This window comes from Erysipelothrix enhydrae (assembly GCF_035066605.1).
GTDB classification, from domain to species: Bacteria; Bacillota_I; Bacilli_A; order Erysipelotrichales; family Erysipelotrichaceae; genus Erysipelothrix; species Erysipelothrix amsterdamensis.
In genome coordinates this window covers 344,935-402,605 of the sequence record NZ_CP125807.1, presented here as the reverse complement: position 1 = coordinate 402,605, position 57,671 = coordinate 344,935, and the positions used below count along the sequence as shown (strand labels likewise).

Below are 57,671 nucleotides of genomic sequence, written 5' to 3'. Positions count from 1 at the left end.
GATTTAATGAAATGATGTTACAGGCATTCGATAAATGTTCCAATACTAAATTTGTAGCGGTAAGATTTGGAAATGTGTTGGGATCAAATGGGTCGGTTGTTCCTCTATTTAGAAAACAAATCGAACAAGGTGGACCGGTAACTGTAACACATCCTGATATAATTCGTTACTTTATGACAATACCCGAAGCTGTGAGTTTGGTCTTACAAGCAGCCACATATGCTGACGGCGGAGAAATCTTCGTTTTAGATATGGGCGAACCTGTTAAAATTTTAAGCTTAGCAGAAAAAGTTATTGAGTTGAGTGGTTATGTACCATATAAAGATATTGAGATTAAGTTTACGGGACTTAGACCAGGTGAAAAACTTTATGAAGAGTTACTGATGGCGGAAGAGGGACTGCAAAAGACACCAAATGATTTAATACACATTGCAAATCCAATAAATTATGAAATTGAAGCTATAAAAAAATCACTGTTGACGCTAAAACAAGCTGTAGATGGCGAGATGGATGTTTATGATGCAATTAAAGAGACAGTTCCAACCTATAGTAATAATAAAGAGAACTAAAAGGGGTAAATATGACAAAAAGAATCTTACTAGCTTCTCCTCACATGAGTGAAGAAGGTTTTGAACAAGAATATATTAATGAAGCATTTGAGTCTAATTGGATTGCACCGTTAGGAACTAATGTTGATGGATTTGAACAAGATATTAAAGATTATACAAAAGCACCCGGAGCATTGGCGCTGAGCAGTGGAACTGCGGCAATCCATCTAGCACTGAAATTATCAAATATTAAACCAGGGGATAATGTTTTTTGCCAGTCACTAACCTTTGCGGCTACCGCAAATCCAATTATGTACGAAAAAGCAAATCCAATATTTATCGATAGTGAATATTTAACATGGAATATGAGTCCGGATGCTTTGAGACTTGCTTTTGAAAAGCATCCCGATACTAAGGTAGTTATCGTGGTACATCTATATGGTATTAATGCTCGCATGGATGAGATACGTCAGATTTGTGATGACAACAATGCAATCCTTATCGAAGATGCTGCTGAATCTCTTGGAAGTACATACAAAAATAAAGCTTCAGGTACAATCGGAGATTTTGGAATATATTCATTTAACGGAAATAAAATCATAACAACTTCAGGTGGAGGAATGCTCGTTTCATCAAACCAAAAAATGCTCGATAAAGCTCGTTTTTGGGCGACTCAGGCACGTGAACAAGCAAGACATTATGAACATAATGAAGTAGGTTATAATTACCGTTTAAGTAATGTATTAGCAGGAATTGGCAGAGGACAAATGTGTGTTTTAGATAAGCGTGTTGCTCGAAAAAAAGAAATTTTCAAAAAGTATAAAGAAAGTCTAGGACATTTAGATGGAATCACATTTATGCCAGAAAATGAATGGTCAGAGAATAATTATTGGTTGAGTTCAATGATTGTTAAGAATTCACACATCACAGCTTTAGATGTTATTGTCGCATTAGAGAATGAAAACATTGAATCAAGACCTGTTTGGAAACCAATGCATTTACAACCTGTTTTCTCAGAGTATGATTTTATCAGTGTTGATAATCATGATGTTTCTAAAGATTTATTTGAACATGGTGTCTGCTTACCAAGTGACACAAAAATGACAGATGAAGAACTTGAGCGTGTAATTAATATAATACATAACGTATTTCAATAAGTATAGGGGTCTATATTAACTTATTGAATACGTATAAAAGGAGCGGAATAATTGTGAATAAATTATATAGGAAATTTCTAAAGAGGTTATTAGATTTTGTTCTTTCTTTAGTTGGGATTATATTACTATCACCAGTTTTAGTAATTGTTAGTGTAGTTGGGGGAATATTTCTAAAAGGTAATCCATTTTTTCTACAAGAAAGACCTGGTAAGAACGGAAAAATATTCAAATTAATAAAATTTAGAACGATGAGCAATGAAAAAGATGATAACGGTAATTTACTACCTGCGGATGAAAGACTGATTCCTTATGGAAAGTTTTTAAGATCAACATCTATCGATGAATTACCCGAACTTTTTAACATACTAAAAGGAGATATGGCAATTGTTGGTCCACGTCCATTACTACCAAAGTATCTTCCGTTATACAATAGTGAACAAAAAAGAAGACATGATATTTTACCTGGATTGACAGGATATGCTCAAGTTCATGGACGAAATGATATTGATTGGAGTAAACGATTAGCATTGGATGTTTGGTACGTTGATAATTGTTCTTTTGTACTAGATTGTAAAATTTTTATTAAAACGGTACTTGTAATTTTTAAACGCGATGGAATTACATCAACAAACGCAGGACAAACATTTATGACGGAGTTTAAAGGAGACGAAAATTAGTGAATATTCAGACACCATATTTTTTGATCGATAAAGAAGAATTAGAAAAAAATGTAAATACTTTTTCTAATGCACTTCAGAAATATTGGCCGAATTCAATATTTAGCTATTCTGTAAAAACGAATTCGTTACCATGGGTTTTGGAATTTATGCATAGCAAAAAAATAAGAGCAGAGGTTGTATCAGACGAAGAATATCAATTGTCCAAACTTTGTGGTTTTTCAGATGATCAAATTGTATATAATGGTCCAATAAAAGGGAACGACCAATTAGAATCAGCTCTAAAAGGAAAAGCAATTATTAATATTGATTCAGAACAGGAACTAATGTACATTCTTGATAATTCTCATTTGGTATCAGACAATATTGGAGTAAGAGTTAATGTTCCTACTCATATTTTTAAAAAAGAAGATATTGGTTATGAGGAAGATGGTTTTAGATTTGGATTTTCAGATGAAACTGGTAGACTTGAAAAAGTCATTACTGATTTAAAAAAGGCTGGTATTTCTAAATTCGGATTACATTTCCATGTAAATAGTGTATCAAGAAGTAATGATGTATATGCGTCAATTTCAAAATATGCTAAGAATATAATCAATAAATATCAACTTGACCCTTCCTATATTGATATAGGTGGTGGTTTTTTTGGAGGATTACCAACTAAGCCAAGCGCAGAGAGTTATATAGCAACGATTCGTGAAGAACTTGAAGATATAGTTGATATTAACACTACGAAATTAATAATCGAGCCAGGATCAGCGATTATTGGGTCATGTGTTGAATTGTATTCATCAGTATTAGATCCGAAAGAAACACAAAACGTTGAAATTGTCACTACAGATGCGAGTCGATTACATATTGATCCATTATGGAAGAAGCAAAACTATTTTTACAGAATTAAAAAAATGGGAAATGAGTCGTTAAATTCTGGAAAGGATAAACTAATATGTGGTTATACGTGCATGGATCACGATCGAATAATGAAACTTGATAAGAAAGTTTCTATTGCCGCTGGTGATCAAATTGTATTTGAAAAAGTTGGGGCTTACTCAATTACATTAGGCGGACCGTTTATCAGATATTATCCTAAAGTTCTAGTAAAAGAAGAAAATGATTATTTAATCGTGCGTGATGAGATGAACGTCGGTGATTACTACTCTTTACACAGATCAAAAACATATAGGGGGATCAAAAATGACCAAAAATAATATTTTAGTTTTAGGAGCAACGGGTAATTTAGGTGCATACAGTGCAATCTCGTTAAAGAATAATGGTTTTAATGTTATTGCGGCAGGAAGAAGAAAGAGCGATAATGGATTTTATGAAGATCATGGTATTCCTTATTACTCAATCGATATAACACGTAAGGAAGATTTTGAACAATTGAATGATTTAGGAATTGATACTGTTGTACATCTTGCAGGAGAACTCCCTTCTCGATGTGCTTTTAATCCTGCATTACTTATAGAAACGATTACTGAAGGAACTTTAAATGTTTTAGAATTCATGAAAAACGTAGGGGCTAAAAAAATAATATTTCCAACTACACCTTATGATGTTTTTGCATATCATGAAAATGGCGAGCCGATGGATGCAGACCTTCCAAGATCATTTCCGCTAACAGGAGATCATAGTATTTATGCGATCGCTAAAAATGCGGCAGTTGATTTGATTGAACATTATCATCATGAAATAGGTATTCAACGATTTGTTCTTAGATTTTTTACAATCTATCAGTATCATCCTAATGCATATCATTATGTGGATATGAAGAAACAAATGATGCCCTATGGATCGTTAATTAAAAGAGCTCAAAATGGAGAAGAAATCACAATTTATGGTGATCCAACACGCGTCAAAGAAATGGTTTATATTAAAGACTTTACGCAGGTTATTGTGAAAGCATCAGAATCCTCTCTTGAAGGTGGTATTTATAATATTGGTAGTCCGAATCGTGTTTCACTTGAAGAAATGATTAGCGGAATCGTAGAAGTATTTTCTCCAGCAGATAATAAGTCGAAAATCTCAAATGACTTTGATAAACCGGATACTTTACAATCGATGCTTGATTATAGTAAAACAATAAATGATCTAGGATATGAACCTAAATATGATTATATTTCTATGCTTGAAGATTTTAAATCTGAAATGACCAACAATCCTTTTGAAAAATTATGGGGTAAACCAGAAGATTACGAAAATAATTAACGATTACGCATAAATAAATATGAAGAGAGGTAGTAAAATGAATTTACTTTTTTGTAGTGTGGGAAGACGTGGAGAATTAGTCAAAGATTTTAAACAAACAATGAAAAATCACGGGAATATTATCGCTACAGATTGTAGTGAATATGCACCAGCTATTTATTTAGCTGATAAATATTATATTACATCGAGAATCGATGATGAGAAATACATCTCAGAGTTAATTAACATTTGTAAGAAAGAAGATATTAAGGCTATTATGACATTTATAGATCCTGAAATTGAAATTCTTACTAAAAATAGAGAATTATTTAAAGAAATAGGCGTAGAAGTTTTACATCCCGAATACGAAACAGCAAAAATTTGTTTTGATAAATATAAATTTGCGAAACATCTTGAAGCGAACAGTATTTCTACAGTTAAAACTTATGGCGATATTGAAGAATTTTTAGAAAATAAAGATGGTGTTGATTTTCCTGTTTTCGTAAAACCAAGAACTGGTAGTGGTAGTGTTGGTGCTCGTAAAATAAATAATATTGATGAGCTTGAAGTTGCCTTCTCGGATGACAAGTCCCTAATTATTCAAGAATTAATGGACGAAGAAGATGTAGATGTAGATGTTTACGTTGATACTCATAGTCGAGAACTTGTGAGTTTCTTTTCAAAGCGTAAAATTGAAACGAGAATCGGTGGTGCAAGCAAAACAATTTCATTTATTGATAAAAACATAGAGCCATTACTTGAAAAATTAGTAAATTGTTTAGATTTTTATGGGCCGATGGATGTTGATTTATTCTATAAAAATGGCCAATATTTCATATCTGAAATTAATCCGCGTTTTGGTGGCGCATATTTACATGCTTATGGTGCCGGTGTGGATTTTGTAGAATTTATTATGAATAATCTCGAAGGAAAAGAGAACTCCAAATCTTTTTACCAATATGATGAAGGTGTTTTAATGATGATGTATGATAGTGTCGTCATTCAAAATACGAATGGAGCAGTAAAAAATGACTAAGTGTTTAATTGTTACTACAGTAGGTATCACAATCAAGACATTTTTAATTCCTCATATCGAATATTTACAGAATCTTGGTTACACTGTAGAAGTTGCATCAAATTTTGAAGGTATGGTTGATCAAGATTATAATCTTATAGATAATACAGGAGCTTTGTTGCACCAGATTGACTTCACACGTAGTGCGAAATCAATTCCGAGTCATATTAAAAGCTATAAGGAAATAGCTTCATTAATAAATTCTGGGAAATATAGTAAAATTTTTGTGCATACACCAATAGCCGCATTTTTAACTCGTAAAGCAGCGAATAAATCGGGTGCTGAAGTTACCTATTTCGCGCATGGTCTACAATTTTATAATGGAGCATCAAAGCTAAGTTGGCTAATTTTTGGTACTATGGAAAAACGTGCACTAAAGTGGACTAACAATGTTGTTACTATTAATCAGGAAGACTATGACTATTTTATGAATGTAAAACCGGAAAGTGTAAACCTTTATAAAATACCGGGTATAGGTCTTAGCAAGTCATTTATGATTAAGTTAGAACAAAATCAAGATTCACTTGATGAATCTTTTGGAATTCATGCTGATGATTTGTTAGTGCTAAGTATTGGTGAACTAAATGAAAATAAAAATCATATTTTAGCGATTAAGGCTATGAAAAACTTAATTGAGAAGAATAAGAAGGTCAAGTATATTATACTTGGTACTGGTGATCGTTTGAACGAATATCAGGAGTTTATTGCGGAAAACAATCTTGAAAATAATATCTTTTTTGGAGGATATCAAAGCAATGTGGTACCTTTCCTAGAACGTTCTGATTTATTTTTGAGCTGTTCGTATCGTGAAGGGCTTCCTGTTAGTGTTCTTGAGGCAATGGCAACAAAAAAACCAGTTCTTCTATCAAATATTCGCGGCCATGTTGATTTGATTAAGAATGATAAGTTTATTTATGATATAAAATCAATCAGTCCTGAGGGTTTGGCAAATCATATCGAAAATCTTATTTCAGATAAGCATGAGTTAGAAGAAGAAGGAATAAGAAATTATAATATGAGTTCACAATATCAATTAGATAATGTGTTTATAGCTTTAAATAATGTGTATTGCCAAAATGAAGATTGATTAAGGAATTTTTAGAGGAGTTATTATGTTAGAAAAATTATTAAGCAGTAAAGAAAGTAAAATTGCACTGATTTATTCAGTCACATACTTTTTTACGATTTTAGGATTTAATCAGAATTATAGTTATTTCGTGTTTCTACTTGGAATTGCATTTTTTTGTTATGCAATATTCAGCTATAAGCAAGAGGGAGGGATAGAAAACATTATTTTCCATCTCCTTATCTATTCTGTACCGCTATCATTTGTGAATGTCATGGGTATGAGATCTAAACCATTATTCCTAACATGGTTTAATATTTTGTTGCTCGTTCTAATTCTGTATCTATTCGTATCATTTGCTTTAAAAATTAATTCGATAGATTTTAAGAAATATCCAAAAAATCAAAAGGGATTCTTAATTTCAAGTATCATCTTTTTAATTGGAATTTCTTGCGTAATATTGAGTTCCCCTAATTTTATTAGCGCTGCATCACAAGCTTACTATCTCGTGCTGTTTGTTGTTTTACTAACGCTACTCGTCCTAAATATGCCTTTTCTATCCTTTAATATTGATTCCTTAAAAAAAAGTTATAGAATTACGGCTTTATCTACTGCGTGTTTTTTGGTTATGCAGGTTTTCTTATTTTATGTTTTCAATACAGAAGTAGGTTTTCATTTAAGATTTATTCGATCCGCAACTGATTACAGGGATGCTTTCGCAGTTGTGTTTGCAGATTTTAGTTTCTTATCGTTATTTCTATCTTCAGCAATTCCTCTTGTTTGGAAACATAATAAGTCAATAACATACAGAATCTCGAGTGCGATAATTTTATTACTTGCAAGTTTTTTAACTTCTGCTCGTACAGGATTATTTTGCTTCGTTGTAGTCCTTGCAGTAATCTTTTATGTTGAAATACTTAAAGGAAATAAAATATCAAGAAAGCAAAAAATACGCTTCAGTTTAATTCTCGTTGCTGTTGGGATTTCATTAGTGGGATTATTGACATTATGGCGTGGAAACAAGCTGTTTGATGACAGTGGACGATTTGATTTAATGTATAAAGCAGTAACATTGTTTAAGAGCAATGTACTATTAGGGATTGGTTTTGGTATGAAGCAGTATCCTGGTGTCATCCCACATAACATTTTCTTCCAATACTTAGCTCAAGGTGGCCTGTTCCTAATATTGCCACTACTCTACTATATTTATCAATCGTACTTTGTTCTATTTGGTCAGAGAAACAATATTGATTTGAAATATGCCTTAATGATTATTTTGGTTGGTTCACAGTTAATTGGTAATATTGTCGACTCAAGGTTCCTACTTGTTATTATGATGCTTATTATCGTAGGTAATGAAAATAAATGGGAGATTAAAAAGGATGAGTAAACTAAAGACAGCAATCAAAAGTAGTACTTTTTTATTCAAACTTTACAACCTCGTTGGTAATACATTTATAAAATTAAATGGGATAGTTTTTAGAAACAGAAAAAAACAAGTGTTATTTCTTTCTTTTGGAGGTAAAGGCCTTTCGGATAGTCCTTTTGCAATATTTAAATTAATGTTGGAAGATCCTGACTTTGAAGACTATAAATTTATTTGGGCAGTTGATAAATCTGTTGATACGACTGTATTTGAATATCCACGTACAAAGTACATTTCAACAGATAAGCCATCTTATTTTAAGTTTTTATTTCAGTCCAAAATTTGGATCACAAATACGACAGTTTCTAGAGGTTTAAAAATTAAAAAGCCAAGCAATGTTGTATATATAAATACATGGCATGGGACACCATTTAAAAAAATTGGTAATGATGTTGATGGAACAGGTGTTTTCTCAGGAAAAAGTAAGAGTATTGCTTTATTAAATGATCCTTGTTACTTAGTACAATCAAATTATGAAAAACAAATATTTATTAACGCATTCGGAACACTTGAAGAATCTATTTATCTAACGGGATTACCACGAAACGATGAACTCAAAAATATTGATCAAAACCAAGTTGTTTTAATAAAAGAGGCTCTGAATATTAATACAGAGAAAAAGGTAATATTATTTGCGCCTACTTTTAAAGAATATAAAACTTATGATTACTTTGAAGAGAAAAAAGCGATGATTGATAAACTTTCAGATAAATACTTTATTTTATATCGAGGTCACCATGCTGCAAGTGATTCAAGAAAATATGATGACATTGATAATCCGAATTTTCTCAATGTCAGTACTTACCCAAACTTAAATGATTTATTTAAAATTAGTGATATTGTAATAACAGATTATTCTAGTTTATGTGTTGATTTCGCAATCCTAGATAGACCAATTTATTTTATAACTCCTGATTTTGAAGAGTATCAAGATAAAAGAGGTTTATATATTAATTATGATGAATTGTTTCATGCAGGAAACTTCACTTCATTTGATCAACTTACAAATTATTTGAATGAGACAAGTGATCACCAATACGGTTATATGAATACATCTGTAATTCACGAGAAATTTATTGATGAGTGTGGATGTGCAACTCATAAAGCCATCGAATTGATAAAAATACTAATGGAGGGGTAAACAAATGAAAAAAGTTATAACATACGGTACGTTTGATTTATTACATCAAGGTCATATTAATATTCTTAAGCGTGCTAAAGCGTTAGGAGATTATTTAATTGTAGGAATTTCTACGGATGAATTCAATGCGCTCAAGAAGAAGGATTCATTCCATTCATTTGAAACACGAAAATATATACTTGAAGCGATAAAATATGTGGATGAAGTTATTCCTGAAGAGACATGGGATCAAAAAGTTACTGATGTTTTAAACAATGAAGTCGATGTCTTTGTAATGGGTGATGATTGGGAAGGGAAATTTGACGATCCGAAAGAGTACTGCGAAGTTGTATACTTACCCAGAACACCACATATTTCTACCACACTGATTAAAGAAGAATTAAATAATTCCAAATAAAACCACATACTAACACTGTATCTCTCCTAATAGTAGGGCTGAAGCTATAGTGTTTTTATTTGCACATAACTAAATAGAACGACTAAAGTTGATATAAGAAAAACTTATGTCATCACATGTTTATATAGAAGTGATATCATTTTAACACTGTACTTGGATGGATTTTTAGTACAGTTTTAATAATAATTGAAATAAAATGATAAGAATATTCAGGTGTTGGAGCAATCCTTGTTAAAAAATGTAACGAATTTCACATAGTCGTTCAAATATGGGTATAATATGTGATATTTGTCAAAAAAAGTCTGTAATACTTTTCGTTATTGCACCATAAGACAACGTTATGGGAGTATTATGTTTATACCAAGAAGCACAAAGGAAGCAAACGTGCTTTTTGAAATATCAATTAACGGAGGAGAATTTAATGGATATTATAAAACAAGTCCTGTCTGATCAGGCGTTTCTAGGAGCGATATTCTCAACAATATCAATCATCCTTTTAGGTTACTACCTAAAGAAAACAAACAAAGTTACAGATGATGCATCAAAAGCATTAACTGCAGTATTACTTAATGTTGCGTTACCAGCATTAGCATTCAAAGCATTTATGACTGATATTAAACCAGAAACATTTACTGTTGGTTTAAACTCATTCATCTTTGGTTTTGTGGCATATGTACTTTTAATTCTTATCACATTAGCATATACAGCTAAATATAAAGGTGACAAACTTGATGCAATGCGTGGACTTACAATTTTTGGTTCCACAACATTCTTCGGTATTCCTATCATTTCTGCTTTCTTGGGAAATGAAGGAGCACTTTACGCAAACTTATTTAACGTAGCATACCGTGTATTCTTATACTCATATGGCTACATCTTATTCTCAGGTTTAAAATTTGAGAAGAAAAACTTAAAACAAATTATTCTTAACCCAATCATTATTGCGACATTCTTAGGATTCTTAATTTGGATGTTCCAAGCAAGCTTGCCACAAGTAACAGTAGGCGCAGGTGAAACTGCTAAGACAGTTGCATTCTTACGTTTAGATGTGACACTTCCATGGTTCATGAAAGCTGTTGGTTACTTAGCATCATTATCATCACCACTTGCATGGTTAGCAATCGGTATGACTTTAGCAAAAATCTCACTTAAAGATGCAACTAAAGATGTGAATGTTTGGATCTACTCATTCGGTAAACTTGTTGTAGTTCCTGCAATTATGCTACTTATCATGATCTTCTACAAGAAAATCGGATTCTTACCATTAGACTACGTTGCGATTACTGGTGTTATCATCATGTTGGCAACTCCACCTGCAACCGTTGCCGTAAGTTATGCAATTAACTTTGATAAAGAAGCATTATTCTCGTCAAACGCATCACTTGTTGCTACAGTATTATCGATTGTTGCAATCATTTTATGGTTAGTAATTCTAACAGCATTACATGGCGTAGGAATTATCTAAGAATCAAATAAAGGAGATTTAAAATGAAACTATTATGCTACGGTGTTCGACCAGTAGAAAAACAATTCTTTGTAGAATTAAATGAAAAATTTAATTTCGATTTAGTTTTAACAGAAAAAATGCTTAATGACGAAACAGTTCATATGGCAGAAGGTTGTGAAGCAGTTATGCTTCGTGGGAATTGCCCAGGAAATCGCCAAAATTTAGAAATTTATAAAAATTATGGCGTTAAGTATGTCTTAACACGTACAGTAGGATATAACCATATTGATCTAGAAGCCGCTAAAGAATTTGGCTTAAAAGTTGCTTATGTACCATTCTACTCACCAAATGCAATTGCTGAATTAGCATTAACACTTTCATTAACACTTGCACGTCATACTCAATACACAGCAAACAATACACATAAAGGAAACTTCAAAATTGATGACTTTATGTTTAGTAAAGAAATTCGTAAATCAACAGTTGGGATTATTGGTTTAGGTAAAATCGGATTTACCGCAGCTACAATCTTCAAAGGTGTTGGTGCCAATGTTATCGGCTACGATGTTGTTGAAAAAGACTACCTTGGTGATACATGTACTCAAGTAGATCTTGAAACACTTTTAAAAGAGTCAGACATTATCTCAATGCACATGCCTTACTTCAAAGGTTCAAATGATGAATTCTTGAATGCTGAGAAAATTGCACAAATGAAAGATGGCGTTATTGTTGTGAATACTTCACGTGGAGAACTTCAAAACATTAATGACATTCTTGATGCAGTTGAATCTGGTAAAATCCAAGGTTTCGCAGCTGATGTTCTTGCAAATGAAACAAAATACTTCAATAAAGATTTATCAGGAGAAGCATTTGATGAATTACAAACACGCTTAAATAATCTTTATCCACGCGTTCTTGTAACACCACATGTTGGTTCATATACTGATGAAGCTGTAAGTAATATGGTTGAATACTCATATGAAAACCTTCAAGAGTTTATCGACAAAGGTGAATCAAAAAATCAATTAGCGTAATCGAATCAAAACCGTCGTCATGACGGTTTTTTTGTTTGTGATTTTGCTAAGAACCTTAACAATTCTCACAAGATTGATTCATATGAATACCGATACCGATAATTTGTGAAAAAAAGTGTAAATTATGCAATATGTAACTATGAAGTTCAAGTTGCCCGTGCTAGACTTGATACGGTGATAAATATGAAATCAATATATGAATATGATTTAAATGAAATGGGCGATCTTTTTGAGTCTTACGGTGAGAAACGTTTTCGCGCTAAACAACTTTTCCAATGGCTCTACCAAAAACGTGTCAGCTCGTTTGATGAGATGAGTGATTTAAGCATTGCGTTACGCGAAAAGTTAAAACAAGATTTTGTCTTGGATACATTAAATGTTGTTATGAAACAAGTTGCTTCAGATGAGACGACTAAATTTTTGCTTGAGTGCCACGATGGTGCCTTAATTGAGACGGTAATGATGAAACACGACTATGGTTATAGTGTTTGTGTAACGTCGCAGGTAGGCTGTGCAATGGGCTGTAAGTTCTGCGCATCGGGTCTTTTAAAGAAAAAACGTAATTTGACGACAGCTGAGGTCGTAAATCAAATCATGTTTGTTCAACGTCATTTGGATGAACAAGAAAAGCGTGTGAGTCACATTGTTGTGATGGGTATTGGTGAACCGTTTGATAACTATGATAATATCATGCGATTTATTCGTATTGTGAATCACGATCACGGTTTGGGTATTGGTGCACGACACATTACTGTTTCTACTTCAGGTGTAGCCCCTGTTATTCGTAAATTTGCGGATGAGAAAACGCAAGTGAATCTTGCGATTTCATTACATGCTTCAAATGATACACTACGATCAGAAATTATGCCGGTTAATAAAATGTTTAATCTTGAAAAACTTTTCTCGGCTTTGAAGTATTATCAAGATCAGAGCAATCGTCGTTTAACCTTTGAGTATATCCTCATCGATGAAGTTAATGATCAATTAACACATGCGAAGGAACTTGTTCAGTTGATTCGAGGGATGAATGCTTATGTTAACCTCATTCCTTATAATGAAGTGGATGAAAATCCATTCCGTCAAACGAAACCTGAACAAGCTGCGAAGTTTTACGATTACCTTAAACGTAATGGGATTCAATGTACAATCCGACGTGAAAAGGGAAGTGAAATTGACGCTGCCTGTGGTCAATTGCGTGCGAATGTGGAGAAACAACGTAAAACAATATAAAAACCAAGGGTCACGCATTGTGACGGCTTGGTTTTTTATTGCGTGTGGTTTGTTAGGAATTAATTAAAATTTAAAGGAGTGGCGTGTATGACGCATCAAAATATTATTTTAAAAACGTATCGTAAAGATATCTGGACCCCTTTTATGAAGGGAATTTCGAATTATGATCTCATTCAAGAAGGGGATTGTGTGGGTGTTTGTATTTCAGGTGGTAAAGACAGTATGCTGATGGCTTTATGTTTCAGTATTCTAGTACAACATTCTAAGATTCCCTTTACGGTTAAGTATTTGGTGATGGATCCAGGGTATACAAAAACAAATCGCGAACAGATTGAGAAAAATGCTGAGGTTTTAGGTTTGGATGTATCACTGTTTGATGCTAAGATTTTTGATTATGTTGATAAGATTGAAAAGAATCCTTGTTATTTGTGTGCACGGATGCGACGTGGACATTTGTATGAATTTGCTGAGTCTTTAGGGTGTAATAAAATTGCCTTGGGACATCATTATGATGATGTGATTGAAACGGTTGTAATGAATATGTTTTATGGCGGTCAGGTTGGGACGATGATGCCACGATTGAAGTCTACAAGTCATCCAAGTATTGAGTTGATTAGACCGCTTTATTTGGTCCGTGAGGCCTCCATTGTGCGTTGGGTTAATTATACGGGTCTTACCTTTCTTCAATGCGCCTGTCGCTTTACAGAGCATGAGGATGGCTTAGGTCATGAATCAAAGAGTAAACGTAAAGAGATTAAGATGTGGATTCAAGAGTATAAGAAAATTAATCCATTTATTGAGGCAAATATTTTTAGAAGTGTTGAGAATGTAAATTTAAACAAGCTTATCTCATATTTTGATGATGAGATGTCGCATCATTTCTTAGAGGGATTTAATGAGGGTGATGATTAATCTCAGTCATGGTATGATGTTCTAAAGAATGAGAGGTATTAGGATGTATGATTATTTAAAAGTAAGTCAGGATGCTTCGTTATTTTATATTAAAAACAGTGTCCCAAAACCCCGTGGTGTGGTGGTGATGTGTCATGGATTTACGAATCATTCGGGTGACTACGATGTATATGCCCGATTACTTAATGAACACCAATATTCTGTCTATCGTTATGATATGAGAGGTCATGGTAAGACCAAATCTGAACGTGGTGATATTGATTCGTTTGAGACGTATGTGAAGGACCTTCATACCATTATTCGTTTAGCGACACGTGAGAACATCCACGTTCCCTTGTTTACGCTCGGATTTAGTATGGGTGGTCTGATCTCCGCACTGTATGGTGTTCAATATCCAAATAGTTTAAGTGGGCAAGTGTTTCTAGGTCCTGCCGTTGGATATGTGAGTGCAGTTCGCGGACCAAATAAGCTTGCCTTGAAAGTGATGAATAAGGTTGCAGATGATCTTCTGGTTAAGTTTTCAGGTGATTCTTTAGAACTGAATAATCCAATAAAAAAAGAAGCACTTGAACGTGATTATGCCTTCACCAGTAAAAACCCCTTAAAACTTTCTTATTTTACCGTACGGTTTGCGAAAACGGTATTTATAGATGGTGCTGAGACGATAATGTCGCAATTGAATGCTTACCGTTATCCTGCATTTATTGCGCAAGGAGAAGAAGATCCGACCGTTCCCAAGGATGTCTCGGAAACGTTTTATGAAGAAATTCGTTCTAAGGATAAAACGATTAAACTTTATCCTAATATGAAACATGTATTATATGATGAACCGAATGGATTGGAAGTCATGCAAGACAGTATTGACTGGCTTAATGACCGTACGACTCCTAGAAAATAGCCGTAAAGGCTATTTTTTGTGTGTTTGATGACATATTCATTCACTTAGATAACATATTCAAATTCCTTGTTCGTAAATCGCTTATATTATTTGTGATGAAACGGTGAAATGAGGTATGTTTATGAATCAGGTAAATTTTTGGTCAATCATTGATACAATACGCCAACAAAGTCTGAAGGATGATGCGTTGTTCTATTTTCTATTTGAAAAGGCAACACAAAAAATGCCTGCAACGGATTATCAAGGTTTCACAGATTATTTCTATACGTATGTCCGTATTTTAGAAAAAAGTCTTTGGCCTACCTTGGTCTGTTCTATTGTGAATGACTCAACAGAACAAGCAATGCTTGATGGTTTCTATGCATGGACCATCAGTCAAGGCTATGGGTTTTATAAGCTAATTTTAGCGGCTCCCGATGAGACGTATACCAAAACCCAAGAGATGGGGATGGGTAAGGCATCCATGCCACAACTATATGATGTCATTGGTACGAATCAAATGATCGATTTATGTGTCGATGATCCGGATTATTATCACCATGAACCTTGGGGTGGTTATGAAACACTTGAAAATGCGTTTAATGATATTAAAATTATCCTTCCGAAAACGTGTCACCATCGATCATTTCAAAATAATTTTAATCACTCTAAAGAAACGGTGAAAAAAGTCTTGAATGACTGGAATGTGAATTTGAAAATCATGGATGAATTCCCAAACATTGAAAAAGAAGAAACGTTGAATCCTCATATTCGTAGTGAGTATTATGATCTAAATGAGCCAATATCGGAAAATATTGAGTTGCTTACAGCCACGCATTCGTATTTATTTTATTGTGCTGTAGATTTACAAAAACATCGAACACGACTGGTTCGATTCGATTTCAAAACAGGAACCAAAAATGACATCTTCTCAAGTCAGAAAATTGCGAAAATTAAGTATTTAGATGCAGTAGATTATCGCTGTGTGTTTCGGGTTGATTACGGATATGAGAACAGTCATGGGGATGATTGTTATTTAGTATATCGCATCGATTCAAATACGATAGATTATGTCAGTCCTTATTTAGATGGATGTTTGGAACTTCTAGATCAAGCAATTCTCCATAATCACTCTTTATACTTCTCAGGACAGATTGATTCGGTATCCTGTCCTAATATTTATCGCTTTAATTTGTTGACGCGGTCGACATTTAAAGTTGTATCAGGGGCAGGGCTGATGCGTCGTTTTGGGGATAATTTTCTATTTGGATATTGCAGTAAGATGAATCGCACAAATTGTTTTAAGGGAGTTTTTGAATATCAACTTGATGATCAACATTTATTAAAACATGATGCAAATATTTATTACAATATCGCATCTGTCAATGATACTGAATGGTTATTAGGGATGCGAGAAGGAATCTCAGTGTGGCTCAATCAGTATAAAGTTTTAAACCAACAGACATTCCCTTCTCAGTATGAAGATTTATTTCCAATTGTTCATAATGAAGCCATTATTGTGGGATACAAGAAAACTCGTAAAGGGCTTCGTATGGTTTTAATTGACCGTAAATCAAATCGTATGTATGAGCTTGAAAAGGGTGTTGTTTGTCGTTTAATTGATGATGGCTTGGAATGGGTTACCATTGATGCGTTATCGGGAGTTATCAAAGTAAATGAATTTAAAGTATAAAAAAGATCAGAACTTGGAACTCTGATCTTTTTTATAGAGAAGAACATCAACTTCTTTAATTTGCTTTTTAGTATACAAATACATAAATGAGATTACGATTAGTGGCACTAATAGAAGCAATAAGAGCGTTGTTTTAATGTGTGTAAACATAACTGACTGAAATCCTTCATCAAGATTATTTGAACTGATATCGGAAGGCGAGGAAGTCCACGTAACGTTATTTAAAGATTTGGGAATAACATGAACTCGTTTTTCGGTACCACGTTCTGTTTTAAACAAGACAGTTTCAGACGTATTGCCATACTCTTTAATTACTGTAGTAATTGGAACTTGAATTCCTGTTTCTTCAATCCAAGCGTGAGCTTTAGCGAGTTCGATTAAACGTGAGTCTGTAAGCCGTTCTAAACTTCCACGAGGAATTTTTAAATCTTGAGCCTCAATCCCTTCGGTTTCGGGATTGTTGATTGCGGGATCGAGGCGTTTTAACGTTTCAGTGTCTTGGTTTAAGTCATCTTCTGTAATGGTCATCTCGACGACTTTCCAATAAGGATTGCCTTCAAAATCATGATACTGAAGACGCACCCAATAAGTACCAGGAGCATCGATGTCTTCAATATCAATACTTTCAACCTGTGCTAAGATGGGTGTTAATTGCATCAAGAAGACCATGAAGCATCCAAAGACAGCGATAACTTTACGCATGATGAACGCCTCCATGAAGCGGAAGGGTAATCGTAATTAAAACGGATTCGTCTTCCGTACTTAGGACATAGGTTCCGCCAGCAAGGTAACTGAGATCTTTAATTAAGAAAAGTCCGTTACCACTACTGTATTGATGCGATGCATCCGTTAAGACATTAAATAGAAACTCAGATTTTTTCATGTGTTCAATATTTTGAAGTAATGTTTGATTATGATAAGTCATGATTACAGAAGGACCATCTACCCGAAGTCCGATCGAAACGGTCGTATCATCGGTTGCATAATTTCCAATATTCGACATTAAATTGTGAATTAGAAGTTGGAATATAACCTTATTGGATTCAATCATTAAGGTATCCGGTGAGTCCAAGTCAATCATGAGATTGCGTTTTGAGAAGTTTTGACCAAAATAACGCAAGGTATCGTAAGTAAGTGATACTAGATCAAATTGAGAGAGGTTATGCTCCAAAGTCATATTGTTCTGGTTGAGGACAGTAAGAACCTCATTAATTCGTTCCATAATTTTTTGACTTTGCTTGATGTTCATGTAGGCCACATCAAGGGTATTGTTTGTATCGTCCACCCCATCAATAATCAGTTCATTCATCATAATCTGTTGATGGATGGGTGTTTTAAGATCATGTACAAAAGATTTCGATACGAGCAGTGTATTGTTTAATCGTTGACGACCAATCTCTAAATCTTTTTCAAAATCAGTATATCGATGGGATGCTGCTGTCATCGCATGATGTATTTGTGTTGAGACATTTGAAAGCGTCTGATTAAAGACATCATCTCGCGGCTGTATTGCTTCAAAATCATAGTTTTGAAGCGATGTAAGGGATTTTTTAGCGTAATGCAAGGGTTTAAAGAGTGAATACATAATGAAAAAATAACCGATTGTCATCACAACAAATGAAGCTCCAAGAACAGAAACCTGTTTCGTAAGAAATGGTATTAGGTAGGCATCATCTGGAAAGTTATACATCCGTACCAAAAAACGATAACTGGAATCATATGCATCCATCGAACCTTTTGATTCATAAAGCACGGCCTTAGAAGAAACAGCCCCAAAAAAGTTCTGCTCAGTCAAAACATCTGAAGAATGATAAACGACACGATCATCCTCAAAGACAAGTAAGTCGAGGGGATAGTTCTCCACAAGTTCATCAAAATTCGATTGTTTTGTTAGTGCGAATTCATTAACAGATTCAGTGATTCGTTGTTCCATCTTCTGAACGGTATTTTTTTCTTCCTCTTGATAGCGTTTAGGAAAGCTAACGAGATTAAGAATGTATAAAACTATAAGTATGGCATAGGCTAGCGTTAATACAATCCCTACCCATGTACTTCGTTTATGAGCCTTCATTCCACTTATAACCAGCCCCTCTTATCGATACAATGGAATAGATGCCCATTTTTGTTCGTAAATTTTTAAGATGAACATCAACTTTACGGATGTTATCGGCTGTAGGTTCTTCAGCCCATACAGCACGTAGTAAATCTTCACGTAGAACCAATGTATTTTTGTGATTAAGGAAATATTCAAGTAAATTGAATTCGGTCGGGGTAAGCTTGTAAGATACATTTTCTTTATAGACAGTACGATTTCTCAGATCCATCATAATGTTCTCAACACTAGAAGATAAAAACTTAATATGGGTAATGGGTACACTTTCACGTTCTAAAATATTTGCGATATAGTGCAAAATAACCTTTAAGCTTTTTGACTTTTCGATATAGAGATCAGCATGAAGTTTTAGGGATTCAAGTTCTGTATGATTGCTGGGTTTTCCCGTAAGAATAATGGAACGGGTTCCCGGTGCCATTTTTCGTGCAGAGTCTACCAAACGGAGTCCATCAATCACATCCAACTCAAGATCGGTAAGGAGTAGATCGTATTGATTGAGCGCTAAATGTTCCATTGCATCGATCCCACTATAAACACAATCAACTTCGTAGGGTACTTTTAAAAGATGTTCCGTAATAAAATTAGAGTATTCAACGTCATCTTCTACAAATAATATTTTTTTCATAAATGTCACCTCATTTTTCTGCTTTTATTCTAACTTTATTGAAGAATGTGTAGATGTGAATGTTCTCGAAACACCCATACATGTAATAAAAATTAAAATTATGTATTCTTGAAGGGAAATGTGAACTAAAAATAAAGAATATAAATAGAAATAAAAAAAAGATTTGTGTAGATTAACGAGACAAGTGTACACAAATAAATCTTCTTCCATATAGGATAAAACGTCTGATAAATGCATATTACGGCTTTTTTGATGATTTGTGTTCAGGGTTATTCATCTTAACTATCTACATAAACCCGTTTTTATTCATGACAAATATGCTTTTGTTTATGACATATATGCCTCAAAGAAACGTATTTCTTTTAAGATGCATACATAAGCGCACTACGGTGTGTAAAAAGGAGGATAAGATATGGCGGGATATAAGAAAAATTTAGTAGCATTTTTATCAGCAGTTCTAATGATGTCATCATTTGTAATAGCACCAACATTTGCGATTGAAGCAGATCTTGGGAATGATGACTATAAAGTTGTTGTTGATAAAAAACTAAACCCAACGAATCTTACAGTAGATTTAAATATTAAACTTGAAGATAAGATGAAGGATACTCCTAAGGAGATCTCACACTTATCAAAAAATACAAAAAACGATGATGTGGAGAAAGAGGAACTCTCTCTACGCAACGATTCAGAGGATGAGTATGAAATTAAAATTTCAGAAAATGATGACTATGAATTTGAGTTGACGTATTCAAAAGAAGTGAAATCCGCTGAAGCAGATGCTGAAGCGATTAACCGCGAAGAAAAACTTACATTTAATGTAAATGTTAACGAGATTATGGATGCTAAAGAAGAAGCAATTTCCGATGTTCCCGTAGCCGAAGTAGAAGATGTTAAGGCTCCAGAAGTTTCTGTAGATGCATTGGGAGATGCAGATGTTACATTAGAAGTTGTGGATTATAATCCTTCTGTGGAATGGAAAGCAGGAGAACAACATCAAATTAATGTTAAGGTTGATTTCAAGGATAACAATTCAACAGGTAAAGAAATTCGAATCAACATTCCAGAAGGTATGGAAGTTGTTTCTTATCCTGTAAAGGGATTACCTGCAAGTGATACACCAGAATATTCAATGAATGGAACGCTTGTTGATGGTGTTATCACCGAATCACAAAAATTAGAACCAACATACTATGATTCATTCAATGGACAAATTGTTTATAAAGTCAGCGATACAACTCAAATTGTGGAGTTGGAACGAATGATTACCGTCAAAGTTGATGAAAAACTATACTATGGACCAAAAACATTTACAGATGCGATTAAAGTAGAAGCATTTAAAAATGGCGAGCTCGCAGATATGAAATCATTTTCTCATACAACAGTAGAGAAGGTTTCTTACTTTTTACGTGCACCGATTTCTAACTTTCATGCTACAGTATCAAAAGGTGATACAGAGACATTGATTATGGGGAATCCTCGTGTAAGTCGTCAAGGTCGTTTTAATCAAACCCGTTTTTCGGTAAAAAATATTACGACAACTATGTTTTATCCAATTGGAACTACTATAGACGACTCAAAACTCACTCAAACACTGGTATCAAAAGATGATTCAAATGGAAAAATTGTTTTATCATCAGATAATTTAATGAGTTCAACTACACAATTATTTACGGTTCCTCTAAAACACGGTCATTTAGCAGAAGGTTCTTACGATGCATCGGAACAATCATATTTCGAATTAAAAACATATGATGGAACTGTAATTAAAGTTACGGATAAAGATGTCCCTAAAGCTTCATTAAGTATTATTGATCCTGCGACAGTGCCAAATAAGCTAACACTGAGAACAGATAAAACACCATTTGTAAATCAACATGCAGACTATAGTAACAGTCTTGTTCGATATTCGATTTCTAACGATAATACTATAGTTAAAACAAACCAAATTATTCAATTAGATTTTGATGCAAATTTAGAAGTTAAGGGAGCACTCGCTCCAGGTGGCGTTAAAAACGTTAAAAAGGTATTCTATGCTACCAATAAAAATACATCGCTTCGTGAAGCAACCAAAAGTCAAATTGTCGGCTTGAACTCTCCAGGGGTGACAGGTGTAAACCAAACAGTCTTGGGTCTACAAGCAGATGAGTACTTCACACGTGTTTTATTTGAAATGAATGATATTCCTAAAGCGTATCGATCCGCGGATTATCTTTCAAACAGTAAATATGGAAATATAATCGGTCGTCTTAAAGATGGTGCTACATCAGGAAGTGTTAACGTTAAGGTTTTTGCACGCCTCGCAGATGGAACCGAAGATCTTGAGTCAGTAGTATCAGAAACCCAATTAGTAAGTCGTATTGCGAATCCACATGTTCGTATGCTTCCTAATAATGATGGTAAAGTTGTGAATGCGGGAGATACAACAACGATGCAATTTAACCTCGCTGAGCAATATTACTATGATAGCAATGCCAACTCATTTGGTATGATTGATCCAGAATTCTTCTTTATTATTCCGGAAAATACACAAATTGATATGAGCACCCTAAAAATGTGGGCATCAAATAAGACGCTTGGAAGCTCAGACTACACTTCAGAAATTTACACGATTAACGCTACAGGGCAACGTGCGCTAAGAGTACAATTTAAGGGTGTATACGGTGCAAACTATAAGGATAGTTATTTACCAGTGTTACCTTACGTTCGTTTTAACTTAAACACCAATATTAAATCTGGTGGTATTTATGAGTTAAATCAAACTGGATACTGGAAACTAGATAAAAACTGGACTGTCTCAAATGTCTCAGGACAACCTGGATCTGTAGCGGATACCAACGATATCAATAACAATAGCGATGTGACAGAACGTATTATGCCAGCGAAAGCTACACAATTAACTATTATTCCTCGTGAAGAATTGATTATTGATACCTATATTCAACCTAAAGGTGATATTCGTCGTCCTTCATTTGACATCACGAAACCAGAGACAGCCGTTTCATTTACACCGGGTACAGAAGCAACATACACGGTAGACTTATTAAACAATAAAAATGTTTCAATCAACGGATTCTCTGTATACATTCCGGTTCCTAAGGATGGTAATGATTTTGGAAAAAATTTCCAATCAACACCGTTTGCATGGAACATGAAATTAAATGCTGAACCTAAAATTGAGATTTTCGATAAAGATGGTAAAAACATTTCAACGGAAAAAGGTTCAAGTTATAAACTTACTTATTCTACCGATGCAAGCACCGAAGCTAACTATTTAGGTGCTGCCTATGGAACATCATTTAATCCAAATACAACAATGATTCGTCTTGAAAATACAAGTGGGTCAGTTGAAAGTGGTGAACGTGCCGTTCTTGTTATGGATTATGTTGTGGATGAAACACCTGCAACTGCAATCGGAAAATTAGGTAAGATTAATGACTTTATGCCTTTCTATTCATTTAATGCGGGTACTGTCGGATGGTCTTCAGGATCACGTGTCGGTGCTAACTTAGAAATTGGGGAGATTAAAGGTCTTGTGTTCCTTGATGCAAATAAGAACGGTATTATGGATGGTTCAGAAGTGGGTCTTGGAAACAAACCTGTAGAACTCTTGAAAAAAGATACGAACGGTGCGTATGTTTCCGCGAAATCCATGAATACCAATGCAGACGGAACGTATGCTTTTGGTGATCTAGGAAATGGCGATTACCAAGTGAACTTCAATGGCGTTTTAGGAAGCAAACAAATGTTTACAATCAAAGGTCAAGGTACTGATGGTGCTAAAGATTCAGATGTTGATGTGAAAGGACCAAACACCGGTCTTGTATCGTCTATTGATCCAACATCAACACAATCCGGACAAATTACAGTCGGTGTTATTGACTATGATCTTACTGCATTAACCGTTAAATTTGATAAAACATCAGAAACTGTTAAAACGAAAAAGGAAATTGATTTAGGAACTACAATCACACCTGATTTCTTTAGTTCTATTAAAGAATCAATGACCTTTACTTCAAGTAAAGCAAGTGTTGCGATTGTATCGTCTACAGGACGTGTAACTGGACAATCCGAAGGGACTGCAGATATCACCGTAACGGTTACGGATATTTATGGTAATACCGCAAGTGATACCATTCAAATTACCGTTACAAGTAATACACCTCCAGTGTTAACACTTAAAAAACTTGTAGCAGATGCGGAAATGAATACAACTGTGAAACTTAGTGATTTCATTACAAGTGTAACCGATAAAGAAGATGGTTCAATTGATCCTTCAAATGTTGTGATCACACCAGCAACGCTCGATACATCGGTACTCGGAGCAGTTCAAAATGTAGAGTATACCGTAAAAGATAGTGATGGTAATGAAGTAAAACAAACAATTCAATTCACAACAGTTGATACAACAGCTCCAACTATCGGTTCTGAGACATTGAATGCGTTAAGCATCAACAACTCTAAACCATTAACAGAAGCTGAATTCGTAACACTTATTAAATATAGTGTTACAGATAACTCACTAGGAACCGTAACAACAACATCTGATTTTGATACAAAATTAACACAAGCAGTTCAATCAAAACCAGGTAGTGTTACTGTTACAATTAAAGCTATAGATGCTTCAAACAATACACAAGTATTCCCTGTGTCTGTAACCTTAGTCGATGATGTGAAACCAGTTCTTACAGCTGATTCAAGTTTAGTCTTGAATTCAGAAGATGCCAATCTTAATGAAAGTGCGTTCTTAGGACTTGTGAATGTGAGTGCAACAGATAACAGTGGTATCGTTACAGTGACTTCGGACTTTGACACAATCGTCCTAGACCAAAACACACCAAATGCAATTGGTATGAATGTTACAATTACCGCAACAGATGGTGTTGGTAATGCGAAAACTGTAACCGTTAAAGTTACAGTTAAGGATACAACAGCTCCAGTCTTAATGGTTGGGAAAAATCTTGTAATTATTGAAAAGACCGATGGTTTAACCTATGCGGATCTTAAACAAGCAATTAATCCAAGTTTTACTGATAATGGAGATATGACCGGTGTTGAAGAAACAACGATTGATTTTGGATCTGTGAAAGGGAATGCGATTGGTCGTTACCAATTCCAAATCCAAGTTACAGATAAAGCAGGATTGGGTTCAAATGTTGAAACCATTACTGTAATTGTTGTTGATAAGTTTGATCCGAATACAAATGAGTCAATGAATGCTCATGACTTCAGTATGAAACTGGAAGACGCTAAGACTGCAGGTTTAACGCAATTAAAACTTGCTACTGATGCCGTTGCATTTAGCTATGCAACCAATCCAGAACAAACTGTCGCAATTACGGGTTATACACTATCTCAAGAAGGTGTTAGCGTAACAGACATTAATCAAGTTGGCGATTATACGGTGACATTTACTACAGATGCTGGAACTTCATATGATGTTGTTGCACATATCTTTGATGAAATTGATCCAATCACAAAAGAAGCAATTAATGCGAATGATTTTGATATTCAGTTTGAAGATGTAAACGACGAGAACCTTGTTAAGTATGCGAAAGCGAAAGCATTCTCTGTCGCAAATGGTACACCGAAAGAAATCGAGATTACCAAGGTTACACATGCAATCACTGGAACTGGTGATTACACCGTGAAATTTGAAACAGCACAAGGTACTTCAAAAGAAGTTACGGCACATGTTTACAGTTCTGTAAATATTGAAAATAAAGAAGCAATGAATGCCGATGACTTCGTAATTCAACTCTCTTATGTGAATGAAATTAATGTAAAACAATTATCCGGTTTAGAAGCGTATGACATTAGTGTCAATCCATCACTTCCGTTGGATCTTGATACAATCACGGTTTCTGAATTACCAACCTCAATTGGTGAACATAACATCACATTTACAACTGTGAAGGGTACAAGCATTACTGTAGTTGCCCATGTCTTTGATGTAATTGATAATGTTAATAAGATTGCGATGAATGCACATGATTTCTCAATGTTGCTTGATGATGTATCAATGGATGCATTGATTGCGAATTCAGGGGTTGAAGCATTTGATGTATCCAATCCAATGCAAATCACACCAATTACTGATATTAAAGTTCTTACAGACATTCCACAGTCATTAGGTAACCACACAGTTACTTTCGAAGCAACAAATGACTCCGGAAAAACATCTACACTGAGTGTAGAGGCAACCCTCTACAACAACGGTACTGTGGTTCCTGGAGAAGGTGCAATTTACGCAAACAACTTTGAAATTAAAATGAAGAATATGACTAAAGATTCCGTACGTATCGCAGCAGGTGTTACAGCATTTGATGCAGCGGGAGATGCAGTTGATGTTCAAGATATCAAACTTGTCGGTGAACTACCACAAACCGCTGGATTCCATAACTTTGTATTTGAAGCTAATGGTGTTCAGGTCACGGTATTAGGTCGTGTATCCGCACGTTATGAAGTTGTGGGTCATGATTTAAACATGACGATGACAGAATTTAAGACATTTAAAGCAAACGGTACGCTTGAAAAAGAAATTATTAAACGTGCTGAAGGAAAACTGATTAATATTGATACTGGTGAAGAAGCAGAACTAGCTGAAGTTGATTACAAATCAATTGATGTTGAGAAGCTTACACCAGGTAAATATGATATTGAGTTAACCTATGCAATTGATGCTAACTTTATTGATGAAGAAACATCCGTTACAGATGCGATGACATTTGGATTGATGAAAACCATGAGCAAACGCGTTAACTTAAGTATTTCAGATGACAGCAGTAATGGAAATGGATCGAATAATGGATCAAATAATGGTTCAAACAACGGTTCATCGAATGGGTCTCAAAATGGTTCAGGAAATGGAACCAACACAGATTCAAATACTTCATCTCTTCCTTCAACAGGTATTGCAGTAGACAGTACACCAGTACTTATTGCAAGTGGTCTTGTTGTTCTAGGATTTGTCTTAATGCTTATGAATAAAAAGAAAAAAAACGAAGATCAATAAAATGATTTAACGTAATTTTAAAACACCCTTAATTAAGGGTGTTTTTTTAGGAATGGATTGATGGATTTAATCTAAATTTCACGTTGGTCGTGTAAGATTAAGATATAAGGAGGGAGACTATGAAAATAGAAAAGAAATGGTTTCAAGATTTGACGAAAGAAGAGTTGTTTGAGATGTATCGCTTACGTATTGATATTTTTGTGGTAGAACAAAAATGTGCATATCAAGAGATTGATGATTTTGATTTATCAGCGTTGCATGTATTTGTTCGTGATGATGCAGGTGTTTTAGTCGGTTATGGGCGTGTTTATGACGCGGGTGACTTCAATACCTTTGGACGTGTTTTAATCTTGCCTAAACTGCGTAATCAAGCACTAGGATCAGTTCTCGTTCAAACGCTAATTGATACCATCAAGACAACCCTCAAAGATAAACCGATACAGATTCATGCGATCGCATCCCTTAAAAACTTTTATGAGAAAAGAGGGTTTAGAGCGATTGGACCGATCGTTGTTGAAGACGGAATTGAACACATTGATATGGAATATTGTGCTTAGCAATACAAGAATATGATTTAGCACTTTCTTGCTATTTGACCCATGAAAATCACGATATTTGCATACTGATAATTTGTATATTTGCTAATTTGGTATTTTTCATATTTGAGCATTGCATATTCCTAAAACCTAGCGTATAATAGGAAACATCAACAGGGATTATGTTGAAACACAATGCGCCCGTAGCTCAACTGGATAGAGCACTTGATTACGGCTCAAGAGGTTATGGATTCGACTTCTGTCGGGCGCGCCAAATAAAAAATAAAACACCTACTTTCGTAGGTGTTCTTTTTTTTATTGGTCCTGAGGTCTAAAGAGACGACGATAAATATAGAATAAGAATCGATCATAATAAGATACAATACGTTTGTTTGAGAGTGTATAAAGAATTACACCACACCAACTTAAAACAAGAAGAAGTCTTAGATAGAGATTATCAAGGTTAAATGTAATTGGAGCCATTAGTACGAGTAGATAAGTATGAAACATATAGATATTTAAAGAGTTCTTCCCAAAGCGTTTAAAGGGTGTCTTACGGTCAGGGACTAGGTTTAATAAAACATAAATACCCATAAATCCAAGACCATAGCGAATTAATGACAAGATAATAGGGTATCCCATTGTGGAAAAGAGTTCATGATAAGACCGATCTCCCCATAAAAATTCAGCAGGCAAGTTGAGTACGAAGGTGAAGAGGTAGGCTGCAGTCATGAGTAATGCGATAACAAGGAATGGATACCGTTTCGGTTGTGACTGTATCTCCTCAACTGTTTGGTGTGAGGTGAAATATCCTGCCAGGAAATAGGGCAAGAAGACAAGAACACGGGATAAGGTTAGATAGTCACCAAACTCCGTAAAAAGTCCTCCTATTACGCCAATAAACAAGCTGAGAGCGAAGATATCCTTAACTTGCAACAATGAGGGTAAGAGTAGCTTCCAAATAAACATAGCTAGAAGAAACCACATCGCCCATCCAGGTGTTAGAAAACTAAAAATTGGAAGTGCATCTGAAGTTTGCATTCCAAGTGGCATCATCTTCAACGAAGCCCATAATGTATTAAAGATAAAGAATGGAATAAAAAAATTGCGGAATGCGTCATTACGTCCTTTTTCGATATTCTTAGAAAGATACCCAGCAATAAAGACAAAAGCAGGCATATGAATCATATAAATCAAATTATAGATGAACTGAAGACTTTGAAAATCATGACGTAAAAATTCGAATCCATGTCCGAATACGACCAGCATTATAAGTATTCCCTTGAAATTATCGATCCAAAGGTATCGTTGTTTAAGTGTAGTCATAAAGCCTCCGATTTCCTCTATAATAACAAGATTCATACCGCAAGTCTATGAAATAGAAAAACTGCCGAAGCAGTTAAACACGAACCTTATAGACAACCTTAGAAATGGGATTATTACCTACGAGGTCATAACCCACCTTATGTGCTTCATGTTCAAAGAAAACAACAAAACTCTTGGGTGGTAGAGAACCTTCCGTACAATGTGTTAGGCAATCTCCAAACAAAATATCACCTGCTTCATCATAGTCAGTTTGATGAACGAGTTGATCTTTGTGTGTCATTTTAAAATATTCGGTACCTTCTAAAATGACATGTACATCAAAATAAACACGATGTAATTCATAAGACTTTTCTTCTTCAAGCCCGGTCTCAAAATTAATGAAGTTTTTAATTAAAGTTGATGAGGGCTCAGAAAGCGATGTTTGTATATCCTTCAATACCTCATCCAGTTCTGAGCTTAAACCAAGGTATAAATGTGCATTACTGATACGGTCGTAGATCATATTCAATCCTCCTTGACACCATCATACACAAGATTTCAATCTTGTTATTTAATTTTGTGCATTAGTGCCATAAACTATGTATTTCATGACATATCGCTTTGAACACGGAAGTATTTAAGTAAAATATTGATAGGGAAGGAAGTTTAATTCAACATAATAGATTTAAAACACCTTCTCAAATAATAATAGTGAGCATAAAACGTTACCATCAAGCACATCCCCTTGCATATAAATCGGCGGTTGATTTATGTCGTGTATTGATGCTCTTTATGTTCAACCTCTATTCAATCATTCCCAATGCAGAGTTTATCCATTCTTTGCAATTGATTGAATCATCCAAAGAGCACTGTGTCGGACAACGCAGTGCTTTTTTCGCATTATTTGAATGAATCAACCTGTATATTTGTCTAATTCTTCGTTTTACGTTGACAAGTTAGCGAACTGTTTGTACTATAAACAAAAAAGGAGATGATGATATGAAACGGATTGATTGTTTAGGCGAAATTTGTCCTTACCCAATGCTTTTACTCCAAAAAGAATATGATGCCTTATGTTCTGGAGAGTCTGTTTTATTGGTTACAGATCATCATTGTACTTTATCTGCCGTTGGTGTTTATTGTGATGCGCAAGGGTTTCGTTACAGCCCTGATGAGGTAATACCTGGTGTTTGGGAAATTACCATTACCGCAAAACAATAACGAAGTGCAATCAAAATCTTGAGGGGTTCTATGAAAGATTTAGAGAAGAAACAACGTTATGTTTATCTCGCAGCATTAATGATGCTGCTTTTTATTGTATTTGTAAGGGGTGGAGCTCGCATCAAAATGAGTCACGATACGTTGCGAAAGCCAGCGACGTCTGAATCGGATGTGATTGTGTTTCTGGTTACATCTGATGATACCCTAGATACCATTGCTGAGCGTCTTGAAGGGCAAGGGATAGTCCGTTCAAAAAAATTCTTCAATAAAGCAATCCAACGATCCACAACGAAAAACATTAAGCCAGGAAATTATTTTTTAGATCGTTCATCAACCTATGAGGAACTTGCAAGCCAATTAACCAATCCGGAAAACAAAGTTGGACGCGAAGTTGATATCACATTTCTTCCTAATGATTGGGCTAAAGATTTTGCATTGAAAATTGGTAGCATTACCAACCTCAAAGTAGATGATATTTTATCGGCTTGGAGTGATCCAGTGTACTTAAAATCCTTAAGCACGGACTATCCGTTTTTAACTGAAGCTGTGTTAAACCCATCGTTAAATGTTGGTTTGGAAGGGTATCTTACCCCTGAAACCTATCGTTTCTTTACCCAAACAACCGTTGATGCGGTTACACGAAGACTTTTAGACCAAACCCTTGCGTTCTACCAAGAACACAAATCTTTATTTGAATCTCAAAAACTCAAGATCCATGAAATCTATACACTGGCTTCAATTATTAATTTTGAAACCGAAAATTTTGATGATATGAAACGGGTCTCCGGTGTATTTTATAATCGACTCCAATCGGAAATGCCCTTACAATCCAGTGTTACCGTCTGTTATGCATTGTATGAATATGAAACGTGGCAACAATGTGAATCGAATACAGATATTGATTCTAAATTTAATACATATCAACATTTGGGACTTCCTATTGGTCCGGTTATGAATCCATCTCAAAATGCCCTCTTAGCTGCAATGGATCCGGAAAGACACCAGTATTATTATTTTGTGGGTGATATGAAACATCATGATGTTTATTTTGCGGAAACGTTATCAGAACATGAGTATAATGTGGAAACATACGTCGATCCATATCGTTAAAAAAGAGCAGTAATTAATCTGCTCTTTTTTAACATTTCGTCGCATCAACTTGATCTTCAATATAACGCATAATTTCCAAGTGTTCTTCCATATTTTCGTCTGTAATATTTTTACGGATGAGATGGTACTCTGACATAAACTCAAATCCTTCAAGTTTAATAATTTTAAGTTGTTTATTATAAACTTCTTTTTTAATAGACATGTAGGGCAAGAATGCCAGGCCGAATCCACGCACGGTTGATGTTTTAATGGATTCAGTTGTATCCAATTCATAAGGGATGCGTAATCTTGATTCATCAACATGACATTTCTCAAGTTGTTGGCTGAGTAACCGACGGCACTTCTGGGACTTCTTCAACATCAATACTTGATATTCATAAAGTTCTTCAACCGTTAAGGTATCTGGAACATCTAAATCCGTACTTGCGACTAGGTAGTATGGATCTTGAATTAAAGGACGACAATAAAGGGATTCATCAAGGGGCGTTCCGATGATAAAACCGATGTCTGCCTTTCCTTCTACAATTTGATTTTCAATTTCAATACTGGACGCGGCTTTCATTTCTAAATCATAGGATTCAAAATTTTCTTTGATGCTGTGGATGGTGCAAGGAAGGGCATAAGCATATACAATTGGTGTTGCCATGATATTAATGCGATGATTTTTATCATGTTTAAGGTTTTCAACTTCTTTGATCATTTTATCGTGACATGAAATCAATCGTGTTGCATATTTTAAAACGACTTCGCCTTCATCCGTGAGCGCCACCCCTTTGTGGGTCCGTTCAAAAAGCGTACAGTCAAGGTGGGTTTCCATTGCTTTGATTTGTTGACTCAATGCGGGTTGAGAGATATTCGCAAGTTCCGCAGCACGTGTGATGCTTTTATATTTTGCGACATCTACAAATGCCCGATAAAAACTAATATTCATGAGGATTCTCCTTGTGTAATTTAGATAATTATATCACAAGGCTCTTGATTTGGTTTATCAACCAATAAGTAATTGTTATGGCATAAACAGATTTTTAAGTGTTTTATCAGAAAAGATATAAACCTTGTGAAATGTGTTGTTTTCTAACAAATATTCCCAATCTTAATATCAAATAAACACACTTTTGAGCTAACTTCGGTATAATAAAAGAAAAAGGAGTCTTTATGGAAAAACAACGCTGCGAGTGGGCGAATCGTAATCCCTTAGAAATGATGTATCACGATACAGAATGGGGTCGTAAGTCTGAAGATGATCGCTATTTATTTGAAATGTTGATTTTAGAAGGTATGCAAAGTGGTTTAAGTTGGACCACGATTATTGCGAAACGTGATGGGATGCGCGAAGCCTTTGTGAATTTCGAACCGGCACGACTTATCCGTTTTACTGAAGAGGATGTAGAACGTCTTGTTTTAAATCCGAATATTATCCGTCACCGTCTTAAAATTCAGGCAGTCATATCCAATGCACACGCGTATTATAAACTCACTGATGAACATGATAGTTTGGCAAAGTTTTTATGGCATTATGTTGACTACAAACCAATCATCAATCATTACAATAATATGTCAGAAGTTCCTGCATCCACACCACTATCAATTCAAATCAGTAAAGATTTAAAGAAACTGGGATTTAAGTTTGTCGGTCCAACGACAATTTATGCTCTCATGCAAGCTGTGGGCATGGTAGATGATCATTTAGAAGACTGTTTTCTTAAAATACATGAATAGGGAAAAAAAGATCCACGTAATCGTGGGTCTTTTTAGGCTCCAAAAAAGAAAATTAAGGAAGCAATCATAAAGGCAATTAAAATCCAGTAGATAAGCATCGCTACCACTTGCTTTTTTGTATCGCTCCATTCTTTCGCATCGACGTAGAAAATCGCAATACATCCGATAACAACTTCAAATAATACTTCTAACATCGTTCCCCTCCCATAATAGATATATTATAAAGCATAGGTTTATGAAAACGTTATCCACTCGTTCATTTTTTAGTGAATTTAAGATATGCGTTCAGGGCATTCACGGTCGTTACGGTTAGATTTTCTGGTAATTCATCAAGGGGAAACCAACCCATACCACCCAATGCGTCGGGTTCCATTAAACATGGATTGCCATCGGTAATGTGTGCAAGATATGTTGGTGCAACAAAGTGTACGGCTTCTTCAATCAAAATATGATTGGTCGCACACAAAAGCTGATCCAATTGGATCTCTAGATTGAGTTCTTCTTTAATTTCGCGTTTTACCGCATCTTCCAAGGTTTCATAGAGTTCAACTTTTCCACCAGGTAAGCTCCAGTGATCTTTTTCTGGACTTTTTTTTCGTAGAACAAGCAAGACTTCTCCTTCTTGCATAATCATGGCACCTACGCCAACACGGGGTTCACTTTGTATCATCACTATCTCCTTGTTATTACTTCAAGTATACCGCATCTTAAATTGTTTGTGAGTGAATATCACGAGTTCGGTCAAGGGTAAACGGTGAGAGGGGTACTTTATCCATGCACTCTTTGGTATAATAATAAGAGAACGTTTCAAGCTTACTTGAAATGAATGAGGAGGATCTATGGACTTAAATACAAAAGTAGAATCAGTTTTTGAAGATTATAAACGTGATTTGGAACGCCTTGTATCCATCGCAAGTGTTCTTGACGAAGAAGGTCAAAAACCATTTGGACAAGAAATCCAAAAAGCACTTGAAGAAGTGTTAGCGATTGCGAAGGAAATGGGCTTTAATACATTTATCGACCCAGAAGGCTATTACGGTTATGCGGAAATTGGTGAAGGTGAGGAAATGTTTGGTGTGTTGGGACACATGGACGTTGTTCCTGCTGGAAATCTTGCATCATGGAATACGAATCCTTTTGAATTGGTTGAGAAAGACGGTATGTTATTTGGACGTGGGACTTCTGATGATAAGGGACCAACTTTAGCCGCTATGTATGCATTGAAAATGTTGTTGGATGAAGGGAAGTCTTTAAACCAACGTGTACGCTTTATTTTTGGTACGGATGAAGAATCCTTGTGGCGTTGTATGAATGCTTATGTTGCGAAGGAAGAACTTCCATCACAAGGATTTACACCTGATTCATCATTCCCTTTGATTTATGCGGAAAAAGGTTTGATTGAGTTTACACTCACAACACATCAAATTACCGACATTCAATTTAATGGTGGGGGTGCATTGAATGCAGTACCTGCTGAAGCATCAACGTCATTTGATGCAGAAGTAGTGAAAGCCTTGGATGAATTGGGTTATCCTTATGAAATTAAGGATGATGTAATTACTGTTACGGGTAAAGCGATGCATGCCCAAGTTGCCGATCAAGGTGAAAATGCAATTACGCATTTAGCTCATGCATTGTATACAGCGGGAAAACGCAGTGAAATGATCGATTTTATTGTGGAAAAATGCTTAGATCCAAATGGTAAACTCATCTTTGGTGATGTTTATGATGATGTATCCGGAAAATTAATGCTTAATGTTGGGAAAGTAAGTTTTAAAGAAAACATCCAAGAAATTGGAATTGATATTCGTTTCCCTGTTACGTATCCAAAAGAAGAAGTCGAAACAAATCTTAAGAAAGCAGCACACGCACATTCTGTTGTCGTGGAATTGTTTGACTATCTAAAATCCATTTATGTGGAAAAAGATTCTGATTTTATTCAAAGTCTCATGGGTGCATATCAAAGTGTTACAGGTGATATGGAATCTGAACCAAAGACAAGTGGTGGTGCAACCTATGCGCGAGCTATGGATAATGTCGTAGCATTTGGTGCCATTTTACCAGGTGGGTTGAAGACAGAACATCAACCAAACGAATGCATTAGTATTAAAGATATGAAAGTTGCGATGGCGGTTTATGCACAAGCATTCTTAAATCTTGTTATTAAATAAATAGAACTTAGTAGGGGAAAATAAAAGTATGAGTGAAACAAAAAAACGTTTTAAAATGCCTACGTCTTATACAATCGTGTTTTTTGCTTTGGTTATCACAGCGATATTGAGTTATGTTGTACCTCAATCCGTTTTTGATAAAGAAGCGGGAAGTATTGTATTTAACGCGGCATTTGGTGAACACGGTGAGATTATCCGTGGTGTGGGTTTAAGACCGTTTGGATTTTGGGATGTCTTAATGGCTCCGATTCAAGGATTTCAAGCAGCAAGTGATGTTGCTATTGGGATCTTATGTGCCGGTGGTTTCTTAAATGTGTTAAATCATGTTGGCGCTTTGGATGCAGGTATTGGTCGTATTCTAGAGCGTTTTGAAGGAAATGTCTTAATTGCAGTGATGATGTTTATTTTTGCTGTATTAGGAACTTCATTTGGTTTCTGGGAAGAAATTACAGCGTTCTCAGTTGTTATTGTGCCAATGTTTGTCCTTGCAGGATATGATGTAATGACCGGTTTGGGTGTTCTCTTTATTGGGGCAACAATTGGTAATATGTCCAGTCTTGTGAATCCATTTTCAACTGGGGCTGCTGTTGCGGCAATTGGAAATCCAGATCTTACAATTGGATCAGGAATTGTATTACGTTCAATTATCTTTTTAGCCCTTTATGTTGTTGGGACGATGTTGATGATTCGTTATGCATCACGTGTTAAAAAGAATCCTGAAAAATCAGTATTGGCTGATTGTGAAGGTGTGAATACACTTGTGGATAAAAATGAATCGCTACCTGAGTTCACGACACAACGTAAATGGTCAGCATTGGTATTGATTCTAATCGTAGTTGTCATCATTCTCGGATACTTCCCTTGGGAAGAAATTGCGGGTGTTGGTGTTGCGAATGCAGTGAATAGTCCATTTACAGCTCTTGCGAAAGTTCCGGTATTGGGATCAATTCTGGGAGCAGGTCATGTTTCAAGACTTGGAACATGGGGCTTTAATGAGTTTGCATTCCTCTTTGTATTGGGTGCATTCTTACTTAAATTTATTAATAAAATGTCTGAGACAGAATTCTTAGATGTATTTATCGATGGAATGAAAGATTTATTTGGTGTTGTGGTTGTGCTTGCGATTGCACGTGGGATTGCAATTATCATGGGAAGTTCAAGCGAAGGAATGTCAATTACCTTTATCTATTGGATTTCAGGAGCATTAAGTGCAGTACCAACATGGGTGTTTGGTTTATTTGCGATTGCATCATATGTTCTTATTGGTGTATTCCTTCAATCCACAAGTGGTGTTGCTGGGATTTCAATGCCAATCCTTGGAGCCGTAGCTTCTGCAGTCTTTGCGGCAAGTGCAATTGGTGAATCGGGTGGTCAAATTATTTTAATTAGTGCCTTTGTGGCCGGAATTACCTTTATGGCTGCGATTTATCCAAGTGCAACGCTGATGGGAACACTTGAGTTTGTGAATGTTCCTTATGATAAATATCTTAAATTCACACTTCGCATTTTATCAGTCTTATTAATTGTCGCTGCGGTTATTATATCCGTTGCCTCCGCAGTTGGATTTGTAAAATAGAACGAGGAAAATACAATGAACCTAAATTTTAAAAAGTTTACAGCAGAACATATTCCTGCTTATTACAGATGGCGTAATGATCCGGAGGTCGCAATTTTTGACCAGTCTCAATTTCTAAGACCGATGTCATTTGAAGAAGTTGAAACATGGAGTCAAATTATGGTTGATGGGATGACTTATGTAATTTGTGATGGTGACAAACCGATTGGAACCTGCGCATTTATGAATCTTGATCAACGTAATCGTCATGCAGAACTTGCGATTGTGATTGGAGACAAAGACTATTGGGGGAAAGGCTATGGGAAACTGATCATGGCTCAACTGATTGAGTGGGGCTTTGAAGGGCTTAATCTTAATCGTCTTTATCTTCATGTGTTTGATTTCAATAAACGCGCTATCGCGCTCTATGAAAAAATGGGGTTTGTTGAAGAAGGAAGAATGCGTGAAATGCTTTATCGCAATGGTAAGTATCACGATGTGCTTTGCTATGGTTTATTAAAATCAGAGTTAAAATAAGAAAAGACGCTAGGAATAGCGTCTTTTTTTAGTAACTTCGATTATTTTTCGAGAATGTAAGATATACTCGAATATTCAAAATTAAAATTGATAAAAAACACAAGAAGAATAATGGTGGAATGGACCAAGAAGCAAAAATCGTCTTGCTTATAAAATCGTAGTAAATTCCAAATGGTATAACAAAATGCACGATAAAGGTAATTACAAAGATTATGAAACATAAAGCGATGTGAAGCTTATAATCTCGATAGAGATCAAATATAGATTCGTGATGCATTGAAATCCCCCCCTTTTGTACTTCTTATTCTACACTGTAATCTTCAAGAATACGTACGGAAAGTTCGATAATAAACTCTTCTTCAGTTTTAACCGTAATCTCATTAATTAGGAGTTTCTCAAAGAAAGCTTCATCGAGATTAAAGTTATGTTTATCAGCATATGTGATCATCGCATCATACCCAACGGATAAGGTATCATACGATCCATGATGATAGTAGGTAAGATAGGTTCCACCAGGCTTTTCATAGAGTTCTACATGATCCAAATCTCCGAGTGAAATTGCATACAAGTAATCCAATTCTCGATATCGTTTTTCAAGAATTGCTTGTTTAGACGTAATAGACCCTACGTAATTCGTAAAGGTGATGCCATTATCAATACAAAAATTAACGTATGCCTTAAGAAAACTATGCGGATCCGAACTAACCGTCTGTCTACTGATAATAAGTGATTCCGGCTCAAGTACTTTGACTTCGCATACATTAGCGCTTGAATGTGCGGCTAAATCCATCAAATCCAGTGTATGTTTTATGAAACTTTGGCTTAGTTTTAATCTCTGGATCTGTTCATCAATTTTTTGGTTTCTTTGTGATAGAATATGAGTAAGGTTCTCGGGGGAACGAACATCCAGATATTCTTTGATATCTGTGAGTGGCATTCCTAAATCTTTAAGGAATGTGATGACAATAAAAGCATAATACTGATGATAGGCATAGTATCGGTAGCCATTTTGATCGGTGAATTCCGGTTTAAATAAATCGATTTCATCGTAGTAAAATAAAACATGTTTCGGTACATGGCATATTTTTGCGAATTGCCCGGTAGTAAGTTTATCCTTTTTTATGCTCATTATGCGTTTTCTCCTTGACTATAAGGTTACCTTATACCTTATTATAGTTCAGTTGCAAAAAAATGTACAGGAGGTAAAACTATGAGATTAATTATTAGATATTTAAAGAAATATAAGATGTTATTTCTATTAAATATTGTCGCAATTCTGGCCTTTGCGCTTGTTGAGTTGGGAATACCAACAATCATGGGAACCATGATTAATGAGGGTGTGGGTACACAGAATATGGACTTAATTAAGAGCCAAGGTTTCTTGCTCCTTGGAGTTGCCATTCTTGGAGGTTTGGGGACAATCTTACTTAACTATACGTCGAGTCGTATTGCTACACGTATCACTCGCGATATTCGTAACGATATGTTTGAAAAATCTCAAGAATTTTCACACTCTGAGTATAATGAAATCGGGGTATCATCTTTAATTACACGTGTTTCTAATGATGTATACCAATTACAATTATTTGTTCAAATGTTATTACGTATGGGGCTGCATGCACCCTTTATGATTTTATTCAGTTCGGTAATGATTTATCGTACCAATCAACGTCTTGCGCTTGTGATGGCGGGAAGTGTTCCTTTTATTCTAATCGTAGTAGGAATTGTTGGTAAATTATCTGGACCCTTAAGTCGAAAACAACAAAAACTTATGGATACACTAAATCGTGTTACCCGTGAGAATATTACCGGTGTGCGTGTTATTCGTGCATTCCGTAAGGATAAACATGAAACAGCACGTTTCCAAAAAATTAATAAAGACTATGCAGATGTATCTAAAAAACTATTCCGTGTTATGTCACGGGCAGAACCACTGTTCTTCTTTATTCTGGAATTATCAGTACTAACCATTATGTGGACAGCATCAGGAATGGTTGAAGCAGGAACTTTGGAAGTGGGTTCGATTGTTGCCTTCTTAGAATATCAATTCCATGCTTTATTCTCATTACTATTGTTCTCAGTTGTATTTATCATGTATCCTCGTGCTGCTGTAAGTGCACGTCGTATTGAAGAAATTTTAAATACAGAACCAATTATTAAAAATCCAGAAAATGGCGTACATGAAGGCTCTGAAGAAACGTCAATTGTCTTTGATCATGTTGATTTCGCATATCCAGATGGTGAAGCGAATGTTTTAGAAAATCTAAATTTTAGTGCTAAAAAAGGTGAAACTATAGCCTTTATTGGTTCTACGGGTTCAGGGAAATCAACTCTGATTAATCTTATCGTTCGTTTTTATGATGTGACTAAAGGTCGTGTCTTGGTGAATGGTGTTGATGTGCGTGAATGGGATCTTTATGCCTTACGTTATAAAGTAGGGTTTATTCCACAAAAATCACTCTTGTTTAGCGGTAGTATTTCTCAAAATATTCGTTATGGGAAAGAATCTGCAGATGATCATGAAGTTGAAGAGAGTGCAGAACTTGCATCTGCTAAGGACTTCATTGAACAAAAACCGGATAAATATAATGAATGGATTAGCGAAGGTGGATCAAACGTATCTGGTGGACAAAAACAACGTCTAAGCATTGCGCGTGCACTTGTACGTAAACCTGAGATTTATATCTTTGACGATAGCTTCTCAGCGCTTGATTATAAGACCGATGCTTTAATTCGAAAGAACTTAAAAGAAGAAACAAAAGATGCAATTATGTTGGTTGTCGCACAGCGCATTAGTTCAATTGTGGATGCAGACCGTATTATTGTATTAAATGAAGGAAAAATTGTTGGACAAGGGACTCATTTAGAATTAATCAAGAATTGTCCAATTTACATTCAAATTGCAGAGTCTCAATTCAGTGAAAAGGAGATGGCAAAGTATGAAAAGTTATAAAAAACTCTGGCGTTTTCTAAAGCCTTATAAACTCAAACTTACAGGAGCGGTCTTATGTCTTCTTGTTGCTGCTGTCTTAACGGCTGCTGCACCAATGATTGAAGGATTTGTGACAACGCAACTTGCAAGTGATGTGAAAGATATTAGTTTAAATGTTGCGGGTGCGCACATTCAATTTGATGTGATTATTCGTATCATTAGTATTCTATTTGTAATTTATGTTACCAATGCATTATCACGTTTATTTCTTCAATACTTAATTTCAGATGCTATTCAATCAGCAGTTTATGATATGCGTATGGAAGTGAAGAAGAAAATGGAGCGTCTCCCTGTAAGTTATTTTGATAAACATTCTGCAGGGGATTTGATGGCACGTATGTCTACGGATATTGAAGCTTTATCAGGTGCTCTCCAGCAATCCTTTTCGCAAGTTGTCATGGCTGTGCTTGGAATTATCTTTGCGGTAATCCTTATGATTTCCATTGACTTTACAATGGCTCTTGTTGGGATTGCGATTATTCCGCTAAGTATTCTTGTTGCGCGTTTTATTATGAAACGTTCACAAGTACTCTTTACTCGACAACAAGAAGTTTTAGGAAACATGTTCTCGGTAGTTCAAGAAAAATTTACGGGTTTTAATGAAATTAAACTTTATAACTATCAAGAAAATGCGACCGCTGATTTCCGTAAAGCTAACGAAGAATTGTGTGAAAACGGATTTAAAGCAAACTTTTTCTCAGGGTTAATGACACCAAGTGTTTCGATGATTACTTATATTGCGATTGCACTTGCTGTTTATATGGGTGCTATTCGTATTATTGAAGGTGCTATGGCTGTAGGAGCTTTACAAGCCTTTATTCGTTATATCTGGCAAGTAAACCAACCCTTATCCCAAATTACGCAAATGGCTCCAACCATTCAAGCATCAATTGCGGCAATGGATCGTGTCTTTGAATATTTGGAAGAACCGGATGATGTTTACGATATTGAAAATCCCGTTGAAATAGATGACTATGAAGGCTCAGTTTCGTTTGAAAATGTCTATTTTGGATACGGTGAAAAACCAGTGATTCAAGATTTATCCGTCGAAATTAAGCCTGGAGAAATGGTTGCGATTGTCGGACCAACAGGTGCTGGGAAGACTACGATTATCAACCTACTCATGCGTTTCTATGATGTAAATGATGGATCAATCAAAATTGATGGTGTCGACATTCGTGATATGAAACGTGACGATCTTCGTTCACTGTTTGGAATGGTCCTTCAGGACACATGGCTCTTTAGTGGAAAAATTAAAGAAAATATTGCCTATGGTAAACCGGATGCAACCGATGAAGAAATCATCGATGCAGCGAAACGAACCAATGTGCACCACTTTATCACAACCTTACCAAATGGTTATGACATGGTATTAAATGAAGAGTCTTCAAATATCTCAAATGGAGAAAAACAATTAATTACGATTGCACGAGCACTGTTAAGTGATCCGAAAATCTTAATTCTTGATGAAGCGACCAGTTCTGTTGATACACGACTCGATGCAATGATTCAAGAAGCGATGGCTGAATTAATGAAAGGTCGCACAAGTTTTGTGATTGCGCACCGTCTTTCAACCATTAAAAATGCCGATAAAATTCTTGTTGTTAAAGATGGGAATATTATTGAAATGGGAAATCATGATGAATTGATGAGTAAAGGTGGTTTTTATGCCGATCTTTATAACAGTCAGTTTGCAGATAACGAAGAATAAGAACTTTAGTTTTGAGACTGTTGACGAATGTCAGCAGTCTTTTTTTATGTCTATAAATTATATTTTGTAGTGGTATAAAATTATTTTATAGGCATAAAAACGTTGTATTGGTAGGCTTTGCGTTATCGTCCTATAATGAAGTCAAGAAATGATAGCGCTATCATTCTTTGTATATTTATTTTTGATCATCCCGACACCGGGAAGATGTCAAAACATAGAAAGGGCACAATATGACAAAAGTAATAGATTACAAGAAGATTCTAAAAGAAACCAATACGGAGCCGAAGTTGTTCCAAATTATGGACGAGAATGGGAAAATCGTCAATAAAGATTACTTTCCAGAGTTAACAGATGAACAGATGGTAGAAATGATGGAGGTGATGGTTTGGGGACGCGAATACAACAATCGTGTAAGCATCCTGAGTCGTCAAGGAATTATTGGAAACTTACCGCCAACTGAAGGACAAGAAGCGGCACAACTAATCAGTCAATATGCATTACAAGAGGGAGACTGGTTGTTACCAACGTATCGTGATGTTCCACCATTGATTCGTCATGGTATTGAAACACGACAAGCAATGAACTGGTATAACGGTCATACAGATGGATTCGCATATGATCATTCAATCAAAGCATTCCCACCTCAAGTTATTATTGGAGCACAGATTATTCAAGCTGCAGGGGTTGGTTTAGGTCTTAAGAAAAACAAAAAAGAAAATGTCGCAATGACTTATATTGGTGATGGAGGAACATCACAAGGGGACTTCTATGAGGGATTAAACTTTGCAGGTGTTTATGATGCACCCGTTATCTTTATCGCTCAAAATAATGGATTTGGTATTTCAGTACCTCGTAGTTTCCAAACAAAATCCGCAACACTCTCTCAAAAAGGGATTGGGGTTGGAATTGCACATCTCTTCGTAGATGGTATGGATCCTTTCGCAGTCTATGCTGCAACGAAAGCTGCACGTGAGTATGCAGTAGCAGGAAATGGACCCGTACTTCTTGAGTTCTTAACATTCCGTTATGGACCTCATACATTAAGTGATGATCCACGTCGTTACCGTGAAAACGAACTTGTAGAATCATGGTTACCGAAGGATCAATTGATTCGTATGCGTAAATTCTTAACTGAAAAAGGACTTTGGTCTGAAGAACAAGAAGCAGCAATTATTGAGAAAACACAAATTGAAGTTAAAGATGCATTGGATGCATCACGTAAACTTCCAAAACAAAAAATATCAGAATACTTGGCAAATATGTATGAAGTGATGCCACCTTCAATTAAAGAACAATATGATCTTTATGTAGAAAAGGAGAACGCATAAGATGGCTGTTAAAAATATGGTAGAAGCAATTACTGATGGACTTGAAGTAATGCTTGAACATGATGAAAAGGTTTTAATTTTTGGAGAAGATGTTGGGAAAAACGGAGGGGTTTTCCGTGCTACCGATGGTCTTCAAGCAAAATTTGGTGAAGACCGTGTCTTTGATACACCGCTTGCGGAATCAGGAATCTTGGGACTCTCAATTGGTTTAGGTGTAGAAGGGTTTAGACCGCTACCTGAAATTCAATTCTTTGGATTTATTACAGAAGCGATTGACTCCATTACCAACCAAATGGCTCGTATGCGTTACCGTACTGAAGGTCAATTATTTGCACCGATTACGATTCGTAGTCCTTACGGTGGTGGTGTTGCAACTCCTGAAATTCACTCAGATAGTTATGAGGGAATGATTGCGCAAATGCCTGGGATGCGTGTTGTTGTTCCATCAAACCCTTATGATGCGAAAGGACTTTTAATTTCATCCATTAAAAGTAATGACCCAGTGTTGTTCCTTGAACACTTGAAATTGTATCGTGGTGAGAAGGTAGAAGTACCCGAAGGAATTTATGAAGTACCGCTTGATAAAGCAAATATCGTTCGTGAAGGAACAGATATCTCGATTGTTTCTTACGGAGCAATGGTGGTGGAAGCACGTAAAGCTGCGGACATCCTTGCGGAAGAAGGCATTAGTGTTGAAGTTGTAGACCTTCGTACTATTGCACCTTTAGATATGGAAACAATCGGAACATCTGTTTCAAAAACAGGACGTGTATTGGTTGTTCAAGAAGCGCAACGTATTGCAGGGGTAGCAAGCCATGTTATGTCTGAAATCAGTGAGCGTTTCTTCTTAGACCTTGTAGCACCTGTATCACGTGTAACAGCACCGGATACAACATATCCATTGCCACAAATTGAGCAAATTTGGTTACCAAATGCACAGGATATCGTTACATCAGCACGCAAATTAGTTCAAGAATATTAGGAGGAACTCATGAATTATAAATTTAATTTACCCGATCTCGGTGAAGGAATCACCGAAAGTGAAATTTTACTTTGGCATGTTAAAGAGGGGGATGTCATCAAAACAGACGATCCACTCTTTGAAGTCCAAAATGATAAAACAACAATCGAAGTACCATCACCTGTAAAGGGAACCATAAAAAAAGTTCTTGTAGAAGCAGGGGTTGTAGCAAAAGTTGGAGATACTCTCGTTGAAATTGAAGTAGATGCTTCTGACGTACCAAAAGATGCGAAGCAAGAAGAGACCCAAATCGAAGAAAAAACAGAAGTAGAAACAAAAGTAGCACCAGTTGTTAGTCAAGGGAAAGCACGCGCAATTCCTTCAGTTCGTAAATATGCACGAGAAAAAGGGATTGATATCGCACTTGTAACGCCAACAGGAAAACATAATACCGTTACAAAAGAAGATATTGATAACTTTACTGGAGAAGCAGTTGAAGTGGCAACGCCACAAGTAACAACACCAAAAGAAGTTGTGAAAGCTCCGGTACAAACAGTGGGTACAGATGGCTTACGTCGTGAAAAAATGACACCAATGCGTAAAGCAACAATGCAAGCAATGGTTCATTCCACATCATCCATCCCACGTGTTACGGTATTTACTAATATTAATGTATCGAAGTTGGTGGAACACCGTGATATGTATAAAGACTATGCGAAAGCAGAAGGTGCACGTTTAACGTATACAGCATATTTTGTGAAAGCAGCCGTAACGATGTTGAAGAAATATCCAATCTTCAATGCGATGGTTGATGCAGAAAAAGGTGAGATCATCTACCGTGATGCAATCAATATCGGAGTCGCTACGAATACCGACGCAGGACTTTATGTACCAAATATTAAAAATGCAGATACAAAAAATCTCTTTGAGATTTCAAAAGAAATTGAAACAAATGCACGTTTAGCTCAAGAAGGAAAACTGCCAATGGATGCGATGCGTGATGGTTCATTCACAATCACAAATGTTGGTGGAATGTCAGCCGACGGTGTTTATTCAACACCAATTATTAATGCTCCTGAAGTGGGGATTTTAGGAACAGCGAAGATTGAAATGGAACCGTATGTTACGGAAGACATGACTGTCGCAATCGCACCATTTATGAAACTATCCTTTACCTTCGATCACCGTATTATTGATGGTGTTGAAGCACAGCATGCTTTAGATGAACTTAAAAAAGTTCTAAGCGACCCTAATAAGCTTGTATTGGAGGGGTAAGAAATGGTAGTTGGAGATTTCGCGAAACAAGCAGATGTCATTGTTATTGGAAGTGGACCGGGTGGCTATGTCGCAGCCATCCGTGCTGCTCAACTTGGAAAAAAAGTTACTATCATCGAACGTGATGAAATCGGTGGCGCATGTCTTAATGTTGGATGTATTCCTTCAAAAGCTATGATCCATGCAAGCAGTGAATATGCAAAAACACAAACAAAAACACCATTTGGTTTAAGCTATGGTAAAACAAGTTTCGATATGAAACAAGCAAAAACTTGGAAAGACCAGGAAGTTGTGAAGACCTTAACTTCAGGCATTGGTGCCCTTTTAAAGAAAAACAAAATCGAAATTGTTAAGGGTGAAGCACACTTTATGTCCGAAGATAAAATTCGTGTTGTAAATGACATGGATGTTCAAACATTTTCGTTTAAAGATGTCATCATCGCTACAGGAAGTAGACCGATTGAAATTCCAGGTTTTAAGTTTGGGAAACGAATTTTAGACTCTATAGGAGCACTAAATCTTGATGAAGTACCAAAATCATTAACCATCGTAGGTGGTGGTTATATTGGCTGTGAACTTGCCGGTGTATTCGCAAATTTAGGAACTGAAGTTACGATCCTTGAAGGGGCACCGAATATTTTACCGCTCTTCGAAAAAGATTTAAGTGCAAATGTTGTGGATCAATTTAAACAAAAAAATGTCACAATCCATACGAATGTGAAGGCTGAATCGGCTAAAGTTGAAAATGATACCGTAACAATCACTTACAGTCAAGATGGTAAGTCCGTTACACATCAATCTGAATATGTCTTGGTAACGGTTGGTCGTAGACCCAATACAGATGATTTAGGACTTGAGTATGCAGGGGTCACAGTTGGCCAACGTGGACTTCTTGAAGTAAACGATCAAGGACTTACTAACGTGGCTCATATTTATGCTATCGGTGATATCATCCCGGGTCCTGCGCTTGCACACAAAGCAAGCTACGAAGCGAAAGTGGTTGCGGAAGTTATTGCCGGACAAACAGCTGGATTTGACTATACCGTAATTCCATCAGTAAGTTATACCAATCCTGAAATTGCAGTTGTGGGGATGAATGCGACAGAAGCAAAAGCTCAAGGCATTCAAGCGAAAGCATTTAAATTCCCTTACGCCGCAAATGGTCGTGCATTATCCATGAATGATACTCAAGGATTTGTTCGTCTTACAGTAGAAACTGAAACAGGATTTATTTTAGGGGCTGAAATTGTAGGAGCACAAGCAAGTGAGTTACTTGCGGAACTTACAATGGCTATTGAATCCCAATTAACGGTTGAGGATGTATCGTTAATAATTCATACACATCCTAGTTTATCGGAAATGATAATGGATACAGCAGAATTGGCTCTGGGTTATCCCATCCATCTCTAGAAAGGGTCATGATGAAAAAAATATTTGATAAAGGATTCGGAATGAAGATACTAAATGGGGTGGCTATTGGATCTGTTGTTGTGTTGATTCCAGGGGCCTTGCTTAATGAGATTTTTAAAGCACTTTTACCCATTTTTCCACAAGGTCAATTTGTTTTAACGGCAACATCGTTTGGAATGATTTTAATGGGTGTTGTAATTGGTGTGGCTGTTTCGATGATGTTTAAGTTTACACCGATTCAAACCGCATCCGTAGGAATGGCAACCGCATTTGCCTCCGGTGGATGGAAACTTGCGGAAGATGGAACGTTTATGCTTAAAGGCAGTGGTGACATCATTAATATGGCTCTTACTGCTACGTTTGCGGTTATCTTAATTCTTGCGGTTGCAGACAAATTTAAAGCTTATGCGATGTTATTAACACCAACTTTAGTATTAATTGTTGCAGGTGGTTTAGGAATGATTACACTTCCATATGTACAGATGATTACCGGTGCTATGGCACATTTAATCAGTAACCTTCTTCAACTTCAACCGCTTCTCATGTCCATACTGGTATCCATGATCTTTGCGATGATGATTGTATCCCCACTCTCTATAGTTGGGATAGCACTCGCAGTTAACTTATCCGGTGTCTGATCAGCAGCAGCTAATGTGGGAATCTGTGCAGCTGCATTTGGACTTGCGATTACAGGTTGGAAATCGAATGAACTTGGAACAAAAATTGCTTTAATGTTAGGTTCGCCAAAAATGGCAATGCCTAATGTTATGAAAAAACCGAAGATTATGATTCCAGTTTTATGTAATGCAGCCTTAAGTGCTATTGTGGTTGTTTTACTTAACCAACAAGGAACTCCAATGTCAGCAGGATTTGGGATTAGTGGACTTATTGGACCCATCAATGCGATTAACCTTGCGGGTGGATGGACTTTAGGTAACATCCTCAATGCTGTGCTTGCTTTTATGGTAATGCCGATTGGACTTGCGATTGTATTTAGAAAAGTCTTTACGGAAGTAAAACCTATTGTCGCAGTGGATGATTATCATATTGAGGTACAATAAATGAAAAATTTTGTAGAATTGGAGGCACGTTTAGTACGAGAACGCATGACGCAAAAGCGTCTTGCGCTTGTATGTGCGGATGAAGTTAATACGCTCGAAGCAGTTATCGATATGGAAGAACGTGGGTATATAAAACCAATTCTTCTGGGAAACAAAGAAGCAATTCAAGACGTAATTCGTGAACACAATCTTGCGGTGAATTATGAAATTATTCATTGTGACAAGCCTCGTGAAGCCGCTCAAAAAGCAGTTGCACTTGCGAAAGCAGGAGAAGTCGATCTCATCATGAAAGGTTTAATTCAAACCAGCGATTTACTATCTGCGGTCGTGAAACGCGAAACAGGGATTCGCGAGCAAAAAGTGCTATCACACGTTGCGCTTGTGGAAATCCCATTCAAAGAAACAATGTATATTATGAGTGATGGGGGCATGATCCCAACGCCTAATTTCGATCAAAAGATAGGAATCATCGAAAACAGTATTCAACTTGCTCATGCTTTAGGGATTGAAGAGCCAAAAGTGGCCTTATTAGATGCTGCGGAGCATACCAATCCTCATATTCAATCCTCCGTTGATTCAGAAACCCTAAGTCAGCGAGAGTGGGAACATGCAATTGTGGAAGGACCAATATCTTTAGATCTTGCAGTATCGAAACATGCTGCAGAGATTAAAAAATGGGATGGTCGTATCCAAGGTGATGCCAACATTCTTATTACCCCAGATATTATAAGTGGAAATATTTTGGGTAAAGTTGGAACACTATTCACCGATGGAAAGATGGCTGGTGTAATTCAAGGTGCGAAAGTACCAATAATCCTTACATCTCGCGGTTCAAATCGTGATGAAAAAATCAACTCAATCTTACTTGCGTGTTCGATTGCGAAAGGAGACTTATAATGTATATTCTAGCCATCAATCCTGGAGCGAGCTCAACAAAATTCGCGTTATTTAATGACGAAGAAGAATTAATGCGTGATGACCTAAAAATACCTTTAGAAAAAGTAGAAGGTTATCACAAATTAGAGGATCAATTGGAAGATCGTTATGCTTCAATTTATGATGCATTGGTTGAACATGGATTCGATCCAAAAAAAGTTGAAATTGCAGTAGGGCGTGGCGGTATTTTGCCACCGGTTGAAGCTGGAGCAATTGCAGTTACAGACACACTCATTGATTACCTCTTACATAAAGCAGAAGTCATTCACCCTGCAAACTTAGGTGCTTCGATCGCTCAGAAATTTGTAGATCAAGCAGAAAACTGTACGGCGTATATTTACGATCCGATCTCCGTCGATCAAATGGATCCGATAGCGCGTATATCTGGGTTAAAGGGTATTGAACGTAAAAGTATTGGACACATGTTAAATTCGCGTGCTGTTGCCATAGAACACGCGAAATCCCTTCAAACTCCTTATAACAAACTCAACATGATTGTTGTCCATGCTGGAAGTGGTATTACCGTCACAGCACACAAACAAGGTCGCATGATCGATCTAGTTGGTGATGATGAAGGTGCCTTTTCACCTGAACGAAGTGGTGGTTTACCCTTACGCCCCTTTATGAATCTATGCTATAATAATGACAAGGAAGCGGTTACAAAACTAACCCGTCATCAAGGTGGTCTTATCTCATATTTTGAGACCAACGATGTCCGAAGTGTCGAAGCAATGATTGAAGAGGGTCATGATGAAGCAGCGCTCGTTTTAGAAGCAATGGCTTATCAAATTGCGAAAAGTATTGGTACACTGAGTACCGTGCTCGAAGGTAAGGTTGATAGTATCGCGATCAGTGGGGGATTTGCACGTTCGAATCGCATGATGAATTGGATTGAAGAACGTGTATCGTTTATTGCACCGGTTGCGATTTATCCGGGAGAATTTGAACTTGAAGCACTTGCTTCGGGAGGATTAAGAGCATTTCATAAACTCGAAACCACTCATTATTTCGAATAGAATTAAGAGGTAACTATGGAAATTAGAGAGTTGAAATACTTTATTGCTGTTATTGAAGCAGGGAGTTTTACTGCTGCCGCAAAAACCTTACACATGACACAACCTGCCCTCAGTTGGAACATCAAACAACTGGAAGCAAAACTTGAGACGCAGCTCATTGAGCGTACTCAAACCGGAGTCAGTGTAACGGAGAGCGGCCAAGTGTTTTACGATGGTGCGAAAGATGTTGTGGCACATCTTAATCGATTAGATCGATTGATGAAGTCAGAAGCACAACGCATTCGTCGTAAAATACGATTTGGGCTTACCATACTTTCTTCCATTAACTACATGGATCAGTTTCAAGGATATGTCGGCAAATATCCACAAGTAGAATTAAATTTTGTCCAACGAGGTTCCAAGGAAATTCAAGATATGCTTATCCAAGATAAATTGGATGCAGCCTTAATTTCAGAACCTATTTACTACTCAAAGCTTGAAGAGAATGCAAAGAGACTGGAAGGATATTACTATGATGTTGGTGTGGTGGTGGCTACGGATCATCCACTAGCTAACTGTGAGCGCCTAACGCTCCGGGATATTATGACGGAATCGTTTGCATTAGTGTCAGATGCTTATGCAATCGGTCAAGAAGTACCGCGTCGTTGCAAAGAACTCGGGTTTATACCTGCAATAAATTATCGTAATGATAACTGGGAAGTTGTTCTAGAACATGTCGCTGCATATGGTTCAGTTACAATACTTCCTGTCGATCTCCAACACATTATTGCACGAGATGATGTGGAATGGATTGAGTTGGATGATGAGATCAGTCGTTTCCATCTTCAACTTGTAATTAATTACGATAAAACGAATGTGGATGAGTACGCAATATTTCAAAATTTATATGAAGAACTTATGGTGAATCATTAAAAAACGAACCCAGGTTATCTTGGGTTCGTTTTTTTACTTGGGCGTAGAAATATGTCTTTTTCGATACGTACTTGGTGACATGGATTCCACATTTTTAAAAAATTGAGAAAAATAGGAAGGGGATCTAAAACCTACAATATCAGATATTTGCGTAATCGATAAGTCTGTATTCACGAGAAGCTTTTTAGCTTCAATCATACGTTTTCGTAAGAGGTAATCGATTGGAGAGAGACCGGTTTGTTCCTTGAATATATGTGACAAGTAAAACTTATTTAAATAGGTGAGTGATGCAAGGCGATCAAGGGTTATATTCTCACGATAATGAAGATTGAGGTAGTGTTCTAAGAAGATACAATCCTTATTTTCACCGCTTTTGGATGTCTCAACATCGAGCAGTGATGTAGTGCGACGCATTGTATTTAAAACTAATACACGCAATAGGTTATCCACAATAAGCTCAGACATTTCATCATGTGACTTTCCGGCCTCCAAAATGGCCTTAATATAGAATAAGATTTCGTGTTTATAATCTTCGTAATTATGAATCGAAACCCCAGGATGTTCATTTTGTTCCATTGAAAATTCGACGCCGTCAATACCTAAAACAATATACTCCAGCCCGCCTTCCGCATCACTACATTCTGTGTGCAAGACATTAGGATTAATGATGATTGGATCATCTGCGTTTATAGGAAGTTTAAGATTATCTGCGAAGCGAAAATAGCCGCTACCTCGTACAACGTACATCAACTCTGAAAACGGATGAGAGTGAAGCGTTGAATGCCAATCTGAATCAAAGCGCGAACTATCGATATAGAGTAATTTTAGTCGGTTAAGACGTTTTGTGAGATCATGTTTCGTTTCCATAAGTACCCCCTACAGTAATTAAAGTATATTATTTATTTAGAAATTAAACAAGATATCATAAGATAGTAACAATATCACGATTGCTTTAATTCCTTATGTATTGTCATAATAATGACATAGGAGGTATGTTATGAAAATACTGAATCAATTTCAACTGGATGGGGATATTGTAAGTTGTGAGCTCTATGGAAATGGGCATATAAATGACACTTATCGGGTTGATACACTAAACGATGTATATATCCTGCAAAGAATTAATACACATGTATTCAAGAAACCAGAGTTGTTGATGGAGAATATAGGTCGGGTGACACGATTTATTCAAGATAAAATAAATATACAAGAAGGGGATTCCTCAAGAGAATCGCTTACGTTAATACCTACATTAGACCAAAGTGATTATGCAGTGGATGAAGGTGGTAACTACTGGCGTGTGTATCGTTTTATACAAAATACTATTTCGTATGATCTTGTTTTAGAAGCAAAAGATTTTTATGAAAGTGGTCGTGCATTTGGAAATTTTCAATATATGTTATCAGACTTTCCTGTGTCATCATTGCACAGTACAATCGAAGATTTCCATCATACACCTAAACGATTCGAGCAGTTTAAAAAAGCAGTAAGTAACGATGTGATGAATCGTAGCCATACGTGTGAAGCCGAGATTCAGTTTATCTTAGAACGAGAATCGTTTATGAATACACTATGGGATTTATATGATAAGGGTTCATTGAAACTAAAAGTTACCCATAATGACACAAAGCTGAATAATGTTTTATTAGATGCGGATAGTGGTGAGGGAGTTTGTGTCATTGATTTGGATACTGTTATGCCAGGATTTGCCTTAGATGACTTTGGGGATTCGATTCGATTTGGGGCCTCCACAGCACTTGAAGATGAACGTGATTTAAGCAAGGTTCACTTTGATCTCGATCTATACCGTGCTTACGTAACAGGATTTATTGAAGGGGCTCAAGGAAGTCTGACGAATCTAGAAATAGAACTGTTTCCTGTAGGAGCGAAAATGATGACATTAGAATGTGGTATGCGTTTTTTAACAGATTATCTTGAAGGGGACGTTTACTTCAAAACGACGGATTCAATGCATAACTTAGCTCGAACACGAACACAGCTTAAATTGGTAAGTGATATGGAAGATTCATGGACGGATATGCAGGCCATCGCGAGTGCATATTGCTTATAATATAAATCAAACTATGAAAAATCATAAAAAAATTATAAACAGCAAGATATCATTAGTTAAGAACAATATCATGAAAGATTAAACGCTTACATTAATTTATAATAAGAGTATCAGGGAGGAACTTTAAATGAAAAAAATGTTAGTAATTTGCCTTACTGCATTGCTTATCCTAACCGGATGTGGAGAAAAAAATGATACTACATCCAATGAGGGTAAAGTTTTAAAAGTAGCGGGATTAAACAGCGGATACGGTACTGAAGGCTTTAAGAAAGTTGTGGAAGCTTTCGAAGAAGCAAAAGGTGACGGTACTAAAGTAGAATTAGTACTTGAAAAAAACATCGCAGAAGTACTACGTCCACAAATTCAATCAGGGGATGTTCCCGATGTGATTTACCTTGCGATTGGTTCAGAAGGTAAACTTACAGATACAATGATCTCGGAAAAGAAAATTATGGAAATTTCCGATATTATGGATATGAATGTGTTTGGAGAATCCGTAAAACTAAAGGACAAAATTAATGTCGGTGTTCAAAACACGATGCGTACAAGTCCATATGGAGATGGAAAGACCTATCTAGCACCTGTATTTTATGCTCCAACAGGACTCTTCTATAACCAAACGTTATTTACAGAAAAAGGGTGGACCGTTCCAGAAACATGGGAAGAAATGTTTGCTTTAGGGGATCTTGCGAAAGCGGAAGACATCGCATTATTTACCTATCCAACAACAGGATATTTTGATGCATTTTTCTCATCACTCTTAAATAATATGGTAGGTTCTGAAAAATTTGAAAAACTTATGAATTATGATCTTGAAACATGGAAAGATCCACAAGTTAAAGAGACCTTTGATTTAGTTGGAAAACTTCTAACATATACACATCCAGATACTGTTGCTCAAGCGAACGGTGAAGGATTTACGAAGAACCAACAATTAATCTTAGATAATAAAGCACTCTTTATTCCAAACGGTACCTGGTTAGCAGGAGAAATGGAAAAAGCACCTCGTGCTGAAGGATTTAAGTGGGGCTTAACAACAGCGCCCGTTCGTACAAAGGGTGATGCTACTTATGCAACCACCTTTGCGGAAGAAATGTATATTCCAGAAGGTGCGAAGAATGTAGACTTAGCAAAAGAATTCTTAACCTTTGTTTATTCCGATAAAGCCGTTGAACTCTTTGCGAATAACGGAAATGCAATTCAACCGGTTAAAGGTTCATCGGACTTGATCACTGATGAACAAACAAAAGATTTCTATGCAATTTATGGTCGTGGTGTTATTGCTTCTAGCGTTGGTTTTGCAGCAAAAGATCCGGTAGAAGGTGTTGATTTAACATCTGGAGATGGAATCTTATACGGAACCGTTAATGACGTTGTATCGGGCCAAAAAACAGCAGATCAGTGGTATCAAGAAGTTCTTGATGCAGTTTCCAAATATCAATAATTAACAATAAAGTATTTGATGTTTAAGGAGCGATGACATACGTGTTATCGCTCTTCTATTAAGAAGCCTTGAAATGGAGTGGTAATATGAATAAGAAAAAGGCAAAAAGACGGTTTGTAATTGGATGCTTAACCCCAGCACTCGTACTAATTGGGATCTTTATGGTTTATCCGACGATAAATATCTTTATGATGTCGCTTTTTAAATGGGGTGGATTATCCAGTACTAAAACCTTTGTAGGATTAAATAACTTTAAGATATTATTCCAAGATCTAAAATTTATTCAAGCAGTTCAAAATTCCATTTTACTCATTGTCATTGTGACAATTGTGACGTTTGGATTTGCAGTTGTGTTTGCGAACATTCTTGTGCGTGAAAATGTAAAAGGAAAAGGATTCTTTAGAGTTATCTTCTATATTCCTAACATTCTATCCGTAGCAATTATTTCCGCAATCTTCGCACAAATCTATGCTGTCGATCAGGGTGGTTTGTTGAATAGTGTTATTCGAATATTTAAACCGGAAACATGGAAAAACATTCAATTTCTAGGCGATCCAAATATTGTCTTATATGCGGTATCAGGGGCAATGATATGGCAAGCGATTGGTTATTACATGGTAATGTATATGGCAAGTATTAGCAGTATTCCAGAGCATTTGTATGAGTCAGCGAAAATTGAAGGGGCATCCCGAACCCGTCAATTCTTCCAAATCACACTACCATTAATCTGGTCGAATCTCCGAACTACCCTAACGTTCTTCATTATTAGTACCATTAACATGAGTTTCTTATTTGTTAAGGTGCTTACCAGTGGAGGACCAGGTGGATCAAGTGAAGTATTTCTAAGTTATTTATACAAACAAGCATACGATAATGCTTCATATGGATATGGAATGGCGATTGGGGTCATGATTTTCTTATTTTCATTTGCACTATCCGCAATTGTGAATAAGATTACTGAACGCGATCCAATCCAGATGTAGGAGGGTTTATGAAAAAACATAAGAGCATGAGTGCTGAGAAAGCATATAAGTTATTTATCTATGTTGTCCTAATCGCATTAACCATTTCTATAATTGTACCAATCGGGTGGGTATTTCTTGCTTCGCTCAAAGAACCTTCTGAGTTCTTTATGAATCCATGGAAATTTCCACAGAATCCGAACTTTAATAATTTTGTGGTCGCATTCAAAGAAGCTAAGATGGGAGACTACTTTCTTAATTCTATTTATGTAACTGTTTTAGGAATCGTATTACTGCTAATTACTGCGTTACCTGCAGCCTATGTTTTAGCGCGTTTCGATTTTAAATTTAAGAAACAAATTAATGGATTGTTTATGGCCGGATTGTTTATTAACGTAAACTACATCGTGATACCAATCTTTTTAATGCTTTTAAAATGGAATGAGGGCAGTAAATCAGTTTTAAACATGAGTTTATTTATTAATAACCGTTTTACACTAGCCGTTGTTTATGCGGCAACTGCACTTCCATTTACGGTTTACCTTCTATCCGGATATTTTAAGACATTACCAAAGGCATTTGAAGAAGCCGCTTCAATTGATGGTTGTACATATTTTCAGACGATGACAAAAATTATGATTCCTATGGCGAAGCCAAGTATTGTAACGGCGATCCTCTTTAATTTTCTATCGTTTTGGAATGAATATATCATTGCATTAACGTTAATGCCTGGAGCACAAAAAACATTACCTGTTGGATTAATAAACTTACAACAGGCAGCAAGAGGGGCTGCAAACCCTGGACCTCTCTATGCGGGGTTGGTTATTGTTATGTTGCCAACACTTATCTTATATATATTTGTACAAAGTAAGCTTACTCAAGGGATGACCTTGGGTGGCGTTAAAGATTAGGAGATTTATATGAAAAAGAATATAGGGCGTGTAACACTTCCTAGTGAGAATAATTTCCTTGATGAAACCAAGGACTTAATGGACCGTTGGGGAGCTGATGCCTTGCGTGATAGCGATGGAACGAAATTAGATGATGACTTAAAAAATCTTGAAGCGAAAATATATACTACTTATTTTGTAGCACGTGGACAGAATGAATTTGCGTTACAACATATTACGGAGGCACAACAAATCTTCTTGATGAGTGACTACCACCTAGCGGTAGAAAGATATCTTGAAATTTCATTTATGACAGGGTATCTACGTGAACAACTTACTCCAGACTATGATCACGATCCTAAAGTTTGGTGGCAAGTTATCGATCGAACACGTGAGGAAGTAGTTGATGGAACGCAATGGGATTTTGATTCAGACCGTGATGTTGTCATGATTAAGAATGCAGAACCGTTTCATGAATATACGGTTAATTTCCTTTGTTATATGATTTGGGATCCAACCCAAATGTATAACTACATCACAAACGATTGGAAAGATCGGGAAAAAGAAATACCATTTGATGTGCGACAACCACACTCTCAAAAATTTATGATGGATACCCTTAAAAACTTTCTCGAAACCAATCCAAAAACGGATGTGATTCGTTTTACAACATTCTACTATCACTTTACTTTATGCTTTAATGATAAACGAAAAGAAAAATTTGTAGATTGGTTTGGCTATGGTTCAAGTGTTTCCCCAAGGGCTTTGGAAGCATTTGAAAAAGAGCGTGGCTATCGTTTAACGGCTGAGGATTTTATCAGAAATGGATATTATAATTCGACATTCTGCATTCCAACAAAAGCGTATAGAGACTATATTGACTTCCAACAACAGTTTGTAGCCCGTCAAGCTAAAGCAATGGTTGATTTGGTTCACTCATACGGTAAAGAAACCATGATGTTTTTAGGCGATAACTGGATTGGAGTGGAACCCTATGGAAAACATTTTCATACAATCGGCCTCGATGCTGTAGTAGGAAGTGTTGGTGGAGGTATGACCTTGCGTCTTATTTCTGACATTCCTCATGTGAAGTATACTGAAGGTCGCTTTTTACCGTATTTCTTCCCAGATACTTTTTATGAAGGAAATGATGAAGCAATCTTAAAAGAAGCAAATGATAATTGGATATCAGCACGTCGTGCGTTAATGCGAAGTCCCCTAAATCGTATTGGTTACGGAGGGTATCCAAGTCTTGCCTATAAATTTCCTGATTTTGTTGATTACATCTCTAAAACCGCCAATGAATTTAGAGGGATTATTGATAAGATAGAGAATGTGAAGCCAATGACTAAAGCAACAATTGGAATTATGAGTGCTTGGGGATCACTTCGTAGTTGGCAAAACTTTATGGTTGCACATGCATTACACTATAAACAAATTTACTCTTATATTGGAATTTTAGAGTCGCTCAGTGGTATGGATGTCGATGTTCGTTTTTTAAGTTTTGATGAGATTAAATCGGGTATACCAAGTGAAATTGATGTGCTCATTAATGCAGGGGATGCGAAAACTTCATTTTCAGGCGATGTTGTTTGGAACGACCCAGCATTTGTAGCGATGATTCGAAAATGGGTTTACGAAGGACATGGTTTTATCGGTGTTGGGGAACCGAGTGCTTTTGAAAAAGGAGGACATTTCTTCCAACTTCATGACGTTCTAGGTGTAGACAAGGAACTCGGATTTACCTTGTCCACAGATAAGTATTTTAAAGAGGTGCTTTCAGATCATTTTATTACTCATGATCTTGAGAATGACTTTAATTATGGGGAAGCTATAAATAATGTGTATGCTCGAACTGCGGATACTGAAATAATTAAGTTGGATAATGAGAACGTAACCATCGCAGCTAAATCATTTGGTAGAGGTCG

At 36.1% G+C, this 57,671-nt stretch carries 48 protein-coding genes, 1 tRNA gene and 1 pseudogene (2 of these 50 only partly in view); 40 read left to right on the top strand and 10 right to left on the bottom strand.

The window, feature by feature from the left end; genetic code table 11:
- The 16 genes from LLS04_RS02065 to LLS04_RS01990 form a co-directional block, all read left to right on the top strand.
- On the top strand, positions 1-569 hold the 3' end of the coding sequence (locus tag LLS04_RS02065; protein WP_323611660.1) for a polysaccharide biosynthesis protein. 1,279 nt of this gene lie to the left of the window's left edge; the window shows 569 of its 1,848 coding nt (coding positions 1,280-1,848); its start codon lies beyond the left edge, outside the window; its stop codon occupies positions 567-569.
- An 11-nt stretch (positions 570-580) separates the two neighbouring features.
- Positions 581-1,705 carry a DegT/DnrJ/EryC1/StrS family aminotransferase gene (locus tag LLS04_RS02060; protein ID WP_323611659.1) on the top strand — a complete coding sequence of 375 codons (1,125 nt, stop codon included), beginning with the start codon at positions 581-583 and terminating at the stop codon, positions 1,703-1,705.
- Between the two features lie 53 nt (positions 1,706-1,758).
- Positions 1,759-2,382 (top strand): sugar transferase, encoded by a 624-nt coding sequence (locus tag LLS04_RS02055; protein WP_323611658.1) that lies wholly within the window; start codon positions 1,759-1,761, stop codon positions 2,380-2,382.
- A complete protein-coding gene (locus LLS04_RS02050) occupies positions 2,382-3,590 on the top strand; it encodes a type III PLP-dependent enzyme domain-containing protein (protein WP_323611657.1) in 1,209 nt (402 codons plus the stop codon). Before LLS04_RS02055 ends, LLS04_RS02050 begins: the two co-directional genes overlap by 1 nt.
- Entirely contained in the window at positions 3,577-4,590 is a 1,014-nt protein-coding gene (locus LLS04_RS02045; protein WP_323611655.1) for an NAD-dependent epimerase/dehydratase family protein, read from the top strand. The genes LLS04_RS02050 and LLS04_RS02045 overlap by 14 nt, the downstream gene beginning before the upstream one ends.
- A 37-nt stretch (positions 4,591-4,627) precedes the next feature.
- Complete coding sequence (locus tag LLS04_RS02040) at positions 4,628-5,605, top strand: ATP-grasp domain-containing protein (RefSeq protein WP_323611654.1); 978 nt, start codon at positions 4,628-4,630, stop codon at positions 5,603-5,605.
- A complete protein-coding gene (locus LLS04_RS02035; RefSeq protein ID WP_323611653.1) occupies positions 5,598-6,731 on the top strand; it encodes a glycosyltransferase in 1,134 nt (377 codons plus the stop codon). The genes LLS04_RS02040 and LLS04_RS02035 overlap by 8 nt, the downstream gene beginning before the upstream one ends.
- A gap of 25 nt (positions 6,732-6,756) precedes the next feature.
- Positions 6,757-8,100 carry an O-antigen ligase family protein gene (locus LLS04_RS02030; RefSeq protein ID WP_323611652.1) on the top strand — a complete coding sequence of 448 codons (1,344 nt, stop codon included), beginning with the start codon at positions 6,757-6,759 and terminating at the stop codon, positions 8,098-8,100.
- A complete protein-coding gene (locus LLS04_RS02025; protein WP_323611651.1) occupies positions 8,093-9,277 on the top strand; it encodes a CDP-glycerol glycerophosphotransferase family protein in 1,185 nt (394 codons plus the stop codon). The genes LLS04_RS02030 and LLS04_RS02025 overlap by 8 nt, the downstream gene beginning before the upstream one ends.
- A 4-nt stretch (positions 9,278-9,281) precedes the next feature.
- On the top strand, positions 9,282-9,674 hold the full coding sequence (gene tagD, locus LLS04_RS02020; RefSeq protein WP_323611650.1) for a glycerol-3-phosphate cytidylyltransferase: 393 nt from the start codon (positions 9,282-9,284) through the stop codon (positions 9,672-9,674).
- Between the two features lie 421 nt (positions 9,675-10,095).
- Positions 10,096-11,139 carry an AEC family transporter gene (locus LLS04_RS02015; protein ID WP_013853332.1) on the top strand — a complete coding sequence of 348 codons (1,044 nt, stop codon included), beginning with the start codon at positions 10,096-10,098 and terminating at the stop codon, positions 11,137-11,139.
- 23 nt (positions 11,140-11,162) lie between these two features.
- Positions 11,163-12,155 carry a 2-hydroxyacid dehydrogenase gene (locus LLS04_RS02010; protein ID WP_123171057.1) on the top strand — a complete coding sequence of 331 codons (993 nt, stop codon included), beginning with the start codon at positions 11,163-11,165 and terminating at the stop codon, positions 12,153-12,155.
- Positions 12,156-12,338: 183 nt separating this feature from the next.
- Positions 12,339-13,385: a 23S rRNA (adenine(2503)-C(2))-methyltransferase RlmN gene (gene rlmN, locus LLS04_RS02005; RefSeq protein WP_323611649.1), complete on the top strand. Its 1,047-nt coding sequence runs from the start codon at positions 12,339-12,341 to the stop codon at positions 13,383-13,385.
- Positions 13,386-13,472: 87 nt separating this feature from the next.
- Positions 13,473-14,297 (top strand): tRNA 2-thiocytidine biosynthesis TtcA family protein, encoded by an 825-nt coding sequence (locus tag LLS04_RS02000; protein ID WP_323611648.1) that lies wholly within the window; start codon positions 13,473-13,475, stop codon positions 14,295-14,297.
- 43 nt (positions 14,298-14,340) lie between these two features.
- Positions 14,341-15,195: an alpha/beta hydrolase gene (locus LLS04_RS01995; protein WP_323611646.1), complete on the top strand. Its 855-nt coding sequence runs from the start codon at positions 14,341-14,343 to the stop codon at positions 15,193-15,195.
- Positions 15,196-15,316: 121 nt separating this feature from the next.
- Positions 15,317-16,867, top strand: a complete 1,551-nt coding sequence (locus LLS04_RS01990; RefSeq protein WP_323611645.1) for a DUF4240 domain-containing protein — start codon at positions 15,317-15,319, stop codon at positions 16,865-16,867.
- 6 nt (positions 16,868-16,873) lie between these two features.
- Here the strand turns inward: LLS04_RS01990 and LLS04_RS01985 are convergent, their stop codons facing one another.
- The 3 genes from LLS04_RS01985 to LLS04_RS01975 are packed head-to-tail and all read right to left on the bottom strand — an operon-like array spanning position 16,874 to position 19,605.
- Positions 16,874-17,569, bottom strand: a complete 696-nt coding sequence (locus LLS04_RS01985; protein WP_323611643.1) for a hypothetical protein — start codon at positions 17,567-17,569, stop codon at positions 16,874-16,876.
- Positions 17,562-18,938: a sensor histidine kinase gene (locus LLS04_RS01980; RefSeq protein ID WP_323611641.1), complete on the bottom strand. Its 1,377-nt coding sequence runs from the start codon at positions 18,936-18,938 to the stop codon at positions 17,562-17,564. The genes LLS04_RS01985 and LLS04_RS01980 overlap by 8 nt, the downstream gene beginning before the upstream one ends.
- Positions 18,925-19,605, bottom strand: coding sequence for a response regulator transcription factor (locus LLS04_RS01975; protein ID WP_275142707.1), 681 nt, complete (start codon positions 19,603-19,605; stop codon positions 18,925-18,927). Before LLS04_RS01975 ends, LLS04_RS01980 begins: the two co-directional genes overlap by 14 nt.
- 412 nt (positions 19,606-20,017) lie before the next feature.
- Between LLS04_RS01975 and LLS04_RS01970 the strand changes: the two genes are divergently transcribed.
- The 3 genes from LLS04_RS01970 to LLS04_RS01960 all read left to right on the top strand — a co-directional run bounded on the left by LLS04_RS01970 (position 20,018) and on the right by LLS04_RS01960 (position 27,430).
- On the top strand, positions 20,018-26,620 hold the full coding sequence (locus LLS04_RS01970; RefSeq protein ID WP_323611640.1) for an SdrD B-like domain-containing protein: 6,603 nt from the start codon (positions 20,018-20,020) through the stop codon (positions 26,618-26,620).
- 119 nt (positions 26,621-26,739) lie between these two features.
- Positions 26,740-27,177: a GNAT family N-acetyltransferase gene (locus tag LLS04_RS01965; protein ID WP_323611639.1), complete on the top strand. Its 438-nt coding sequence runs from the start codon at positions 26,740-26,742 to the stop codon at positions 27,175-27,177.
- A gap of 176 nt (positions 27,178-27,353) precedes the next feature.
- A tRNA-Arg gene (locus LLS04_RS01960) sits at positions 27,354-27,430 on the top strand.
- A gap of 41 nt (positions 27,431-27,471) precedes the next feature.
- On the opposite strand, the gene LLS04_RS01955 is transcribed toward LLS04_RS01960, so the two are convergent.
- Together LLS04_RS01955 and LLS04_RS01950 are read right to left on the bottom strand one after the other, a co-directional pair.
- Positions 27,472-28,482, bottom strand: a complete 1,011-nt coding sequence (locus tag LLS04_RS01955; protein WP_323611637.1) for an acyltransferase family protein — start codon at positions 28,480-28,482, stop codon at positions 27,472-27,474.
- Positions 28,483-28,555: 73 nt separating this feature from the next.
- Positions 28,556-28,984, bottom strand: coding sequence for a YhcH/YjgK/YiaL family protein (locus tag LLS04_RS01950; RefSeq protein ID WP_323611636.1), 429 nt, complete (start codon positions 28,982-28,984; stop codon positions 28,556-28,558).
- A 476-nt stretch (positions 28,985-29,460) separates the two neighbouring features.
- Between LLS04_RS01950 and LLS04_RS01945 the strand changes: the two genes are divergently transcribed.
- Positions 29,461-29,682: a sulfurtransferase TusA family protein gene (locus LLS04_RS01945; RefSeq protein ID WP_125164046.1), complete on the top strand. Its 222-nt coding sequence runs from the start codon at positions 29,461-29,463 to the stop codon at positions 29,680-29,682.
- Positions 29,683-29,712: 30 nt separating this feature from the next.
- Positions 29,713-30,792 carry an endolytic transglycosylase MltG gene (mltG, locus tag LLS04_RS01940; RefSeq protein ID WP_323611635.1) on the top strand — a complete coding sequence of 360 codons (1,080 nt, stop codon included), beginning with the start codon at positions 29,713-29,715 and terminating at the stop codon, positions 30,790-30,792.
- A gap of 28 nt (positions 30,793-30,820) precedes the next feature.
- Here mltG and LLS04_RS01935 read toward each other — a convergent pair whose 3' ends face one another.
- The gene (locus LLS04_RS01935; protein ID WP_323611633.1) at positions 30,821-31,723 is read right to left on the bottom strand and encodes a LysR family transcriptional regulator; all 903 of its coding nucleotides are present in this window, start codon (positions 31,721-31,723) and stop codon (positions 30,821-30,823) included.
- A 224-nt stretch (positions 31,724-31,947) separates the two neighbouring features.
- Here LLS04_RS01935 and LLS04_RS01930 point away from each other — a divergent pair, with 224 nt between their 5' ends.
- The gene (locus LLS04_RS01930; protein WP_323611631.1) at positions 31,948-32,511 is read left to right on the top strand and encodes a DNA-3-methyladenine glycosylase I; all 564 of its coding nucleotides are present in this window, start codon (positions 31,948-31,950) and stop codon (positions 32,509-32,511) included.
- A gap of 32 nt (positions 32,512-32,543) precedes the next feature.
- Here LLS04_RS01930 and LLS04_RS01925 read toward each other — a convergent pair whose 3' ends face one another.
- Together LLS04_RS01925 and LLS04_RS01920 are read right to left on the bottom strand one after the other, a co-directional pair.
- Positions 32,544-32,705, bottom strand: coding sequence for an amino acid permease (locus tag LLS04_RS01925; protein WP_323611630.1), 162 nt, complete (start codon positions 32,703-32,705; stop codon positions 32,544-32,546).
- A gap of 62 nt (positions 32,706-32,767) precedes the next feature.
- The gene (locus LLS04_RS01920; RefSeq protein WP_323611629.1) at positions 32,768-33,181 is read right to left on the bottom strand and encodes an NUDIX hydrolase; all 414 of its coding nucleotides are present in this window, start codon (positions 33,179-33,181) and stop codon (positions 32,768-32,770) included.
- Between the two features lie 169 nt (positions 33,182-33,350).
- Here LLS04_RS01920 and LLS04_RS01915 point away from each other — a divergent pair, with 169 nt between their 5' ends.
- From LLS04_RS01915 to LLS04_RS01905, 3 genes are read left to right on the top strand one after another with little or no spacing between them, the layout of a single operon-like run.
- Positions 33,351-34,682, top strand: coding sequence for a Sapep family Mn(2+)-dependent dipeptidase (locus LLS04_RS01915; protein ID WP_323611628.1), 1,332 nt, complete (start codon positions 33,351-33,353; stop codon positions 34,680-34,682).
- A 28-nt stretch (positions 34,683-34,710) separates the two neighbouring features.
- On the top strand, positions 34,711-36,258 hold the full coding sequence (locus LLS04_RS01910) for a YfcC family protein (protein ID WP_323611627.1): 1,548 nt from the start codon (positions 34,711-34,713) through the stop codon (positions 36,256-36,258).
- A gap of 15 nt (positions 36,259-36,273) precedes the next feature.
- Positions 36,274-36,774 carry a GNAT family N-acetyltransferase gene (locus tag LLS04_RS01905; protein WP_323611626.1) on the top strand — a complete coding sequence of 167 codons (501 nt, stop codon included), beginning with the start codon at positions 36,274-36,276 and terminating at the stop codon, positions 36,772-36,774.
- Positions 36,775-37,075: 301 nt separating this feature from the next.
- Here the strand turns inward: LLS04_RS01905 and LLS04_RS01900 are convergent, their stop codons facing one another.
- The gene (locus LLS04_RS01900; RefSeq protein WP_323611624.1) at positions 37,076-37,903 is read right to left on the bottom strand and encodes a MerR family transcriptional regulator; all 828 of its coding nucleotides are present in this window, start codon (positions 37,901-37,903) and stop codon (positions 37,076-37,078) included.
- Between the two features lie 81 nt (positions 37,904-37,984).
- Between LLS04_RS01900 and LLS04_RS01895 the strand changes: the two genes are divergently transcribed.
- The 10 genes and pseudogenes from LLS04_RS01895 (at position 37,985) to LLS04_RS01850 (ending at position 50,376) form a co-directional block, all read left to right on the top strand.
- The gene (locus tag LLS04_RS01895) at positions 37,985-39,727 is read left to right on the top strand and encodes an ABC transporter ATP-binding protein (protein WP_323611623.1); all 1,743 of its coding nucleotides are present in this window, start codon (positions 37,985-37,987) and stop codon (positions 39,725-39,727) included.
- A complete protein-coding gene (locus LLS04_RS01890) occupies positions 39,714-41,477 on the top strand; it encodes an ABC transporter ATP-binding protein (protein ID WP_323611622.1) in 1,764 nt (587 codons plus the stop codon). Before LLS04_RS01895 ends, LLS04_RS01890 begins: the two co-directional genes overlap by 14 nt.
- 230 nt (positions 41,478-41,707) lie before the next feature.
- Positions 41,708-42,805, top strand: coding sequence for a pyruvate dehydrogenase (acetyl-transferring) E1 component subunit alpha (pdhA, locus tag LLS04_RS01885; RefSeq protein ID WP_323611621.1), 1,098 nt, complete (start codon positions 41,708-41,710; stop codon positions 42,803-42,805).
- Position 42,806: 1 nt separating this feature from the next.
- Positions 42,807-43,787: an alpha-ketoacid dehydrogenase subunit beta gene (locus tag LLS04_RS01880; protein WP_123171084.1), complete on the top strand. Its 981-nt coding sequence runs from the start codon at positions 42,807-42,809 to the stop codon at positions 43,785-43,787.
- Between the two features lie 9 nt (positions 43,788-43,796).
- Positions 43,797-45,041, top strand: coding sequence for a dihydrolipoamide acetyltransferase family protein (locus tag LLS04_RS01875; protein ID WP_323611620.1), 1,245 nt, complete (start codon positions 43,797-43,799; stop codon positions 45,039-45,041).
- Positions 45,042-45,044: 3 nt separating this feature from the next.
- On the top strand, positions 45,045-46,451 hold the full coding sequence (gene lpdA, locus LLS04_RS01870; protein WP_323611619.1) for a dihydrolipoyl dehydrogenase: 1,407 nt from the start codon (positions 45,045-45,047) through the stop codon (positions 46,449-46,451).
- Positions 46,452-46,459: 8 nt separating this feature from the next.
- Positions 46,460-47,512: pseudogene (locus LLS04_RS01865) on the top strand (PTS transporter subunit IIC).
- On the top strand, positions 47,513-48,409 hold the full coding sequence (locus LLS04_RS01860; RefSeq protein ID WP_323611618.1) for a phosphate acyltransferase: 897 nt from the start codon (positions 47,513-47,515) through the stop codon (positions 48,407-48,409). It abuts the pseudogene before it with no gap.
- Positions 48,409-49,464, top strand: coding sequence for a butyrate kinase (buk, locus tag LLS04_RS01855; protein ID WP_323611617.1), 1,056 nt, complete (start codon positions 48,409-48,411; stop codon positions 49,462-49,464). Before LLS04_RS01860 ends, buk begins: the two co-directional genes overlap by 1 nt.
- Positions 49,465-49,479: 15 nt before the next feature.
- Positions 49,480-50,376, top strand: a complete 897-nt coding sequence (locus LLS04_RS01850; protein WP_323611616.1) for a LysR family transcriptional regulator — start codon at positions 49,480-49,482, stop codon at positions 50,374-50,376.
- A 33-nt stretch (positions 50,377-50,409) separates the two neighbouring features.
- Here the strand turns inward: LLS04_RS01850 and LLS04_RS01845 are convergent, their stop codons facing one another.
- The gene (locus tag LLS04_RS01845; RefSeq protein WP_323611615.1) at positions 50,410-51,243 is read right to left on the bottom strand and encodes a helix-turn-helix transcriptional regulator; all 834 of its coding nucleotides are present in this window, start codon (positions 51,241-51,243) and stop codon (positions 50,410-50,412) included.
- 130 nt (positions 51,244-51,373) lie between these two features.
- Between LLS04_RS01845 and LLS04_RS01840 the strand changes: the two genes are divergently transcribed.
- The 5 genes from LLS04_RS01840 to gnpA form a co-directional block, all read left to right on the top strand.
- On the top strand, positions 51,374-52,447 hold the full coding sequence (locus LLS04_RS01840; protein WP_323611614.1) for a phosphotransferase enzyme family protein: 1,074 nt from the start codon (positions 51,374-51,376) through the stop codon (positions 52,445-52,447).
- Between the two features lie 127 nt (positions 52,448-52,574).
- Positions 52,575-53,891, top strand: coding sequence for a carbohydrate ABC transporter substrate-binding protein (locus tag LLS04_RS01835; protein ID WP_323611613.1), 1,317 nt, complete (start codon positions 52,575-52,577; stop codon positions 53,889-53,891).
- A gap of 86 nt (positions 53,892-53,977) precedes the next feature.
- Entirely contained in the window at positions 53,978-54,874 is an 897-nt protein-coding gene (locus tag LLS04_RS01830) for a carbohydrate ABC transporter permease (RefSeq protein ID WP_323611612.1), read from the top strand.
- Between the two features lie 8 nt (positions 54,875-54,882).
- On the top strand, positions 54,883-55,764 hold the full coding sequence (locus LLS04_RS01825; RefSeq protein WP_323611611.1) for a carbohydrate ABC transporter permease: 882 nt from the start codon (positions 54,883-54,885) through the stop codon (positions 55,762-55,764).
- Positions 55,765-55,773: 9 nt separating this feature from the next.
- Positions 55,774-57,671 carry the 5' portion of a 1,3-beta-galactosyl-N-acetylhexosamine phosphorylase gene (gene gnpA, locus LLS04_RS01820; protein ID WP_323611610.1) on the top strand. It continues 289 nt past the right edge of the window, so 1,898 of the gene's 2,187 nt are visible here — the first part of the coding sequence; its start codon is at positions 55,774-55,776; its stop codon lies off the right edge, out of view.

Coding starts and splice junctions, on each gene's coding strand:
- rlmN (WP_323611649.1), top strand. CDS start 12,339: ATGAAATCAATATATGAATATGATTTAAATGAAATGGGCGATCTTTTT.
- LLS04_RS01975 (WP_275142707.1), bottom strand. CDS start 19,605: ATGAAAAAAATATTATTTGTAGAAGATGACGTTGAATACTCTAATTTT.
- LLS04_RS01985 (WP_323611643.1), bottom strand. CDS start 17,569: ATGCGTAAAGTTATCGCTGTCTTTGGATGCTTCATGGTCTTCTTGATG.
- LLS04_RS02045 (WP_323611655.1), top strand. CDS start 3,577: ATGACCAAAAATAATATTTTAGTTTTAGGAGCAACGGGTAATTTAGGT.
- LLS04_RS02060 (WP_323611659.1), top strand. CDS start 581: ATGACAAAAAGAATCTTACTAGCTTCTCCTCACATGAGTGAAGAAGGT.
- LLS04_RS01840 (WP_323611614.1), top strand. CDS start 51,374: ATGAAAATACTGAATCAATTTCAACTGGATGGGGATATTGTAAGTTGT.
- LLS04_RS02030 (WP_323611652.1), top strand. CDS start 6,757: ATGTTAGAAAAATTATTAAGCAGTAAAGAAAGTAAAATTGCACTGATT.
- mltG (WP_323611635.1), top strand. CDS start 29,713: ATGAAAGATTTAGAGAAGAAACAACGTTATGTTTATCTCGCAGCATTA.
- LLS04_RS01910 (WP_323611627.1), top strand. CDS start 34,711: ATGAGTGAAACAAAAAAACGTTTTAAAATGCCTACGTCTTATACAATC.
- LLS04_RS01825 (WP_323611611.1), top strand. CDS start 54,883: ATGAAAAAACATAAGAGCATGAGTGCTGAGAAAGCATATAAGTTATTT.
- LLS04_RS01970 (WP_323611640.1), top strand. CDS start 20,018: ATGGCGGGATATAAGAAAAATTTAGTAGCATTTTTATCAGCAGTTCTA.
- LLS04_RS01995 (WP_323611646.1), top strand. CDS start 14,341: ATGTATGATTATTTAAAAGTAAGTCAGGATGCTTCGTTATTTTATATT.
- LLS04_RS01930 (WP_323611631.1), top strand. CDS start 31,948: ATGGAAAAACAACGCTGCGAGTGGGCGAATCGTAATCCCTTAGAAATG.
- LLS04_RS02025 (WP_323611651.1), top strand. CDS start 8,093: ATGAGTAAACTAAAGACAGCAATCAAAAGTAGTACTTTTTTATTCAAA.
- LLS04_RS01845 (WP_323611615.1), bottom strand. CDS start 51,243: ATGGAAACGAAACATGATCTCACAAAACGTCTTAACCGACTAAAATTA.
- LLS04_RS02000 (WP_323611648.1), top strand. CDS start 13,473: ATGACGCATCAAAATATTATTTTAAAAACGTATCGTAAAGATATCTGG.
- LLS04_RS01860 (WP_323611618.1), top strand. CDS start 47,513: ATGAAAAATTTTGTAGAATTGGAGGCACGTTTAGTACGAGAACGCATG.
- LLS04_RS01905 (WP_323611626.1), top strand. CDS start 36,274: ATGAACCTAAATTTTAAAAAGTTTACAGCAGAACATATTCCTGCTTAT.
- LLS04_RS01925 (WP_323611630.1), bottom strand. CDS start 32,705: ATGTTAGAAGTATTATTTGAAGTTGTTATCGGATGTATTGCGATTTTC.
- buk (WP_323611617.1), top strand. CDS start 48,409: ATGTATATTCTAGCCATCAATCCTGGAGCGAGCTCAACAAAATTCGCG.
- LLS04_RS01880 (WP_123171084.1), top strand. CDS start 42,807: ATGGCTGTTAAAAATATGGTAGAAGCAATTACTGATGGACTTGAAGTA.
- LLS04_RS01895 (WP_323611623.1), top strand. CDS start 37,985: ATGAGATTAATTATTAGATATTTAAAGAAATATAAGATGTTATTTCTA.
- LLS04_RS01875 (WP_323611620.1), top strand. CDS start 43,797: ATGAATTATAAATTTAATTTACCCGATCTCGGTGAAGGAATCACCGAA.
- LLS04_RS02035 (WP_323611653.1), top strand. CDS start 5,598: ATGACTAAGTGTTTAATTGTTACTACAGTAGGTATCACAATCAAGACA.
- LLS04_RS01850 (WP_323611616.1), top strand. CDS start 49,480: ATGGAAATTAGAGAGTTGAAATACTTTATTGCTGTTATTGAAGCAGGG.
- LLS04_RS01900 (WP_323611624.1), bottom strand. CDS start 37,903: ATGAGCATAAAAAAGGATAAACTTACTACCGGGCAATTCGCAAAAATA.
- LLS04_RS01965 (WP_323611639.1), top strand. CDS start 26,740: ATGAAAATAGAAAAGAAATGGTTTCAAGATTTGACGAAAGAAGAGTTG.
- LLS04_RS01915 (WP_323611628.1), top strand. CDS start 33,351: ATGGACTTAAATACAAAAGTAGAATCAGTTTTTGAAGATTATAAACGT.
- tagD (WP_323611650.1), top strand. CDS start 9,282: ATGAAAAAAGTTATAACATACGGTACGTTTGATTTATTACATCAAGGT.
- LLS04_RS01920 (WP_323611629.1), bottom strand. CDS start 33,181: ATGATACAAAGTGAACCCCGTGTTGGCGTAGGTGCCATGATTATGCAA.
- LLS04_RS01935 (WP_323611633.1), bottom strand. CDS start 31,723: ATGAATATTAGTTTTTATCGGGCATTTGTAGATGTCGCAAAATATAAA.
- LLS04_RS02015 (WP_013853332.1), top strand. CDS start 10,096: ATGGATATTATAAAACAAGTCCTGTCTGATCAGGCGTTTCTAGGAGCG.
- LLS04_RS01945 (WP_125164046.1), top strand. CDS start 29,461: ATGAAACGGATTGATTGTTTAGGCGAAATTTGTCCTTACCCAATGCTT.
- pdhA (WP_323611621.1), top strand. CDS start 41,708: ATGACAAAAGTAATAGATTACAAGAAGATTCTAAAAGAAACCAATACG.
- LLS04_RS02040 (WP_323611654.1), top strand. CDS start 4,628: ATGAATTTACTTTTTTGTAGTGTGGGAAGACGTGGAGAATTAGTCAAA.
- LLS04_RS01955 (WP_323611637.1), bottom strand. CDS start 28,482: ATGACTACACTTAAACAACGATACCTTTGGATCGATAATTTCAAGGGA.
- LLS04_RS01950 (WP_323611636.1), bottom strand. CDS start 28,984: ATGATCTACGACCGTATCAGTAATGCACATTTATACCTTGGTTTAAGC.
- LLS04_RS02010 (WP_123171057.1), top strand. CDS start 11,163: ATGAAACTATTATGCTACGGTGTTCGACCAGTAGAAAAACAATTCTTT.
- LLS04_RS01980 (WP_323611641.1), bottom strand. CDS start 18,938: ATGAAGGCTCATAAACGAAGTACATGGGTAGGGATTGTATTAACGCTA.
- LLS04_RS01990 (WP_323611645.1), top strand. CDS start 15,317: ATGAATCAGGTAAATTTTTGGTCAATCATTGATACAATACGCCAACAA.
- LLS04_RS01890 (WP_323611622.1), top strand. CDS start 39,714: ATGAAAAGTTATAAAAAACTCTGGCGTTTTCTAAAGCCTTATAAACTC.
- LLS04_RS01835 (WP_323611613.1), top strand. CDS start 52,575: ATGAAAAAAATGTTAGTAATTTGCCTTACTGCATTGCTTATCCTAACC.
- lpdA (WP_323611619.1), top strand. CDS start 45,045: ATGGTAGTTGGAGATTTCGCGAAACAAGCAGATGTCATTGTTATTGGA.
- LLS04_RS01830 (WP_323611612.1), top strand. CDS start 53,978: ATGAATAAGAAAAAGGCAAAAAGACGGTTTGTAATTGGATGCTTAACC.